The 49,276-nt window shown below is 68.9% G+C and carries 46 protein-coding genes; 21 read left to right on the forward strand and 25 right to left on the reverse strand.

Features of this window, described 5'->3' with window-relative positions:
- Window positions 1–106: 106 nt before the first annotated feature.
- Complete coding sequence (locus tag K2R93_06665) at window positions 107–1,351, reverse strand: hypothetical protein (protein ID MBY0489506.1); 1,245 nt, start codon at window positions 1,349–1,351, stop codon at window positions 107–109.
- A 138-nt stretch (window positions 1,352–1,489) separates the two neighbouring features.
- On the opposite strand from K2R93_06665, the gene K2R93_06670 reads away from it, so the two are divergent.
- Genes K2R93_06670 through K2R93_06685 form a run of 4 tightly spaced genes read left to right on the forward strand, consistent with a single transcriptional unit; the run spans window position 1,490 to window position 6,440 of the window.
- Window positions 1,490–3,529 carry a sodium-translocating pyrophosphatase gene (locus K2R93_06670; GenBank protein ID MBY0489507.1) on the forward strand — a complete coding sequence of 680 codons (2,040 nt, stop codon included), beginning with the start codon at window positions 1,490–1,492 and terminating at the stop codon, window positions 3,527–3,529.
- Window positions 3,530–3,533: 4 nt separating this feature from the next.
- Window positions 3,534–4,868, forward strand: a complete 1,335-nt coding sequence (locus K2R93_06675; protein MBY0489508.1) for an amino acid permease — start codon at window positions 3,534–3,536, stop codon at window positions 4,866–4,868.
- A gap of 13 nt (window positions 4,869–4,881) precedes the next feature.
- The gene (locus tag K2R93_06680) at window positions 4,882–6,276 is read left to right on the forward strand and encodes a cation:proton antiporter (protein ID MBY0489509.1); all 1,395 of its coding nucleotides are present in this window, start codon (window positions 4,882–4,884) and stop codon (window positions 6,274–6,276) included.
- Entirely contained in the window at window positions 6,276–6,440 is a 165-nt protein-coding gene (locus tag K2R93_06685; protein MBY0489510.1) for a hypothetical protein, read from the forward strand. Before K2R93_06680 ends, K2R93_06685 begins: the two co-directional genes overlap by 1 nt.
- 9 nt (window positions 6,441–6,449) lie before the next feature.
- On the opposite strand, the gene K2R93_06690 is transcribed toward K2R93_06685, so the two are convergent.
- The 3 genes from K2R93_06690 to K2R93_06700 are packed head-to-tail and all read right to left on the reverse strand — an operon-like array spanning window position 6,450 to window position 8,736.
- The gene (locus K2R93_06690; GenBank protein ID MBY0489511.1) at window positions 6,450–7,274 is read right to left on the reverse strand and encodes a hypothetical protein; all 825 of its coding nucleotides are present in this window, start codon (window positions 7,272–7,274) and stop codon (window positions 6,450–6,452) included.
- Between the two features lie 50 nt (window positions 7,275–7,324).
- A complete protein-coding gene (locus K2R93_06695; protein MBY0489512.1) occupies window positions 7,325–7,735 on the reverse strand; it encodes a hypothetical protein in 411 nt (136 codons plus the stop codon).
- Window positions 7,732–8,736, reverse strand: coding sequence for a proline iminopeptidase-family hydrolase (locus tag K2R93_06700; GenBank protein MBY0489513.1), 1,005 nt, complete (start codon window positions 8,734–8,736; stop codon window positions 7,732–7,734). The genes K2R93_06695 and K2R93_06700 overlap by 4 nt, the downstream gene beginning before the upstream one ends.
- Before the next feature lie 70 nt (window positions 8,737–8,806).
- On the opposite strand from K2R93_06700, the gene K2R93_06705 reads away from it, so the two are divergent.
- From K2R93_06705 to K2R93_06735, 7 genes are all read left to right on the forward strand, one after another.
- On the forward strand, window positions 8,807–9,796 hold the full coding sequence (locus K2R93_06705; protein ID MBY0489514.1) for an ABC transporter permease: 990 nt from the start codon (window positions 8,807–8,809) through the stop codon (window positions 9,794–9,796).
- Window positions 9,793–10,659 (forward strand): ABC transporter permease, encoded by an 867-nt coding sequence (locus K2R93_06710; GenBank protein MBY0489515.1) that lies wholly within the window; start codon window positions 9,793–9,795, stop codon window positions 10,657–10,659. The genes K2R93_06705 and K2R93_06710 overlap by 4 nt, the downstream gene beginning before the upstream one ends.
- A 391-nt stretch (window positions 10,660–11,050) precedes the next feature.
- Entirely contained in the window at window positions 11,051–12,406 is a 1,356-nt protein-coding gene (locus K2R93_06715; protein MBY0489516.1) for a sigma-54 dependent transcriptional regulator, read from the forward strand.
- Window position 12,407: 1 nt separating this feature from the next.
- Window positions 12,408–13,064 carry a hypothetical protein gene (locus tag K2R93_06720; GenBank protein MBY0489517.1) on the forward strand — a complete coding sequence of 219 codons (657 nt, stop codon included), beginning with the start codon at window positions 12,408–12,410 and terminating at the stop codon, window positions 13,062–13,064.
- Between the two features lie 59 nt (window positions 13,065–13,123).
- The gene (locus tag K2R93_06725) at window positions 13,124–14,143 is read left to right on the forward strand and encodes a tetratricopeptide repeat protein (GenBank protein MBY0489518.1); all 1,020 of its coding nucleotides are present in this window, start codon (window positions 13,124–13,126) and stop codon (window positions 14,141–14,143) included.
- Window positions 14,144–14,195: 52 nt separating this feature from the next.
- On the forward strand, window positions 14,196–15,848 hold the full coding sequence (locus K2R93_06730; GenBank protein ID MBY0489519.1) for a peptide ABC transporter substrate-binding protein: 1,653 nt from the start codon (window positions 14,196–14,198) through the stop codon (window positions 15,846–15,848).
- A gap of 323 nt (window positions 15,849–16,171) precedes the next feature.
- Window positions 16,172–16,990 (forward strand): DUF11 domain-containing protein, encoded by an 819-nt coding sequence (locus K2R93_06735; protein MBY0489520.1) that lies wholly within the window; start codon window positions 16,172–16,174, stop codon window positions 16,988–16,990.
- Between the two features lie 15 nt (window positions 16,991–17,005).
- Here the strand turns inward: K2R93_06735 and K2R93_06740 are convergent, their stop codons facing one another.
- A complete protein-coding gene (locus K2R93_06740) occupies window positions 17,006–18,421 on the reverse strand; it encodes a M20/M25/M40 family metallo-hydrolase (GenBank protein ID MBY0489521.1) in 1,416 nt (471 codons plus the stop codon).
- Window positions 18,422–18,478: 57 nt separating this feature from the next.
- Here K2R93_06740 and K2R93_06745 point away from each other — a divergent pair, with 57 nt between their 5' ends.
- Window positions 18,479–19,669 (forward strand): amidase, encoded by a 1,191-nt coding sequence (locus tag K2R93_06745; protein ID MBY0489522.1) that lies wholly within the window; start codon window positions 18,479–18,481, stop codon window positions 19,667–19,669.
- Between the two features lie 18 nt (window positions 19,670–19,687).
- Here K2R93_06745 and K2R93_06750 read toward each other — a convergent pair whose 3' ends face one another.
- A complete protein-coding gene (locus K2R93_06750) occupies window positions 19,688–20,179 on the reverse strand; it encodes a glutathione peroxidase (GenBank protein ID MBY0489523.1) in 492 nt (163 codons plus the stop codon).
- Between the two features lie 201 nt (window positions 20,180–20,380).
- On the opposite strand from K2R93_06750, the gene K2R93_06755 reads away from it, so the two are divergent.
- The 5 genes from K2R93_06755 to K2R93_06775 are packed head-to-tail and all read left to right on the forward strand — an operon-like array spanning window position 20,381 to window position 25,128.
- Window positions 20,381–21,337, forward strand: coding sequence for a S1C family serine protease (locus K2R93_06755; GenBank protein MBY0489524.1), 957 nt, complete (start codon window positions 20,381–20,383; stop codon window positions 21,335–21,337).
- Window positions 21,334–21,981: a S1C family serine protease gene (locus tag K2R93_06760; protein ID MBY0489525.1), complete on the forward strand. Its 648-nt coding sequence runs from the start codon at window positions 21,334–21,336 to the stop codon at window positions 21,979–21,981. Before K2R93_06755 ends, K2R93_06760 begins: the two co-directional genes overlap by 4 nt.
- A 24-nt stretch (window positions 21,982–22,005) precedes the next feature.
- Complete coding sequence (locus K2R93_06765) at window positions 22,006–22,437, forward strand: LuxR C-terminal-related transcriptional regulator (protein MBY0489526.1); 432 nt, start codon at window positions 22,006–22,008, stop codon at window positions 22,435–22,437.
- A gap of 53 nt (window positions 22,438–22,490) precedes the next feature.
- The gene (locus K2R93_06770) at window positions 22,491–23,648 is read left to right on the forward strand and encodes a hypothetical protein (GenBank protein ID MBY0489527.1); all 1,158 of its coding nucleotides are present in this window, start codon (window positions 22,491–22,493) and stop codon (window positions 23,646–23,648) included.
- A 10-nt stretch (window positions 23,649–23,658) separates the two neighbouring features.
- Entirely contained in the window at window positions 23,659–25,128 is a 1,470-nt protein-coding gene (locus K2R93_06775) for an SET domain-containing protein-lysine N-methyltransferase (GenBank protein MBY0489528.1), read from the forward strand.
- A 41-nt stretch (window positions 25,129–25,169) separates the two neighbouring features.
- On the opposite strand, the gene K2R93_06780 is transcribed toward K2R93_06775, so the two are convergent.
- Complete coding sequence (locus tag K2R93_06780) at window positions 25,170–26,615, reverse strand: tyrosine phenol-lyase (GenBank protein ID MBY0489529.1); 1,446 nt, start codon at window positions 26,613–26,615, stop codon at window positions 25,170–25,172.
- 101 nt (window positions 26,616–26,716) lie between these two features.
- Window positions 26,717–27,163, reverse strand: a complete 447-nt coding sequence (locus K2R93_06785; GenBank protein MBY0489530.1) for a hypothetical protein — start codon at window positions 27,161–27,163, stop codon at window positions 26,717–26,719.
- A gap of 167 nt (window positions 27,164–27,330) precedes the next feature.
- Here K2R93_06785 and K2R93_06790 point away from each other — a divergent pair, with 167 nt between their 5' ends.
- Window positions 27,331–28,593, forward strand: a complete 1,263-nt coding sequence (locus K2R93_06790; protein ID MBY0489531.1) for a hypothetical protein — start codon at window positions 27,331–27,333, stop codon at window positions 28,591–28,593.
- Window positions 28,590–28,958 carry a hypothetical protein gene (locus K2R93_06795; GenBank protein MBY0489532.1) on the forward strand — a complete coding sequence of 123 codons (369 nt, stop codon included), beginning with the start codon at window positions 28,590–28,592 and terminating at the stop codon, window positions 28,956–28,958. Before K2R93_06790 ends, K2R93_06795 begins: the two co-directional genes overlap by 4 nt.
- 19 nt (window positions 28,959–28,977) lie before the next feature.
- Here the strand turns inward: K2R93_06795 and K2R93_06800 are convergent, their stop codons facing one another.
- The 3 genes from K2R93_06800 to K2R93_06810 all read right to left on the reverse strand — a co-directional run bounded on the left by K2R93_06800 (window position 28,978) and on the right by K2R93_06810 (window position 30,996).
- A complete protein-coding gene (locus tag K2R93_06800) occupies window positions 28,978–29,463 on the reverse strand; it encodes a DUF2721 domain-containing protein (protein ID MBY0489533.1) in 486 nt (161 codons plus the stop codon).
- A gap of 8 nt (window positions 29,464–29,471) precedes the next feature.
- On the reverse strand, window positions 29,472–29,915 hold the full coding sequence (locus tag K2R93_06805; protein MBY0489534.1) for a hypothetical protein: 444 nt from the start codon (window positions 29,913–29,915) through the stop codon (window positions 29,472–29,474).
- Between the two features lie 85 nt (window positions 29,916–30,000).
- Window positions 30,001–30,996 (reverse strand): YHYH protein, encoded by a 996-nt coding sequence (locus K2R93_06810; protein ID MBY0489535.1) that lies wholly within the window; start codon window positions 30,994–30,996, stop codon window positions 30,001–30,003.
- Window positions 30,997–31,141: 145 nt separating this feature from the next.
- Here K2R93_06810 and K2R93_06815 point away from each other — a divergent pair, with 145 nt between their 5' ends.
- Window positions 31,142–31,633, forward strand: a complete 492-nt coding sequence (locus K2R93_06815) for a hypothetical protein (protein ID MBY0489536.1) — start codon at window positions 31,142–31,144, stop codon at window positions 31,631–31,633.
- 4 nt (window positions 31,634–31,637) lie between these two features.
- On the opposite strand, the gene K2R93_06820 is transcribed toward K2R93_06815, so the two are convergent.
- The 4 genes from K2R93_06820 to K2R93_06835 all read right to left on the reverse strand — a co-directional run bounded on the left by K2R93_06820 (window position 31,638) and on the right by K2R93_06835 (window position 33,892).
- On the reverse strand, window positions 31,638–32,141 hold the full coding sequence (locus K2R93_06820) for a paraquat-inducible protein A (GenBank protein ID MBY0489537.1): 504 nt from the start codon (window positions 32,139–32,141) through the stop codon (window positions 31,638–31,640).
- A gap of 30 nt (window positions 32,142–32,171) precedes the next feature.
- Window positions 32,172–32,783: a peptidylprolyl isomerase gene (locus K2R93_06825; protein ID MBY0489538.1), complete on the reverse strand. Its 612-nt coding sequence runs from the start codon at window positions 32,781–32,783 to the stop codon at window positions 32,172–32,174.
- On the reverse strand, window positions 32,780–33,160 hold the full coding sequence (locus K2R93_06830) for a hypothetical protein (protein ID MBY0489539.1): 381 nt from the start codon (window positions 33,158–33,160) through the stop codon (window positions 32,780–32,782). Before K2R93_06830 ends, K2R93_06825 begins: the two co-directional genes overlap by 4 nt.
- Before the next feature lie 99 nt (window positions 33,161–33,259).
- Entirely contained in the window at window positions 33,260–33,892 is a 633-nt protein-coding gene (locus K2R93_06835) for a hypothetical protein (GenBank protein ID MBY0489540.1), read from the reverse strand.
- A 28-nt stretch (window positions 33,893–33,920) separates the two neighbouring features.
- Here K2R93_06835 and K2R93_06840 point away from each other — a divergent pair, with 28 nt between their 5' ends.
- On the forward strand, window positions 33,921–34,673 hold the full coding sequence (locus tag K2R93_06840; GenBank protein ID MBY0489541.1) for a DUF4159 domain-containing protein: 753 nt from the start codon (window positions 33,921–33,923) through the stop codon (window positions 34,671–34,673).
- Window positions 34,674–35,093: 420 nt separating this feature from the next.
- Here the strand turns inward: K2R93_06840 and K2R93_06845 are convergent, their stop codons facing one another.
- The 10 genes from K2R93_06845 to K2R93_06890 form a co-directional block, all read right to left on the reverse strand.
- The gene (locus K2R93_06845; protein MBY0489542.1) at window positions 35,094–36,776 is read right to left on the reverse strand and encodes a TldD/PmbA family protein; all 1,683 of its coding nucleotides are present in this window, start codon (window positions 36,774–36,776) and stop codon (window positions 35,094–35,096) included.
- A 14-nt stretch (window positions 36,777–36,790) separates the two neighbouring features.
- The gene (locus K2R93_06850) at window positions 36,791–38,224 is read right to left on the reverse strand and encodes a hypothetical protein (protein ID MBY0489543.1); all 1,434 of its coding nucleotides are present in this window, start codon (window positions 38,222–38,224) and stop codon (window positions 36,791–36,793) included.
- 182 nt (window positions 38,225–38,406) lie between these two features.
- Window positions 38,407–40,170, reverse strand: a complete 1,764-nt coding sequence (locus tag K2R93_06855; protein ID MBY0489544.1) for a hypothetical protein — start codon at window positions 40,168–40,170, stop codon at window positions 38,407–38,409.
- An 8-nt stretch (window positions 40,171–40,178) separates the two neighbouring features.
- Window positions 40,179–42,332, reverse strand: a complete 2,154-nt coding sequence (locus tag K2R93_06860) for a DUF4175 domain-containing protein (GenBank protein MBY0489545.1) — start codon at window positions 42,330–42,332, stop codon at window positions 40,179–40,181.
- Window positions 42,284–43,414: a BatA domain-containing protein gene (locus K2R93_06865; protein ID MBY0489546.1), complete on the reverse strand. Its 1,131-nt coding sequence runs from the start codon at window positions 43,412–43,414 to the stop codon at window positions 42,284–42,286. Before K2R93_06865 ends, K2R93_06860 begins: the two co-directional genes overlap by 49 nt.
- A 13-nt stretch (window positions 43,415–43,427) precedes the next feature.
- Window positions 43,428–44,333 carry a DUF58 domain-containing protein gene (locus K2R93_06870; GenBank protein ID MBY0489547.1) on the reverse strand — a complete coding sequence of 302 codons (906 nt, stop codon included), beginning with the start codon at window positions 44,331–44,333 and terminating at the stop codon, window positions 43,428–43,430.
- An 8-nt stretch (window positions 44,334–44,341) separates the two neighbouring features.
- A complete protein-coding gene (locus K2R93_06875; protein ID MBY0489548.1) occupies window positions 44,342–45,337 on the reverse strand; it encodes an AAA family ATPase in 996 nt (331 codons plus the stop codon).
- Window positions 45,334–47,772 carry a fused MFS/spermidine synthase gene (locus tag K2R93_06880; protein MBY0489549.1) on the reverse strand — a complete coding sequence of 813 codons (2,439 nt, stop codon included), beginning with the start codon at window positions 47,770–47,772 and terminating at the stop codon, window positions 45,334–45,336. The genes K2R93_06875 and K2R93_06880 overlap by 4 nt, the downstream gene beginning before the upstream one ends.
- 73 nt (window positions 47,773–47,845) lie before the next feature.
- Complete coding sequence (locus K2R93_06885; protein ID MBY0489550.1) at window positions 47,846–48,373, reverse strand: hypothetical protein; 528 nt, start codon at window positions 48,371–48,373, stop codon at window positions 47,846–47,848.
- 9 nt (window positions 48,374–48,382) lie between these two features.
- Complete coding sequence (locus K2R93_06890) at window positions 48,383–49,102, reverse strand: hypothetical protein (GenBank protein ID MBY0489551.1); 720 nt, start codon at window positions 49,100–49,102, stop codon at window positions 48,383–48,385.
- Between the last annotated feature and the right edge of the window lie 174 nt (window positions 49,103–49,276).

Below are 49,276 nucleotides of genomic sequence, written 5' to 3' on the forward strand. Positions count from 1 at the left end.
CGCCGAGTACGAAGCGCAACAGCCGATGGCCGCGTAGTATCGATCCGACACGCGTCCACTTTTTCGGGGCAACTCCACCCCACGTATACGCCCCACGTATACGCCGTTACCCCACCAGCTCCCCCCGAACCGCCGGATGCGCAATCCCCGCCAAAAGCTCCCGCCGCTCCCGCACCGTCTTCCCGCGCAAGTTCACGGCGCCGTACTCCGTCACCACCCACTGCACATGCCCGCGTGTGGTAACGACGCCGGCGCCGGGGCGGAGTTCGCGCACGATGCGGGAGACGGTGCCACCGGCAGCCGTTGAGGGGAGCGCGATGATGGACTTGCCGCCGATCGAGAGCGCCGCGCCACGGACGAAGTCCATCTGCCCGCCGATGCCGCTGTAGATGCGGTGCCCGATCGAGTCGGCGCACACCTGCCCGCTCAAGTCGATTTCGAGCGCCGAATTGATCGACGTCACGCGCGGATTCTCGCGGATGATCGCGGTGTCGTTCGTGCGATCGCACGGATGCAGTTCGATCGCCTGGTTGTCGTGCACGAAGTCGAACAGCGCCGACGACCCGGTCACGAAACTCGCCACGGTGCGGCCGCGATGCACGACCTTGTGCTCGTTCGTGACCACGCCGCCCTCGATCAGTGGTATCAGACCGTCGCTGAACATCTCGCTGTGCACGCCAAGCCCAACCTTGTTGCCCAACAGCGCCAGCGTCGCCTCGGGGATCGCGCCAACGCCGATCTGCAGCGTGGCCCCGTCGTCCACCAACGCCGCGACCTGCTCGCCGATCGCCCGCTCGACCGGCCCGATGACCACCGACGCATGCGGGACCAGCGGCCGATCGGTGGCCGTGAACGCCGTCACCCGCGACAGCGGGACCACGGTGTGCCCACAGGTCCGCGGCATGCGCGCATTAACCTCGGCGAGGACCAGGGGGGCGACCTCGACGGCCGCGAGCGCCGCATCCACCGACACCCCGAGGGTACAATGCCCATGGCCGTCCGGCGGCGAGAGCTGGACCAGCGCCGCGTCCAGCGGCAGCGCCCCCGACCGGAAGAGCGCGGGGATGTCGCTCAGAAAGACCGGGATGTAGTCCGCCCGGCCCTCGGCGATCGGCCGCCGCATCGCCGGCCCGGTGAACAGGGAGACCGACCGCAGATGCGGGGCCCGGGCCAGCGCCTCGGCGCCGGCGCCGGACAGGTGGAGGCTATAGACCGTCACCCCCTCCAGATCCGTCCGGGCGGCCAACGCCTCCAGCAAGGCGGTCGGGGTCGCCGACGCCCCGTGGACAAAGAGCCGCATCCCGCTCCGGATGCGGCCAATCACCGACTCGGCGGGTTCAGCAGTGCACATGGCGGCAATCTGGAAAGCGGACCGGGATCGCGCCGTCAGGCAATCGGGGGCTGGCCCCCGGCCGTTTCCTGCACGATTTTGGGGGGATGCCTCAGAAATGAGGCCAAAGCAGACTCATCCATATAACCCGGACTCCCCGTGCTCGAGCAGTACGCTCTCGTCCTTGCCCTTGCCTGCGCGGCGATCGCCATCGTGTATGGCATCGTGTCGGCGCGCTGGATCATTGGCCAGCCCGCCGGCAACGAACGTATGCAGCAGATCGCTGGCGCGATTCAGGAAGGCGCCGATGCCTACCTGAAGCGTCAGTACACGACCATCGCCATGGTCGGCGTGGTCCTCTTCCTCGCGGTCGGCTTCGGGCTCGGCAGCTGGATGACCGCGATCGGCTTTGCGATCGGCGCGATTCTCTCCGGTGTGGCCGGCTTCATCGGCATGTTCGTCTCGGTGCGCGCGAACTCGCGCACGGCCCAGGCGGCAACGAGCGGGCTCAACGCCGCACTGAACATCAGCTTCAAGGGCGGCGCGATCACCGGTATGCTCGTCGTCGGTCTCGGCCTGCTCGGCGTCGCCGGCTTCTATATGGTGGCGATCGGCGGACAGACCGGCGAAGAGGCCGTGAAGCATGCGCTCGAGCCGATGGTCGGCCTCGCGTTCGGTTCGTCACTCATCTCGATCTTTGCGCGACTCGGCGGCGGCATCTTCACGAAGGGCGCCGACGTCGGCGCGGACCTCGTGGGCAAGGTCGAAGCCGGCATTCCGGAAGACGATCCGCGCAACCCCGCCGTGATCGCCGACAACGTCGGTGACAACGTCGGTGACTGCGCCGGCATGGCGGCCGACCTGTTCGAGACCTACGCCGTCACCATCATCGCCGCGATGCTCGTCGCCGGCCTCGGCTTCTCGACCTACGGCAACACCGGCGTGCTTTATCCGCTCGTGCTCGGCGCCGTGTCCATCCCCGCCTCGATCATCGGCACGTTCTTCGTGAGCGTGAAGCCGGGCGGCAAGATCATGAACGCGCTGTACCGCGGCCTGATCGTGTCGGGCGTGCTCGCGGCCGGCGCGTTCTTCGGCGTGACGCAGGTGATGTTCCCCGCCGAGCAGGCGATGAACCTGTTCATCTGTGCGATGATCGGTCTGGCGCTGACGGCGGCGCTGGTCGTGATCACCGAGTACTACACGGCCACGGAATACGGCCCGGTGCGGCAGATCGCGAAGGCGTCGGAAACGGGTCACGGCACGAACGTGATCGCCGGCCTCGCGGTGTCGATGCGCTCCACCGCCGCCCCGGTGCTCGTGGTGGCCGCGGCCATCTATGGCTGCTATTCGCTCAACGGCCTCTACGGCGTCGCCATCGCCGCGACATCGATGCTCTCGATGGCCGGCATGATCGTCGCGCTGGACGCCTACGGCCCGATCACCGACAACGCCGGTGGTATCGCCGAGATGAGCCACCTCGGCCCCGAGATCCGCAAGACGACCGACGCGCTCGACGCCGTGGGTAACACGACGAAGGCCGTCACCAAGGGCTACGCGATCGGCTCGGCTGGTCTCGCGGCGCTCGTGCTCTTTGCCGACTACTCCAGCAAGCTCGGCGCACACCTCGGCAGCCCGGTGAACTTCTCGATCGACGATCCGAAGGTCGTGATCGGCCTGCTCATCGGCGGCATGATCCCGTACCTCTTCGGTGCCTCGGCCATGCAGGCCGTGGGTCGCGCGGCCGGCGCCGTCGTGGAAGAAGTGCGGCGCCAGTTCAAGGAACTCCCCGGCATCATGAAGGGGACGCAGAAGCCGCAGTACGACAAGGCGGTGGATCTGCTGACCAAGGCGGCCATCCGCGAGATGATCCTGCCGTCGCTTCTGCCCCTCGTGATCCCCGCCATCGTGGGCCTCGTGCTCGGCGGCGCCGCGCTCGGCGGCCTGCTGATGGGAACGATCGTGACCGGCCTGTTCGTTGCCATCTCGATGTGCACCGGTGGTGGTGCCTGGGACAACGCCAAGAAGTACATCGAAGAAGGCCACCATGGCGGCAAGGGCAGCGATGCCCACAAGGCCGCGGTCACGGGTGACACGGTGGGCGATCCGTACAAGGATACGGCCGGCCCGGCGATCAACCCGCTGATCAAGATCATCAACATCGTGGCCCTCCTGCTGATTCCGCTGCTTTCCAAGGCCTGATCTCTTGAGTACTCCTGCTGCTTCGAATTCGAGCTCGACAGCAACATCACCGCGCGGACCAGAGCTGGTTCGCGCGGTTGGTGTTTGGGCCCTCGCGGCCAGCATTTTCAACGTCACGGTTGGTGGCGGGATCTTTCGCTTGCCCGCCGGCGCGGCGGCGGCCGCCGGCCCCGCGGCGCCGTTCGTGTATCTCATCTGCGCCGCGGTGTTCGGATGCGTCGTGCTCTGCTTCGCCGAGGCGGGGAGCCGCGTGGCGATGACCGGCGGCCCCTACGCCTATGTCGAAGCGGTCTTCGGCCGCTATGTGGGCTCGATGGCCGGCGTGCTGCTGTGGATGCTCGGCACCACCGCCGTGGCCGGCGTGTCGAGCGCGTTCGCCGAAGGACTGGGCGCGCTGGTCGGCATGCCGGGCATTCGCGTGCCGGTCCTGGTCGCGCTGTTCACCCTGCTCGCGCTGGTGAACATGCGCGGCATCGAGCAGGGAACCCGGGTGGTGGTGATCGCCAGCGTGGCCAAGCTGCTGCCGCTGGTGCTGTTCGTGGCGATCGGCGCGTTCTTCGTGCAGCCGGCCAATCTCGCCATTCACGAGATGCCCACGCCGGCGAGCCTCGCCCGCGCCGCCATTGTGCTCACGTTCGCCTTCAGCGGCGTGGAGACGGCGCTCGTGCCGAGTGGTGAAGTGAAAGATCCGGCGCGCACCGTGCCCCGGGCGCTCGCGATTGCCATGACCGGCGTCACGCTGCTGTATCTGCTCGTGCATATCGTAGCCGCGGGGACGTTGGGCCCGGCCCTCGCGACCGCAACGACGGCGCCGCTGGCGATGGCCGCCGAAGGCTTCATGGGGACGCCGGGGCGTGTGCTGCTGCTCGTGGGCGCGAGCATCTCGATGTTCGGGTATGTGAGCGGCATGACGCTCGCGGTGCCGCGTGCGCTGTATCGCTTTGCCGAAGACGGCCTGCTGCCGCGCATCGTGGGGTCCGTGCATCCGACGTATCGCACGCCGCATGTCGCCATCATGATCCAGACCACGCTGGTGTGTGCGCTCGCGGTGTTCAATTCGTTCGAGCAGCTCGCGGTGATCTCGAACCTGGCGGCGCTGCTGCTGTACGCCGGTTGTGCTGCCGCCACGATCGTACTGCGGCAGCGTGGCATCCGGCAGCCGGGTGCCACGCCCTTCGCGGTGCCGGGTGGGCCGGTGGTGCCGATCATCACGATCGGCCTGATCGGCTGGTTGCTCACGAGCATCACGAAGGCCGAGTGGACGGTGCTGGTCGTGACGCTGGTGATTGCCAGCGTGCTGTACGTGATCGCGGCGCGTTCCCAGAAGGTTCCGGCCTGAGATGGCGTCGGTCATGACCACGCGGCGCCGGTCGCCGGCCCTGTACGCGCTGATGGTGCTCGCCCCGGTGCTCTTCATCGTGGGGGTGCTGCAGTTCGGGCCCGTGGTCTTTCCGTCGCTCGGTGCCGCCTCGACCACGGCGTCAGCCGCGCCGACCGCTGCGCCCGCCGGAGCGCCCTCGGGGCCCGCCGCGTTCAATCTGACGCGCCTGGTGCTGCAACTGGTCGTGATCCTGCTCGCGGTGCGCGTGGTGGGGCTCGTCGCCAAGCGCCTCGGGCAGCCGAGTGTGATCGGCGAGATGGTGGCGGGCATTCTGCTCGGGCCATCGGTATTTGGCGCGCTCGCGCCCGCGGCGTTTGCGCAGCTGTTTCCCGCCGCCAGCCTGCCCATGCTGAACAGCCTCGCGCAGCTCGGCGTGATGCTGTTTCTGTTCGTGGTGGGGCTCCACGTCGATCTGGGCGCGCTCCATCGTCAGGGGAGCACCGCGTTGGTGGCGAGTCATGCCAGCATCGCGGCGCCGTTCAGCATGGGCGTGGCGCTGGCGCTCTGGCTCTATCCACACTTCGCGCCGTCGGGCGTGCCCTTTGCGGCGTTTGCGCTGTTCATTGGCGTGGCCATGAGCATCACCGCGTTTCCGGTGCTCGCGCGCATTCTCGAGGAGCGGCATCTGCTGGGCACGCCGATCGGCACGCTCGCCGTGGCCTGTGCGGCCGTGGATGACGTGACGGCGTGGATGCTGCTCGCGATCGTGGTGGCCATCGTGAAGGCCGGCTCGGTGGGGAGCGCGCTGGCGCTCTCGCTCGGCGGCACCGTGCTCTTCTTGCTGCTGATGCTGCGCGTGGTGCGTCCGTGGCTCGAGCGCCTCGTGCCGACCGCCCCCGACGGTGAGCGACTCCCGACGTCGGCCATCGCCGTCATGGTGCTGGTGGCGCTCGTGTCGGCCGCAGTCACGGAGGCGATCGGTGTGCATGCCCTGTTCGGCGCGTTCATCGCCGGAGCCGTGATGCCGCGTGGCCGCGCCTTCGGTGAACGGGCCGCGGCGCAGCTGAGTGATCTGCTGGTGGTGCTCCTGCTGCCGCTCTTCTTCGCGTACACGGGGCTGCGCACCGCGTTCGTGTTCGACGGCGTCGGTGCCACGCTCGTGCCGCTGGCGATGATTCTCGCGGTGGCCATCATCGGCAAGGTGGGCGGCACCGCCGTGGCGGCGCGCGCGAGCGGTCAGTCGTGGCGCGATGCGGGCATGCTGGGCATCCTGATGAACACGCGCGGCCTGATGGAGCTCGTGGTGCTCAACATCGGCCTCGACCTCGGCGTGCTCTCGCCGGCGCTCTTCGCCATGATGGTGATCATGGCGCTGGTCACGACCATGATGACGGTACCGGCCCTCTCGCTGATGGAGCGGCGCTAGTGGAGAACGCCGGCTCCCTGGGCAACTGGATCGCCTACGGCGCGATCGCGCTGTTTCTGGCGCTGCTGGCCGCGCTGTTCATTCGCACGGCACTGATGGTGGGGTCGGTGTTCTTCCTCGCATGGACGCGCCGGAAGGAACGGCCGTCGAAAGACGACGAGTAGCCCCCGCGATTACGGATTGCAGCGGAGGCATTCGCCCGGATCGGCGTGACTCCGCCCGTCGGTCCGCGGACGGAAGGCGCGATGCGCGCACGCCGGGCTGCCCATCCACTCGCCGCGAGCACGTTCGGTTGGCGTGTCGCACCACGCGCACGGCAATCCCCGCTCGACACTCGTCACCCCCCAGGCGGGCGCGCCGCACTCTGGACATGGCGTGGCGAGGCGGCGTGCCAGTTGCTCGGCCAGCTGTGCGATGTGGGCCATGCGCGTGGGATTGCAGTGCGCGCGCATGTCGGTTTCCACCTGCGCCCGTCCCACGGGCGAGGCGCGTACGGCGGCGTCGACCGCCGCGGCGAGCTCGCCCCGGTCGCGAATCCCTTTGTCGATCGGCGTGGACCACGGCGCCTCCGCGGCGCGGACGATGAGCGCGTGCGAGGGAAAACGCGCCGCGCCCAGCCACTCGTCGAGCTCGGCGGCGCGGGTCACCACGCGGTGGCTGAAGTTCGTGTCGAACGTCAGCGACTGCTCGGTGACGACCAGACCTCGCACGTCATCGACGAACGTCAGCAGCTCGACGCCGCCGGACGCAAACGGGGCGGCCGGGTGCGGACCAAAGCTCCCTTCGCTGGCGAGACCATAGGGCAGCGCGAGTGCGGCCATGCCCAGGCGCGCCTTCTGTTCACACACGGTGGCCGCTGGTCCCGGCCGTTCGCGTTCACCGGTGAAGGTGCCCAGCTGGTCGGTATCGACTGCCGCGACGCGCACCGACGCGCCCAGATGCACCTCCAGCGGCCGTGCCACCGCGTCACCCTTGCCATGTTGGGTGGCGAGCGCCATCCGCTGGCCTCGATAGGGGGTCGCCAGATCGGACATCGGTGCAACGACGATCAGGCGAGCACGCGCAAGGCGACGGCGGTATGCTCGGTGAGCTGCGTCAGCGCCGCGCGATCGAACTCCACGAGCGTCGGCGGCCGGGTGGGCACGGTGACCTCGAGGGTGTGCCACGTCCCATCGTGCATCGCCCCGAGGCGCAGCTGCACGCCCGGCTCCTGCAGCGTCATGATCTGCGTCAGACGCGCCGTCCACTCGTGTGCGTCCGTGGTCGCCGGCAGCGCATCGCCGGCGCCGGCACGCACCAGCGCCCGCGGGGCGAATTCCAGCTGCCACGTGCCGGGCACCACGCGCTGCGCATCGCCAACGCCAAGGACCACTTCACCCGGCCACGCAAAGCGGGGAGCACGCGCATAGTCGTGCTCCCCGATCTGGACGGTCGTGGGTTTGCGACGATCGTCGCTCACTTCTTGGCGTCGATCGACCGGAAGAACTCGCGCGCGTCCTTCACGCTCTGCTCCGCGGCGTCCCACTGCGTCACGTGCGCGGCGTCCTTGTAGACGATGAACTTCGCGCCCGGAATGAGCTTGGCGTGCTGTTCGATCGTCTTCGGCCCGAGTTCATCGAACTCGCCGGTCGTCATGAGCACCGGCACCTTGATGGTGGGGAGGATGCTCATGGCACTGTACCCCTTGAGCGTCCCGACCACCATGGTTTCGTTCTCACCCTGGAAGTAGCGGTACTGCTCGGCGCCGATCATGGCCATCATCGAGTCGAGATCGGCCTTCACCGGGCGACGGAAGACGTTCTTCGCATAGAACTCGTCGACGGCCTTCTTGTAGGCGGGCGCCTCGAGGTTCTTGTCCTTGTTGTACTGTGCGAACGCGGCCTGTGCTTCCGGCGAGAGCTTCGCGACGGCGGCGTTGATTTCCTTTTCGGCCGCGTTGATATCGAACGCTTCGCCGCTGAACAGGATGCCCGCCACCTTGTCGGGATGGGCCTTGTAGTACTCGACGGCCACGATGGTGCCCCACGAATTGCCGTTGAGGAACACCTTGTCATACTTGAGAGTGCGGCGGAGTGAGTCGAGCTCCTCCACGTAGCGCGGGATCGTCATGAGCGTGGTGTCGGTCAGCCGATCCGACTTGCCGGCGCCAAGCTGATCGTAGCGCACGACCGGGCGATCATCGCCGAGCGCTTCCATGCTCTTGAGGTAGAAGCTGCCCATGCCCGGGCCGCCATGAATGAGGATCATGGGCGTGCCGGTGCCGGTGCCGCTCACCTTGTACCAGATGCGACCGCCGGTGACGGGGAGCATCGCTTCGCCCGGGCCGAGCGCAGGCGCGGCGGCCGTGGCGGCGGCGCTGTCGGTGGGGGCCTTGGCCGTATCGGCCGCCGGCGCCTTGTCGCCCCCGCACGCGGTGAGGCCAGCGGCAAGCGCGGTCAGGAAGAATGAGGAGGTACGCATCCCTACACCCTGCGCACGCGCGGCAGTGTTGGCAAGTAGCTTCTGCTGCTGACCCTCCCCCCGTGCGGATGTGATCTCGTTGCTCTTTCAGCGTCTTCTGCGGCTCGGACTCGACCTGTGCCTCGTGCTCGCGGCGGTGAGCGTGCTCGTGGTGGGGTTGCTGCATCTCGCGCCCGGCGATCCGCTCGCGCTCATGCAGGCCGACGCGCGCATCTCGCCGGCCGTGCGTGCGGCGTGGGCGCAGACGTTCGATCCCGCGCAGAGTGTGGCGCACCAGTGGCTGGCACTCTGGCGCGGACTCCTCGGTGGTGAGCTCGGGTGGTCCTGGAGTCAGCAGCGTCCCGTGGTCGCCGTGCTGCGCGATGCGCTGCCGTGGACGCTGCTCCTCATGGGCACCTCCCTCCTGCTGGCCGCGGGCGTGGGGTTCGTGGGTGGGACGATGCTGGCGGTGCGTCGCACGCATCCGCTGAGCCGATGGGCGCTGCGGGGACTGCGATTGCTCGCGGCGGTGCCGGATGCGTGGCTCGCGCTGGTGTTGTTGGCGACGCTCGCCGTGACCTGGCCCCTGCTGCCCATGCAGGGCGTCTGCGATCCGCGCACCTGCGTGGATGCGCGTGCCCCGGGATGGGGGCATGCCGCCGATGTGGCGCGACACGCGGTGCTCCCGGTGCTCACCCTCACGCTGCTCGCCCTGACGCGCTTTGCGCGCGCACAGCGCGCCGCGGTGCTGCCGGTGCTGGCGTCGCCACTTCCTCGTGCGGTGCGCGCACGGGGGGTGCCCGAGTCACCACTGGTGTGGCGCCATGTGGTACGCGGGGCGCTCACGCCCTGGTTGGTGATGGTCGCGGTGTCGCTGCCGCAGCTGGTGGGCGGGGCGGTGTTCGTGGAGCGCGTCTTTGGATGGCCCGGCGCAGGTCAGGTGCTCGTGCAGGCCGTGGGGGCGCGCGACTATGGCCTGGTGCTCGTGCTGGCCTTGCTCGCGTCGGTGCTCACGGTGGTGGGGAGCTCGGTCGTCGACGCGATGACGGCGTGGCTCGACCCACGGGTGCGGCATCCGTGAGCGCCCGCGTCCACGCCGCCGACGATCGCCTGATGCTGCCCGGGCACCAGCCACTGCGCTGGCGCACGCCCGCGGTCGCGCTGCTGGGCGGTGCGTTGCTGTTGGGGCTCGTCGGACCGTGGATCGCGCCGCACGATCCACTCGCGATTCCGGCCGACGTCGCGCAGCACAGTCTCGGTCCGTCGGCGATGCATTGGCTGGGGACCGATGCGCTGGGGCGCGATATCGCCAGCCGACTCCTCGCCGGCGCGCGCTACTCCATTGGGGTGGCCTCGGCGGCACTCTGTCTTGCGACCGTGCTTGGGGTCGTCGTGGGGAGCCTCGCGGCCTCTCTGGGGCGCGCGGGTGAACGCGCGGTCTTGTCGCTCGTGCACAGCGGCGCGGCCGTGCCGCGACTGGTGGTGCTGATTGCCGCGGCGGGGTTCGCGGGAGCGTCGTCGCCGTGGGTGCTGGTGGCGCTCCTTGGGGGCGTGAGTTGGTTCGATCTCGCGCGATTGGTGCATCGCACGCTGCGGCGCCAACTCGCCGAGGATCGCGTGGCGGCGGCGCGCGCGCTGGGTGTGACCCGCACGCGGCTGCTCCGCGTGCATCTGCTGCCCCATCTCACCGGGACGCTCCTGGTATGGGCGTCGGCGGAGTTCGGCCAACTGCTCCTCGCCGAGACCGGGCTGTCGTTTCTGGGGCTGGGTGTGCCGGCCCCCCTCCCCAGCTGGGGCCGCGTCCTGCTGGAGACGGGCGACGTGTTCGGGTCGGCGCGCTGGCTGCTGCTGGGCCCCGGGCTCCTGATCACCGTGGTGGTCAGCGCGGCGTTCAGCGTCGCCGACCGGGTGGCGGAGGAGGATCAGGCGCTCCCTCGGTTGTAACGCCACGATACAGCGCGGGCGTCGGCGATACAGCGCGGGGCCATCTCCAGTTGCCTGATAAATCCGTAACGCTCTGTAAAATATATACTTAGACAACACCAGGCGCGCCTGATCCGGGGCGCGCTTTTTGCTGGGATGAACGGCATGGCACCGATCCCAGGGCCATCGCTGCGTCCGGTTAGTCGGCCGGTCGAGTGCTTCACGGGTTCACCGGGCGATCCGCATGACGCAGCTGGCCGTGTCGTCGCCCGTGTTGCATAAAGCAAGCTCAGCAATTTCGCGATCTGCGGCATTGAAACAGTTGCCGTGCGAAGTATCGTTCACCACGCCGGGAATACCGAACCCAGCCGTCCGGACTCCTCGTACAATCATACTGCTGGACCGCGCCGCTTTGCCGACCTCTGCCATTTCACTGGATGTGCTCCTGCTCAGCGCCTCATTCGAGACGCTGTGGGAGTCGCTCGCCGGTGAACTGGGTATTCCCTGTCGCAGCGTTGGCGCGATCGGCGAGTTCTCGGCGGCCGCCAATACGATCCGGCTGATCGCCGCGGGTGGCGAAGAAGGCGCGGCGGAATCGGTGCTCCGCAGTTGGGGCGTGGACGATCGCGATGCGATCGTGGTGGGGGCGGTGCCGAATCATCGCGTCGCGGTCTCGCTGATGCGGGCGGGCGCCGCCGAGTACTTCGCGCTCCCCGGCGATATCGAAGCGCTCAAGAGCTGGTTGCGCGATCGCGCGGAGAAGAACCGCCGCGCGCAGCAGGCCGCCTCCTTCGCCTCGGGGGAGCGCGCGAAGTACACCTTCGACGGCATTCTCGGTGACAGCCCCGCCCTGCGTGCCGCCCTCGACAAGGCCTCACGCGTCATTCCGCGCGGCAATGTCACCGTGCTCATTCAGGGTGAAACGGGCACGGGCAAGGAACTCCTGGCGCGCGCCGTCCACTACAACGGGCCGCGTCGTGATGCGCCCTTCGTGGACATCAATTGCGCCGCGATTCCTGAACAGCTCCTCGAAAGCGAACTGTTCGGCCATGAGAAGGGCGCGTTCACCGACGCGCACACGTCCAAGCCCGGCCTCTTCGAAATGGCCGATGGCGGCACGCTTTTCCTGGACGAAATTGGCCACCTCGCACTCCCGCTGCAGGGGAAGCTCCTCCGCGCCCTCGAGGAGCGGCAGATCCGGCGCGTCGGTGGCACGCGCCTCATTCCGGTGGATGTGCGCGTGGTTGCCGCGACGCACGTGCATCTCGGCGAGGCCGCCCGTCGCGGTGAGTTCCGCGAGGACCTCTACTATCGCCTGAACGTCGTCCCCATCGAGTTGCCGGCGTTGCGCGATCGCCGCACCGACATCGTGCCGCTCGCGGAGTTCTTCGTGAAGCGGTTCGCCGATGAATACGACATGCCCGTCCCGAAGTTGACCCCGGCGGCGCAGCAGGTGCTTCGCCTGCATGCATGGTCGGGCAATGTGCGCGAGCTGCGCAATGTGATCGAACGCGCGGTGCTGCTGTGTGAAGGCGGCCGCGTGGATGCGCCGGACCTGTCGCTCGAAAGCGGGCGTCCAGGCAGTAGCAAGAGCGGCGCCCTGCCGTTCCCCACGACCCTCTCGGCCCTCACCAGGGCCGCCGTCGACGAGATGCTGCGGCTGACCGACGGAAACAAGTCCGAAGCCGCGCGCCAACTCGGCATCTCCCGTCCACGGCTGCTGCGGCTGCTCGATGGGGATGCCTCCACTGAAGAGACCGGAGAATAAGATGCGCAAGCTGATGCTGGGCGTTGTCGCCCTGGCCACCGCCGTGCTGGCGGCCTGTGATCCCTCGTCGCCCGCGGGCGTCGGCGCCGACGCTCGCCTGAGCGGTGGCTCGGGTGGCGGTGGTGGTGGTGGTGGTGGTGGTGGCGGTGGCGGCGGCACCGGCGGGAGCGGCGGCAGCAGCACGCCGGTGTTCATCACGGCCGTGCCGGGCACCGCCGATGGCAGCGTCGTGTCGTTCTACGCCAAGGTCGGCGAAGATCGCACGGGCGAGATCTTTGTGGCCGGCACGTCGGGCGGTAATGGGGATCGCATCGTGCGCCTGCGCATCAAGAAGGACGCGACGATCGTGCTGCCGAATGGCACCAAGCTCGCCAAGGGCGATTCGGTGCTCATCTCCATGCAGGTCACCGACCTGACCACGCTCAAGACGCACTTCGAGCCGGCCGGCATCCAGTTCAAGGGCAACAACGTCGCGCAGCTCGCCTTCTGGTACAACCACACCAGTGCGGCCGGCACCAGCACGGCGACGGCGCTCGCGATCTGGAAGCAGGAGACGGACACTGCGCCCTGGGTGAAGCAGACGAGCACGGTGGATACGGCGCTCGAATCCGTCAGCGCCTACATCCCGGGCTTCACCAACTACGTCATCGCCTACTAAGCCCTTTCCGCTCCGCCCACTTCTCGCATTCGCCGCAGCGCTCCCGCGCGCTCGCTCCCATGCAGATTCCCAACGACGACGTGCTCCTCGAGCGCACTCGCACCCTGGCCGCAGCCGGGGCGTGGGGCGAGCTCGTGCGTGCCGTGCAGGCGTACTGTGAGGCGTCGCCCGTGACGCCCGCAGCCGTCAGCCCGGCGGTCGTCGTGCTGCATGCGGAAGGCTTGATGCGTACGGGACACCCGGTGGAAGCCGAGGCGTGGTTGATGGAGCGGGACGGCTCGTTGCGATTGAGTGGCGACCGCGCGGTGATCCGCCGCGCGGCCAACCTGCTCGGGGCGGCGTGCCTCGAGCAGGCCAAGCTGGACCGGGCGCAGGACGTGTTCACCGGCGCGATCGATATCGCGCGCGCCGATGGCGATGACCTGTTGCTCGCGCGGTCGATGAACAACCTCGCGGTCATCGCCACGATTCGTGGGCGGCTCCCCGAGGCGCTGGGCCTCTACAACCTGGCCATTCCGGCGTATCAGCGCATCGGCAATGTGAACGGCATCGCCGAGAGCTATCACAACACGGCCATTACGCTTCGCAAGTTGCGGCGGCTCGAGCACGCCGACGAGCACGAGCGGCGCTCGGCGGAATTCGCACGCCAGGTGCGCAATCAGCACCTGGTCGCGCTGACGCGGGTGGGGCGCGCCGAGATCTTCCTGCTCAAGGGGGATGCGGCGCTGGCCGAAGCCACGGCCTCGCGCGCGGCGCAGGAGTTGGGCGCGGTCCCCGACCCCGCGCGACAGGCCGACGCGCTGCGCCTGTGTGGCGCGGCGCAGTGGACGCTGGGGCGCCTCCCCGAAGCGCGGCGCACGCTCGACGAGGCGGTACCGCTCGCGGCGGAACATGGCAATCGCCTGATCGAGGCCGAATGCCGCTGGACGCGCGCGCAGGTCAACTGGGCGCTCGGCGATCAGGCGTCGCCGCTGGACGACGCGCGTCACGCGGCCACAATTTTCAAAGAGATGCACGCGCCGACGGAGTTGAGCAGCGTCACCAGCTGGCTCGCGGCGCGCGGTCATCCACTGCCTTGAGCGGGCGCCCCGGACCGGGGCACACCCCGCCTACTCCCCGGGGTGATACGTGATGTCGAAGGCCACGCGCTTCCTGTTTCCTGTTACCGGTGCGCTGCTGCTGGCCGCCTGCGGTGCGCCAGCCGACACCGCCGCCTCGCCCAGCGTGGGCGGCACGCTCGTGATCAGCGCCGTGGCCGATGCCGATCTGCTGTTGCCGCCGCTCGCCCTCACGGGCCAGGCGCTCCAGATCACCGATCAGCTGTTCGACCGGCTGGTGCAGCCGTCGATGGACAGCGCCGGCACCCTGAGCTACGCGCCGGCGCTTGCAACGCGATGGAGCTGGCGCGCCGACTCGCTGGCGATCGATTTCACGCTCGCCGACAACGCCCGGTGGCACGATGGCCAGCCGGTGACGGCGGAGGATGTGCGCTTCAGCTTTGCGGCGTATGCCGACTCCGCGCTGGGTTCGCCCACCCGCGAGGCGCTGCACGATATCGACAGTGTGCAGATCACGGGGGCGCACGCGGTCCGCGTCTGGTTCGCCCGGCGCGGGCCGAGTCAGTTCAGTGATGCGGCCACCCAAGTGCGGGTGCTGCCGAAGCATCTGCTCGACAGCATTCCGCGCGCCTCCTGGCGATCGTCCGCGTTTGCGCGTCAGCCCGTGGGGAGTGGACGGTTTCGCTTTGGCAGCTGGCAGGCGGGGACCCGCATCGAGCTGATCACCGATTCGGCGAACTACCGTGGACGCGCCAAACTCGATCGGGTGGTGTGGACCATCGCCCCCGATCCCGCGGCCGCGATGCTCCGGCTCACCAGCGGCGACGCTGATTTTCTTGAAGGCGTACGCCCGGACGGCGTCGCGGAGTTGGCGAAGCATCCGAATGTGCGCGTGCTCCGCTCGCCCGGGCTCGCGTACGGGTACCTGCAGTTCAATCTTATGGCGCCGCGGTCGGCCACCGTGCCGCATCCGCTGTTCGGCCAGCGCGAGCTGCGGCGCGCGCTCAGTGCCGGCGTGAACCGCGCGCTCGCGGTGCAGCAGGTGCTGGGCAGCGAGGCGCGTGTCGCACTGGGTCCCGTCACGCGCATTCAGCTGGGTGCCGACACGCTGCTGCCGGCGATCGCCTACGACACGTTGCGCGCCCGTGCGGTGCTGGACTCACTGGGCTGGGTGCGCGGTGCGAACGGCGTGCGCGCCAAGGGAGGCGCCCCGCTCCGCTTCTCGTTGCTGGTGCCGGGGACCAGCACGCAACGGGTGCGACTCGCCGAAGTGCTGCAGCCGATGTTCACGGCGCTGGGGGCGCAGGTGGAGATCACGTCACTCGAGTTTGGCGCGTTCATGGGCCGCCTCGCCGCCGGTGACTTTGACGCGGCGATCATGGCCATTGGGGCCGACCCCGATCTCGGTGGCATTCGCGGCGTGTGGGGGAGCGACGCCAGTCGCCTCAAGGGCGGGCCGAACTTCGGGCTCTACGCGAGCGCCGCGTTTGACAGTGCCGTGACCACCGGGCTCCGGACGACCGATGCCGCGGCCGCGCGTCGCGCGTTCCAACCCGCGTATCGCCTCATTCTTGAGGATGCGCCGGCGATCTGGCTCTTCGAGCCGTACACGCTGAGTGGTGTGTCGACCGCGATCACGACGGAGGGGGTCCGTCCCGATGCCTGGTGGGCGCAGCTCGCGGAGTGGACGCGGGTGCCCGCGGCCGCGCCTGCGGTAAAGCGATAGCGGCGGCGCGCCTGTCACGATGCGTGACAGGCTGACACGATCTGGTCGCCGCTGCCGCGGCCGATTTTGCCGCCAACCTGTTGATGGGCAGTGCGTTAGCCCGACCGACGCGGTGGCGTCGGACTTGCTCGGCGTGGAGGCATCACCGGCATGCCGCCGGCGGCTCTCCTCCACGACCGATTCTCATGCGCCGACTTCTTGCTCTCCTCCCGCTCGCGATCGCGCTCGCAGCCTGCGGGGAATCCTCCACCGCCCCGACGCTTGCCGCGCCGCGTGCGATCACCAGGCCCGGACTGTCTGGTGATATCAGTTCGACGTTCGCCGTGACCGGCGATCTGAACGCCGGCAACATCGTGAATCTCGTGATGACCGTGAGCAATGCCGGGCCGGCATCGTATGCGGACACGGTCTTCGGCGAGGTGTTCATCCCGGCGGGCGTGAAGCGGCAGATCGACGTGCAGCTGACCGAGCCGCGCATCCAGTGCGAGGCGTATCGCGGCACGCATGACGGACTGGCCGCCAACGTCTACTCTGACGTCTGTCGCGTCTGGTTCTTCAATGGACTCGCGGCTGGCACGTCCAAGCAGGCCGTGGTGCCGATCAAGCTGCTGAATGAAGGCGACTACAAGTCGTGGGAGTTTACCATGGCCAAGACCCCCACCTTCTACACGTATCTCGACAGCGCGTCGGTGAACATGCACGTGCTGCCGGCGGTGAAGACGGGCGGCGGCGGGACGGGCATCGGCACGGGCACCGGCACGGCGCTCCCCGATCTGCAGATGACGGCGAAGGCTTCGAGCGGGTCGCCCGCCGCGGGCAGAGCCTTCACCGCGACCTTCACCGTGCGCAACAGTGGCAAAGGCACGGCCGCGACGCCGGTGTTCACCGCCACGGTCGCCGCGGGCGTGAGCCTGCTGGGCATCACGCCCGACGCCGGTGGCGCTTCGTGCAGCATCAGCGGCCAGACGGTGACCTGCACCGCCCTCCCCGATCTCGCACCGGGTGGCAGCACGGGTTTCGTGCTGGCACTCACGGCGCCGAACTCAGCCGGGAACTATGCGCTGAGCGGGAGCATGACTTCGGTAAGCGGCGATGCCACCGTCGCGAACAACAGCGCGACGGTGTCGGTGACGGTCAAGTAGCGCGGTGGGACGCGCTCACGGCGTCACCGATGGCGTCGTGAGCGCCTTCACCATGTCGTACCAGAACCGGACGGCCGCATGAAAGGCATTCACCCCCACGCGCTCCTCCTGGCCATGCGCGCGACTCGGCTCGCGCTGCTCGAAGGCGATGGCCGACAGGCCATAGGTGGGAATGCCGGCATTGCGCGTGAAAAGCCCGTCGGTGGCACCGGTGGACATCTCCGGGACCACGGTGGCGCCTGGGAACTGCGCGCGCGTCAGGCGCTCGACGACGGTCATCAGGTCTGAGCACAGCGGCGACACCGGGCTCGTCACCACCGGCCAGTCGAGGGTGACCTTCACCGCGCTGCCCATCACGCGTTGCAGGGCGGCACGCACACTGTCGGTGGGGTCGTCGGGGAGCATGCGGCAATTCACATTCGCCGTGGCCCGCTGCGGCAGCGCATTGTCGGCGTGCCCTCCGGTGAGCAGGGTGGCCACGCAGGTGGTGCGCATGACCGAGCTCCAGTAGGGGTTCTTTTCAGCGAGCTGCGCCGCCGCGGGCCCATTCGGATTGGTGGCCACCGCGGTCATGAGCGCGGCAATATCGGCCGGCTGCGCCGCAGCACTCTGCTGGAAGTACGCGCGCGACACTTCGTTGAGCCGGACCGGGAACTCGTACTTGGCGAGCGCCGCGAGTGCGATGGACAAATCATAGATCGCGTTGTCCTTGCGCGGCACGGAGCTGTGACCGCCCGGATTGGTCGCTTCGACCTTGAAATTGGCGTACGTCTTTTCGCTCGCCTGGAGCGTGTGCGTGAGCGCCTGGCCGCCCTCGAGATTCACCCCGCCGGCGTCGGCATTGAGCGCATACTCGGCGTCGAGCAGGGCCCGGTGCTGCTTGAGCAGCCACTGCATGCTGTTGCCATCGGTTTCCTCATCGGCGCTGAACACGGCGATGAGATCACGATCGGGCAGATACGTCTCGCGCTTGTAGCGCAGCAGCGTCGCCACGATCGTGGCGACCCCGGCCTTGTCGTCTTCGGCGCCACGGCCGTAGTACCAGCCGTCCTTCTCCTGCATCACGAACGGATCGAAGGGCCAGTCGGCGCGCTTCGCGGGCACCACGTCGAGATGCGCCATCAGCAGCACGGGCTTCTTGCCCGTTGCGCGCCCACGATAGCGCACGACGAGCGCGGTGAGCTCGGGCTTGGGCCCCAGCAGCTGCACATCAGCGGCGGGGAAACCGGCAAGCCGGAAGCGGGCCGCCATGGCCTCCGCCGCGCGCTTCACGCCCAGTGTGCCGGTGGTCGAGTTGATGTTCACCAGCTGGCGCAGGATGTCGCGTGCCTCCCGCTGGTTCGCGTCGAGGGGCGTTTGCGCGGGGAGCGACGCGGCGAACAGTGCGCCGGTGAGGGTCGCCGAAGCGAAGAGCGTGCGCAGTGTGGTCATGGCGAGAAGGTACCGGTCGGCGGGCGGGGCGCGGGTCTGCGTGCCAATTTACCCGGTATGTCGATTCTCGATCGCGACGCGCTCGGCGCGTTCTGCCGCCACACGCATGTAGAACTCGCCGCCACGGGGCACGGCCTGCTCGACGGGCTGACGTTCGGCCTCAAGGACCTCTTTGACGTGGCCGGCCATCGCACGGGGTTCGGGAGCCCCGATTGGCTGCGCACCCACGAGCCGGCGGTGGCGTCGTGGTCGCTCCTGGACGGGCTGCTCGCCGCGGGGGCGACCATGGTCGGGAAGACGCACACGGAAGAGATGGCCTTCAGCCTGACCGGAGAGAACGCGCACTACGGCACGCCGATCAATCCGGCCGCGCCCGGGCGCGTACCCGGCGGTTCGTCGAGTGGGTCGGCCGCTGCGGTCGCGGGCGGCCTCGTGGACTTCGCGATCGGCAGCGACACCGGTGGCTCGGTGCGTGCGCCGGCCAGCTTCTGCGGTATCTACGGCATTCGTCCGACGCATGGACGCCTGTCGCTGGCACACGCCTGCCCGCTCGCCCCGAGCTTTGACACCGTTGGGTGGTTCGCGCGCTCCGGGGCCGTGCTGGAACAGGTCGGGCGCGTGCTGTTCGGCGCCCAGTGGCGCGACGCCGGGTCCGCGCGGCCAGCGCGCGTGCTGCTGGCGACCGACGCGGTCGCGCTGCTCAATGCGGAGGCACAGCCGGCCTTCGATCTGGCGCTGGCGCATGTGCGCGGCGCCCTGGGCACGCTCACCCCGGTGACCGTCGCCGACACCTCGCTGCGCGAGTGGTTCGAAACCTTTCGCACGTTGCAGCACGCGGAGATCTGGCAGGCGCATGGCCCGTGGGTGCAGGCGGTGCACCCCACGTTCGGCCCACAGATCGCCACGCGTTTCGACATCGTGTCCCGCACGGACCCGGCGGAGATTGCGGCGGCCGCCCCACGTCGCACCGCGATTCGTGCGCATCTGGATGCGCTGCTCGGTGACGACGCCGTGCTCGTCATGCCCACCGTGCCCGACATCGCCCCGCCGCTGCGACTCCCACCCACCGAAACGGTGTCGGTGCGTGAACGCAGCCTCAGTCTGCTCTGTGTGGCGGGGCTCGGCGGGTTGCCGCAGGTGAATCTGCCGCTGGTGCTGCGCGATGGCTGCCCACTGGGGATGTCGCTGGTGGGGCCGCGGGGGAGCGATGAACGGCTCCTCGATCTCGCGCGGCGAATCGCTGCCTAACGCCGCGCGCGGCGCTGCTCAGCCGCCGATGGCGTCGGTCCCGAGCGGCGGCGTCACGATCGGCGTGCCACCGGGCGTGCCGAGCGCGCGCACGATGGCCGACTCGATGCTCTCGGGCGTGTCGTTCGGCGCGAAGCGCTTGACGACCGTGCCGTCACGCCCGATCAGGAACTTGGTGAAGTTCCACTTGATGCCGGTGGTGCCGAGCAGACCGGACTTCGCGGTCTGCATCCACTGCCAGAGCGGATGCGCGTTCGCGCCGTTCACCTCGAGCTTCGCACTGAGCGGGAACGTGACGTCGTAGGTCAGGCTGCAGAACTCGGCGATCTCCGCCTCGTTCCCCGGCTCCTGATGACCGAACTGATCACACGGGCAACCGACGATCACGAGCCCGGCGTCACGATGCGTGCGCCACAGCTTTTCGAGCCCCTTGTACTGCGGCGTAAAGCCGCACTGGCTGGCCACATTCACCACCAGCACAACCTTGCCGGCGTACGGGGCGAGCGACATCGGCGATCCGTCGATCGCGGTGAGCTGGAAATCAGAGAGAGTCGGCACGGGCGCAGCGCTGAAGGGACCACCACGGGAACGGGGGAAAGTTAGTCACCCTGGCCGATTGGCCAGTGTTGGCGCGGGCAGCGGCGGCCAACTCTTCGGGAGCCGCGGGGGCCGATCGATGTGCCCCTGCCTTACCCGTACTGGAGCCCTTGGATGTCCCATGATGTGCTGACCCTCGCCGCCGTCTCCGATCAGCTCGCGGCCGCCGTTGAGGAGGCCGCCCGGAGTGTGGTCGCCGTGCACGCCCGAGAACGCCTGGCGAGTACCGGGGTACACTGGCGCGATGACCTGGTCGTTACCACGGCCGCGACGGTCCGTCGCGATACCGGAATCATGCTGACCCTCTCCTCAGGCGAGCGGGTGGATGCCACCCTCGTCGGGCACGACCCGGTGAGTGATGTGGCCGTGCTCCGGTCGGCGGCGGTTGCCTCTCTGCCCGTGGCGGCGGCCGGTGACCCCACCGCGCTGCGTCCCGGACACCTGGTACTGGCGGTGGCCCGTCTCGATGCCCGCGGACCGCGCGTCGCCTTTGGGGCGGTGAGTCAGGTAGGTGGGGCGTGGCGCAGCTGGAAGGGCGCGGAGTACTCGCAGCAGATTCAGTCGGGGCTCACGCTCTATCCAGGTTTCGGTGGCACCCCGCTGGTCGATGCCCACGGGCGTGTGCACGGCCTCAACTCCGGTGGACTGAGTCAGGCGATGGCCACCACCATTCCGCGCCCCGACGTGGACCGCGTCGTGACGCAGTTGCTGACGACCGGCTATGTGGCACGTGGCTGGCTGGGCGCCGCGATGCAGCCGGTTCGCTTCCCCGACGCGGCCACGGCCGGGGCGAACGGTCGCGATGGTGGCTTGCTGATCGTGGGGCTCGCCGACGGCGGACCGGCCGCGCGCAGCGGCCTGCTCGTGGGCGACATCGTGCTGGGGGTGAATGGACACGACGTGCATGAACCGCGCGAGGTTCTCGATCTGCTCGAGCGTACGGCGCCCGGCTCGGCGCTGCCGTTCGACCTCCTGCGTGGCGGCCAGCGCACGACGCAGACCGTGACGGTGGGCGAGCGTCCGCGCGACGCCGGTCCGGCGCGGCGTGGCGGACGAGGACGGCGCGGATGAGTGCCGCGCGTGACCCTCGGTCGCCCGTTGCGCCGATCGCGCGGTTGCTCGACGGCGTGGTGCAGGTGCACGCCGGGCGGCGCGGCGTGCACCAGGGCGCGGGCGTCGTGTGGGCGCGTGACGCACACGCGAGTTGCCTGATCGTGTCGAACGCACATGTGGCGACCGTGGCGCCGGTGGTGGTCGCCGGTCGTGACGCCGAGCGGCGGCCCGCTGAACTGGTCGCGCGCGATCCGCAGCGCGACGTGGCGCTGCTGCTCGTGCACGACGCGCCCGCGACGTGGCGCCCGATTCCGCCCGCGCCGCAGATACCACGGGCGGGCACCGTGGCGATGGCGGTGGGCCATCCGCTCGGTGTGGGCCACGCCGTCAGCACCGGGGTGGTGCACGCCCACGGACGGCTCGACGGGATCCCCGGACTTCCCGACCCGGCCGCCGCCCACGCGTGGCTCACCCTCGATCTGCGACTGGCTCCGGGAAACTCCGGCGGGCCGGTCGTGGATGCGGACGGTCACCTCCTCGGAGTGAGCACGATGATTGTCGCCGGCCTCGGGCTCGCCATTCCCGTGGCCGATGTGGATGCCTTCGTGGCGCGCGTGGACGGCCCCGCGCGGCTGCAGCATGGATGGACGCGTGCGGCCTGATCACTCACCACGCAGACGGCGCTGATGGTGGAACGACCGCATCTCGTGCGCGTCTTTCTGGACGTGCGGGACCCATGGGCCCGACGGGTCCTGCGCGACGCGCTCGCCCGTGAGCGGGATGTACGCTTCGTCTCCACCATGAGCGCCGCCGACGTGGTGCTCGGCGATGCCGCGGCGCGCACGATGGCCTCGCCGATCGAGCCGGATGCCGCCGGCGACCACACCGCGGACGGCGTCGCCACCGAGATGCGACCGTCGGCGACGCTCACCGATCGGGAGCGGGATGTGCTGCAGGCCCTCGCCGAGGGGGCCAGCAACGATGCCATCGCGGATCATCTCGGCATTTCGCGGAGCACCGTGAAGTTCCACCTCCACGCGCTCTACGAGAAGCTGGGGGTCCGCCGACGGGCCGAGGCGGTGGCGGCGGGCGTTCGTCGCGGCGACGTGCTGCTCTAAGACGCGTCGCGACACGCCCTCGCGCTTTGGGCGGAGCCGCATAGTTTCAGCGCGTGGCCGATTCTCCTCCTCGCGCCCCGCACGTGGATACGTTCGCCCCGATGACCGCGGGGCTCGTTGTGGTCCTCGTGCCCGAGCCCGCCGAGATCGATCCGGCGCTCGCGTACTACGCCGACTACAGCCAGAGTCGCGAGGAACTGACGCGCGCCTTCGCCCACCTCGAGCGCGCATGGCGCTGGCAGCCGGTCACCGTGCACACCGTGGAGGCCGTCCTCGATGCGCTGGTCGCGGAGGCGCGCGCCGCGGGCACCTCGCTCCCCGTCATCCTGAACCTGTGCGACGGCGACGAGGGCAATACCGTGCCCGGCGTGGAGGTCATTGACGCCCTCGAGGCGCGTGGCTTCGCGTATACCGGTGCCGACGCGCCCTTCTATCGCCTCACCACTTCGAAGCTGCCCATGAAAGCGGCGTTCGACGCCGGTGCGGTGCCCACGGCGCCGTGGCAGGCATGGGACCCCACGGCCCACGCGACCGATGTCCTCGCGACCATTGGCGCGCCGGCAATCGTGAAGCCGGCCGTGAGCGCGGGGAGCATGGGGGTGACCACGGCGAGTGTGGTGCACACCGCCGAGGCGCTTGCCGCGCAGGTGGCGGCGTTGCACGCCGGCTATCACGGCTGGGATCTGCTCAGTGGCGGCGTGCTGGTGGAACGCTATGTCAGCGGCCGCGAGTTCACGGTGCTGCTCGTGGGCGACGCGGCCGACGCCGAGCGTCTGCTCGTGTATACGCCGGCAGAGCGGGTCTTTCATGCGAGCCTGCGCCCCGAAGAACGCTTCCTGTCGTACGATCGCCTGTGGGAGGTCTACGAGCGGGAGACGCCCATGCCGAACGGCGACTTCTTCTGGGAGTATGCGCCGGTGACCGGCGCACTCGCCGACGAGATCGTGCGGGTGAGCCTGCTCGCCTATGAGGCCGTGGGTGGCCGCGGCTACGGCCGGGTGGATCTCCGACAGTGCAGCACAACGGGCGAGCTCTTCGTGCTCGAGGTCAACGCGCAGTGTGCCCTGTCGGAAGACGAGAACTACACCAGCGTGGGGGCGATTCTGCGCTTCTCCGGCGCCTCGTTCGCCAGCCTGGTGGCGCGCCTGCTCGACGATGCGGTGCGGCGCGTGCCGGTGAAGGCCAGGCGGAAGCGGCGCGCGGTCGCCTGACAAACGGATCGTGACGTCGATCCTGCCGCCGGGACTCCGGGTGTGCGTGCTGCAGCCCGATTATTCGGCGAGCGCGGTGGACTATCGACACTACGATCCGCCGCGGGATCTCACGCCATGGCTGCCCGGCTGTGTGGTGCATCATGAGATGCTCGACAAGCGCACCACGTACCGGCAGCTGCGGGCGTGCGCCGCGCGCGGATACGACATCTACGTGAACCTGTGCGAGGGGTACCTCGACTGGGATGTGCCGTCCATCGATGTGATCCACGCCCTCGAGCTGCTGAACCTGCCGTACACGGGTCCGACGGCTACGCTGTACGACCCGAGCAAGCCGCTCATGAAGTACCTGGCGTACACCGTGGGGGTGGCGACGCCCGCGCACGTCGAGGTCCCACCGCCGGGCAGCGACGAGACGTCGTGGGAGGCGGCACTGGCCGCCCTTGAGGTGTCACCGGAGCGGCCGCGCTTTGTGAAGCCGGCCCATGCGGGCGACAGCCTCGGGGTCGATGCCGGATCCGTGGTGACCTCGCTGCCTGCGATGCGCGCTCGCGTGGATGCACTCCGCAGCGAATATGGCGGCGTGCTGGTCGAGGAGTACATCGCCGGTCGGGAGTGCACGGTGCTGGTATTGGGTGGCATCGGCGGTGCGCCACCGGTGGCGCTCACGCCTGTCGAATACGAATTCCCCGACGGCACGGCCTTCAAGACCTACGCACTCAAGACGTCGGCGCTGCATCCGCGCGCCAACGTCCCCGTGCGTGACGACGCGCTCGCGACACGGCTGCGCGACGCTGCGCTCGAGGTGTTTCAGGGCTTTGCCGGCGTCGGCTACGCGCGCTGCGATTTCCGAGTCGCGCCCGATGGGACGCTCTACTTTCTCGAGATCAACTTCACCTGCTCGGTAGGGTATCCCACCGGGTCGGAGGGGAGCGCAGACTGGATCCTCGAGCATGACGGACTCGGGCGCGCCGGCTTCTTTGCGCACATCATCGCCGAGGGCCAGGCGCGACACGCAGCGCAGCAGCGCGCGTGGGAGCGCCGCGGCAACGCGGTGAGCGGCTACGGCATTTTCGCGCGCCGGGCGCTGCGCGCCGGAGCCGTCGTGTTTCCCGGTGAGGGGCAGTCGATGCGGGTCGTGACGCGCCGCCACGTCCTCGAGCACTGGCCGGCCGCCGAACAGGACACGTTTCGCCGATATGCGTGGCCCTTGAGCGACGAGGTCTTCGTCCTCTGGAGCCTGCGCCCCGACGACTGGGCCCCGCAGAACCACTCGTGCGCCGCCAACACACGCTACAACGGCTTGGACGTGGTGGCGGCGCGCAATATCGCCGCGGGTGAGGAACTGACGCTCGACTACGGCGAATTCGTGAGCGACGGCGCCGAGCCGTTTCTCTGCCGCTGCGGCGCACCAACCTGCCGCGGGCTCGTGGCAGGGCGCGCCGGCAACTCCGTGACGGCGCGCGAACAGGGGCGCTAGCGACGAAACAGCCCTTCGTGCCCCTTTCTCGGCTGTTCCGCTCACGCCATGGCCAAGGCACGCTCCGGCCGTGAGGGATCGGTGAAGAGCGATGCGCCGACTGGCGCGAAGCGCGCCTGGAAGAAGCGCAGCGTGCGTGGCTCGTAGGTGAAGCGCAGGCCGTTGATCTGCTCGCGGATCTCATGCAACGCGATCACGCTCTCGGCCACCACGTCCATGTGCGCCTGCGTGTACACGCGCCGGGGAATGGTGAGGCGCACGAGTTCGAGCTTCGGCACATGGTCCTCGCCGGTGGCCGCATCGCGGCCGGCCGAGACGGTCCCCCGCTCCATACTGCGGATGCCGCTCTCCACGTAGAGTGCGGCGGCAAGCGCCTGGGCCGGGTACGCCTCGCGGGCGATGTGCGGCAACATGGCGGCGGCGTCGAGATAGACCGCGTGGCCGCCGATCGGGCGCACGATCGGCACGCCGGCATCGATGAGCTGATGGCCGAGGTACATCACCTGACCGATGCGGCTGCGGATGTGCTCCTCGCGGACGCTCTCTTCGATACCGATGGCCATCGCTTCCATGTCGCGGCCGGCGAGCCCGCCGTAGGTGTGCAGCCCCTCGAAGAGCACCACCAGATTGCGCGCTTCGTCGGCGACCTCATCGTCGTTGAGGCCGAGCCAGCCACCGATGTTCACCAGTGAATCCTTCTTGCCGCTCATGGTCGCGCCATCAGCACAGGCGCACATGTCGCGCAGAATGTCGGCCACGGTGCGGTGCCGCTGCCCGGGTTCTCGTTGCTGGATGAACCAGGCGTTCTCCACCGCCCGCGTCGCGTCGAGGATCACGCGAATGCCATGCTGCTTCGTGACGGCGCGTACGGCCCGCAGGTTCTCGAGGGAAATGGGCTGACCGCCGGCCATGTTGACGGTGGCGGCGACCGATACGTAGGGAATGCGATCGGCACCGACCTCAGCGACGAGTCGCGCGAGCTTGTCGAGATCGACGTTGCCCTTGAACGGCAGCTCAACGAGCGGGTCGTGCGCTTCGTCGATGATGATGTCGTGGAACGTCGCGCCGGCAAGTTCCTGATGCGCGCGCGTCGTGGTGAAGTACATATTGCCCGGCACGTGATCACCGGGCTTGATCAGGGCGCGCGACAGAATGTGTTCCGCGCCGCGCCCCTGGTGAGTGGGGATCACGTGCTGGAAGCCATAGTACTTTCGCACGGCGTCCTGCAAATGATAGAAGTTACGCGAGCCGGCGTAGGCCTCATCGCCGAGCATCATGCCGGCCCACTGACGGTCGGACATCGCACTGGTGCCCGAGTCGGTCAGCAGGTCGATGTAGACGTCGTCGGACGGCAGCAGGAAGGTGTTGTAGCCGGCGTCGCGCGCGGCCCGCTCGCGTTCGGCGCGGCTGGTGATGCGGAGCGGCTCAACGACCTTGATGCGCCAGGGCTCGGCCCAGGAGTGGTGGTCCTTCGGGAAGCGTGGCATGGGGCAATCTCCGGGTGGGGTGCGAATGCCCCCAATGTCCGGCGTCCCCGGCCCGGCTTCGAGCGGTGGCTCCCCTACAGGCGGTCAGGGAAGCGGTCGGCCTACGGGAGCACCTCGAATCGCGTGATGGCGCGGGAGTAGCCCCCGTCGGCGATGTTCGACTTGGCGATCACGTTGAGCGTGCGCGGATAGCCATACTGCGGATCGTAGTTCGCCTCGACACGCTCCACGTAATCGCCCTGCTGATCGAGGATGTGCTGAAAGAGGGTGTCGATGGGCGGGCGACTGGCCGCATAGCTCGGCAGCACGGCGCGCCCATCGGCGTAGCGGGCCTCCACCAGGACGCCGCTCCGATACTCGACCGTGATGGGCACCACCACCTCCGACGGGCAGAAGCATCCCATCGTGCTCTCGTAGCGGTAGTGCGAGACCCCGGCGGCCTGCCAGCGCGCCTTGGCGGCGGCCCAGGCTCTTACGTCCAACGGCCCCAGGGGACCGTCGGCGTGGCAGGCGGCGAGGAGCCACAGGGAGGCAAGCAGGCGGCGCATACGTCTCTCCAACTACTCGGGGGCGGGGCGGGTCACCAACGAGCGATTCTCATGTTCCGACACCGGCCATGCGCCGGGGGTTGCCGAGCCCGACCGCGTCCCCCTGACGCCGTTCGGGGGTTCCCCGACATCGGGGGGCCGGACCGGCGCCGAAATTGGCATCCAAGATGCCTGCTTCCGTTTCGTCCCCGATGGCCGTGCGCCGCGCCCCTGCCGACCTCGCGCAGGCGTGGGCCGTCGTGTCATTCGCGGCCACGTTGCTGACCGGCGGCTGGATGCGCGCGGCGATGGCCTGGCCGGCGGCCTCGCTGGGAATGAACCTGTCGAACGCCGTGCACGCGCATTCGCATGCGGCGTTCTTCGGATGGATCGTGCTCGCGGCGGCGGCGCTGGGCGCGCGGCAGACCACGTTCAGTGCCACGCGGGCGCGGCTGTTTGCGGCGGTCGTGCACGGCATCGGCGCGCTGTCGGCCATCGCCCTGCTGGCCTTTGCACGCTGGGGATACGCGGCGCCCACCATCGTGCTCAGCGCCATGCACGTCGCGCTGTGGTTTGCGCTCGTGGCCGTGCTGCGGCCGGCGGTGTACGGGCGCCCGGCGCTCGAGCGCTGGTGGCGCACCGCGTGGGCCCTGCTGCTCGTGGCCGGCGCCCTCACCACGCTGCCGGCGGTGCTGGCGGCACAGGGCATTCATACCGGCTGGTGGCGTGAATTCGGCATCAAGCTCTTTCTTGCGCTCTTCGTGAACGGCTTTGCGCTGATGGTCGCCACCGGCACGTTGTTGAGTGAGGCCCTGCGCGCGCCCTCGGAAAGCGCCGAGCGGGGGCTCGATCGCGCGCGGTGGCTCTGGCTGCTGGCGTTGTGGCCACTGGGGGTGCTCTACGTGGCTGCCGACCCGCCATTCGCCTGGCTCACGACGCTGGCACACCTGGGTGTGGGGCTCATGGGCGTTGCGACGCTGTGGCTCGTATGGACCATCGGACCAGCGCATCGGGTGCCGTCTCGTAGGCCTGTGCCGCTACCGGTGCGACGCACCGCGATGGCCGGGCTCATCCTGATCGGCGTGCTGCAGCTGATCGCAGCCACGGGCACCGTAGACCACCTGATGCACGCGCGGCCAATCACCATCGCCTTCACGCATCTCGAACTGCTGCTCGTGGTCACGCCACTCCTCGCGGCGGCGCTCGCGACGCGGCTGGCGTATTCGTTTCACACCGTCGGCAGCATCTCACTCGGCGCCGTGATGTGTGCCGCGCTCGTGGTCATCGGCTGGCCCTGGCTGGCCACACAGGCCTCGGCCGCGGGGCTGCCGCTCATGACCTGGTTCCCGGTGGCCGGTGCGGCCGGCGTGATTGCCGCGCTCGCCTTTCTTTCGCTCGTACCGACGCTCTGGCGCTCGGCGGACACTCCGCACCCGGGAGGTGCGTCATGACGTTTCTCTTTCTGCTCCCCACGATCCTGGCCATCCTCACGCTGGGCGGGCACTTCCTGCGCTACGGACTCTACCCGGCGACGCTCATCTTCGTGGGATTCCTGCCGCTGCTGCTGATCAAGGAGCGCTGGGTCGCGCGTACCATGCAGGTAGTCCTGCTGATCGCCGCGGTGGAATGGATCGGCGTGCTGAACGACGTGACGAAGGAGCGCGAGATGGAAGGGCGCAGCCCGGTGAAGAGCGTGTTCATCCTCGGGGGCACGTCGGCGTTCACGGTGCTGGCGGCGGCCTTGTACCAGACGCCGCGGCTCAAGCGGCGCTTTGGCCGTGGCGACGCGGTCACCGCACCGCCCACGACGCCGTGAGCGATACGGCCGCGCGGCGCTAACGGCGTTGCGACTTCGCCGGCACCGGGTGCTCCTCGGTATGCCGCTTGAGATCGAGATCGTGCGCGGTGGTGGAGAGCAGGATTTCCCGCAGGAAGAACCCCATCGCCACCAGCACCGAGAGGAGCGCACCGAAGAAGAGCAGCGTCGCGAGCGTCACGGGAATGCCGCCCACTTCGGTGCCGATGAACGTCACGAGGATCTGCGCTACCACGAGAAAGATGGCGAGCACCACGAGCGACACGGCCATGCGCATGAGCCGCGCCTGACGACGCAGAATGTGCAGCTGAAGCCGCAGCACGTCGCGGCGATGCGGGTCGTGCGCGGCTTCAATGAGATCCGCCACCCGCCGGCCGCGATCGATGATGCGTCCGAAGCGATTGGTCATCGTGAGCAGGATGAGCCCCACCCCCGAGATCAGGACCACGGGGCCGATGGCCAGTTGAATCAGCTGGGCGAGCTGCGGAAATGTCTGCGGAAGCATCGAGAAGGTCAGCCCTTCGCCTTCTCCATCGCCGCCTGCTGGCGCGCACGGAACCGCGCCGCAACCAGCTTGCCGCGCTCGCAGTGGTTGGCCACCCACTCGGCGTTGGCGAAGGCGAACGGGCCACTCTTCTCCCGCACCTGCGCGAGCCACGGCTCGGCGCGCGAGAAGATGAGCATCCCTTCGCCGTTGCTTTCCATCATGTAGTCGCCGTGCACGATGCCGTGCTTGATCATGCCGTAGGCCATCTCCCAGTAGGTCGACACCTGGCGGTAGGCGGCATTCAGCGGGTGGTCGCCGGCGAGCACGGCCGTGCACTCCTCGAGCGTGGTGGGGTTCCACCCCATGATGAGCGCCTTGCGCGACTCGCGCATGACCGCCTCGCGGCGCATCTCATACAGACGGAGGACGATGTCGGCGTCGTGGTAATCGGGGGCGTCCTTCAGCGGCATGAGCGTCGGAGTGATATGGGAAGGGGACGGGCGATCCTGCCAAGATTGCCCCGTTCCTGCGCCCTCGCCAGTCTGCCGCCGCCGGCTACCGTGGCGTCCCGCGGTAGCAACCGACCGTATACGGGTACTCCAGCGTCGCGTGATAGTGATAGCCGAGCGAGCCGTGCGAGTGCCCGTGACACTCGTCGAGATCGGTGTTGCGTAGCTCGACGCCCCCCACCCCCTTGTAGCCGTAGATGGCGAAGCCGTCGCGGATATAGCCCACCACGCCACTATGGCCATCGGTGAGCGGCGCGTTGTCGAGGCGCTCGGGGATGAAGTGATAGTGGTAGTCCGTCTGCGCCGGGTGCCCGCCGTGCGCGTCTACGATCTCGTTCGCCACGGCGTCATTGCCGCGGCCATCGGCAGCGTTGTAGATCACCACGCCGTTCTTGGTCACGCCGATCGCCCCGAGCGGTACACACGCCGGTGTGACGTTCACCGTGGGTGCGATCGGGAGGGCGAACGTGTAGGTGCGCGCCGCCGGTGTCCCCGGGTTGCCGTCGATGGCGGTGAGCGCCGCATAGCGTGACATGGGCCAGTCACCGATCTTGCCGTCCACCGGCAGGTTGTTGACGGTGATGGTGCGTGTGCCGTTCGCTTCCTGCACCGTGTAGGTGCCCGACGCCGGCGCAAAGGTGCCGCTCGGCAGCCACGGCTTGCGCAGCAAGTTCCAGGTGGCGTTCGCGTCGTCGATCCAGGTGATGCGTGCCTTGTTGCTGCCGCCGGCGTTCGGATTGGGGCCATTGCAAGAGTACAGCTTGCCGACGCCGGCGCTCGTGGTGCTCAGGTAGGCATCGCCGAGGCGCAGCTTGGTGCAGTCGGGGCCGGCCGCGTCGGTGCAGAGTGCGAAGGCGATGTAGTAGGGCGCGAGCACGTCCCCACTGCTGGTGCCGTTGGTGCCGGTGCCCGTCGTTTCGGTGGCGGTGCTGCTGGCGCCGCCGCAGGCCGCGAGCATCAGGAGGGCCAGCGCATAGCAGGTGGCCGCCATCAGGGGCAGCGATGCCATCGGCAACCGGAAGCGGCGGGTGGGGTATGGCATGGGTCGGCGGGACGCGGGGGGAACAGCAACGGCGGATGCCCCCATGGACGCGTGGTGGCCGCTCAACGTTAAGGCGGGCCCGCCGGATCCCCACCCGTGCGGCGCGCCGGTACATTCCTCCCATCCGATTCCCCGAGGAACCCTGATGCGTGTGTTCGTTCGCGAGATGAGGCATGGTGCGCTGGTCGCAGCGCTCGGTGCGATCCTGTCACCGGCCGTGCTCAGCGCCCAGCCCAAGGCACCCGAGAAGAGTGCCCCGGCGCCGACGCTGGTCGGGAACTGGCAGGGCACGGCGTCGGTGCCGCTCAAGGACAGCACGATCACCGTGCCGGTGCTCTACACCTTCACGCAAACCGGCAGCACGATCGGCGGGACCGCCGCCGTGCCCGGTCAGGGGTCGGGGCCGATCTCCAACGTGGTCATCACCGGCAAGAAGGTGACGTTCCGCGTGACCGCCACGCCGCTGCCGACCAAGCCCGTGCCCGGCAAGCCGGCCCCGCCGCCACCGACGCCCAAGGAGCTCGAGCACGACGGCAGCTTCACGGCGGATGGAGCCATCGAAGGCTTCGTGAACCTCGACAAGCAGCCGATCGCCAAGTTCCGCATCGTGGCGAAGCCGGCGGCCGCCAAGAAGTAGGGCGTTACGCCGGCTTCTCCACGCGGAGCAGCTGGAACGCGAGGTTCGACACGAGGCAGTAGCTCGCAAAGAAGTAAAAGCCCGGGCCGGCGATCGCTTCCAGATTCGCCGTGCCCTTGGCGGCGAGGAGCGCAATGAGCATCCCCACCGCGAACACATCGGCCATGGACCACTTGCTGATCGTGCGCACGAAGGCGTAGAGCCGATACGCGGTGGGCGAGTGCCGGAGCGCCACAATGGGCGCGAGCAACGCAGCCTTGAGCACAGGCACGCAGATGCTGAAGAGCAGGATGAGCCCGGCGACGAAGTCATTGCCGCTGGCATGCAGACTCTTCACCGCGCCCACCACGCTGCGCGTCTCGTTCGAGAGTTCGCGCACGTTTCCGAAGATCTCCATCGTCGCCTTGATGGTGAGCACCGGTTGCACGAGCCCGGGCCAGAGCAGACCGAGGGACACGAGCGAGAGCGTGAGGGCGAGGATATTGCGGGGCGTGAAGAACGACGGCATGAGCGAAGGGCGAGGGAACGCTGGCGCGCGCTAGCGCGCGACGCGACTGATGCGTTGGATGCGCACGGGGGGCGTCAGGGTTTGCGGGTTCGTGCCGGTCGCTGGCTGCTGCTGGATCGTGCGCACGATGTCCATGCCCCTGGTCACGCGTCCGAACGCGGCGAACCCCTGCCCGTCGAGATTGCGATGCCCGCCAAAATCGAGACTCGGCTGGGCGCCGACGCAGATGAAGAAGTCACTCGTCGCGGTATCCGGCCCGCCGCGCGCCATCGAGATCGCCCCGTCCACGTGGGTGAGCCCGGTGACGTTCGTGCGCTCGAGCGGAATGGCCGGCCAGCGCGCGCCCTCGCGATCGGGATTGGGGCCGCCCTGAATCACCTCGATGCGCACCGAGTCGCGCGGCTGATTGTTCGGCGTCACGGTGCGATGAAAGCGCCCGTTGTTGTAGGCGCCCGCGTCGACATAGCGCAAGAAGTTGGTGACGGTGACTGGCGCGCGGGCGCTGTCGAGCTCGACGTCAATCACACCACGATCGGTCTCGATGCGGACCGGCACGATCCCCTTGGCCGGCCGTTGCGCGTGAAGCGGGGCGCTGGTGCTGACCAGCAGGGCGAGGGAGAAGACGGGAGCGAGTCGGATCATGCGCGCTGAGAGGGAACGCGGAACTGGATCACATTGCCTTCGGGATCGACGGCGTCACACATGCGGAGGCCGCGGTGCTCGAACTCTTTCTCGGCGCCGTGCATCAGCCCGCCGTGCTCCTGCACGAGCTGTCGGGTGCGCGCCAGATCGCCCACGGGGAAGTAGGCCTTGAGATACGCATCCTCGCGCGCCACCGGCGGTACCGGCACCGGCTCCACATACTGCGGCGGCAGGGCGTGCAGCACGATTTCGACGTGCGTACCGGCAAGCACGGTGAGCCCCGGCTCGATATGCACCGGGCTCAGCTCGGCAACCGCCTGATAGAAGCGCGCGAGCCGCGGCACGTCGGCACAGAACAACACGACTCCAGCGGGCATCGGCACTCCTTGAAGCGGGGAGACGAAAGAATCGGCCCAAGTGTAGCACCGGTTTGCACCGGGTGTGAGGTCCGCCGCCGTTCCGGGAGATCGGGGCGTCTAGGCGGCCCGGGTCTCCCGGAGGGCGCCACTGAGGTGCCAGAGCCAGAGGAGCAGCGCCGCACCGGCGAGCTTCTGCAGGCCGGGGAGTACCGCGGCCGGTGCCCCGCCGATGTAGGCCGCGTAGTCGCAGGCGCCGGCGGTGACGGCGAGGGCCCCGGTGAGCAACAGGGTCCGGAGCCGTGCGGCATGCAGGCGCCACAGCAGCGTGCCGAGCGCGACCGCGGCGGCGAGCGCGCCGACATTGATCGCCGCGTCGTGCGCCCGAGTGGTCACACCGATGGTGGCGACCATGGCGACGGTGCCAAAGGCCGGAACGATCCAACGGGTGCGTACCGCCCGGGGCCAGAGGTGGCGCAGCTCGAACCAGAGCGGCAGTAGCATCACCGGGAGCAGCCAGGTCGCCACCAGCGCGACGGGCCGGCCCGCGTTGGGGCGGCCGTTGTAGCTGGTCACATCGAGGAGGTCGCACCAGAAGTTGCCGAAGTGGGCGTAGCCCACCGCCTGCGGGTCGAGCCGCGAGCCACCCGGGTAGCGCGCGGCGGCCACGACGTAGCCCAACAGGAACAGGACAATCCCGGCCCGTGGTATCTGCGCGGCCAGCCATGGCCAGGTTCGGTTCCGCTCCAGCATGACGGCCCCGTACCCCGTTATGCTAGAGATGGTGCCCGACCGTCTTCCCTCCCCCGCCCTGCTGCCCTCCCGCCGCACGTTCCTGGTGCAGGCGGCCGGGGTGCTGGCTGCTGGTGCCGCCGCGCCGTCGCTGCTGCAGGCGCTTCGCGCGCCGCGTGCGTACCGCGCCTCCGAGTTCACCTTCGCCCGACTGCGGTACGACTCCGGCGACTGGGACTACAATCCCAAAGTCTGCGCCAACCTCCTCGATGCGATTCTGCAGTACACCGACATCAAGGTCAATGAGCGCGAAGTCGTCATCACGGCCGATTCGAACGAACTGAATGCGTTCCCGTTCCTGTTCATGACGGGGCACAAGCTGGTGCGCTTCAGCGAAAAGGAGCGGCAGGGGCTCGTGCGCTACGTGGAGAACGGCGGGCTGCTCTTCAGCGACGACTGCAACCACGATGTGAACGGGTTGTATGCGAAGACGTTCGAAGCGGAAATGGTGAAGGCGTTCGGGCCGAATCCGATGCCCAAGCTCGCCAAGCGCCACGCGCTCTATTCGAGCTTCTTCGACTTCCCCGACGGCCCGCCGCGTACATCGCACGAGCTCAATGGCTGGGGCGACAACGTGGTGCATGACTATCTGCGCGGCGTGGAGCGGCACGGGCGGCTGGGCGTGCTGTACTCCAACAAGGACTACGGCTGCGAGTGGGACTACGACTGGAAAAACAAACGCTTCCGGCGGAAGGACAATGCGCGCTTTGGCGTCAACATCGTGGTCTACGCCATGACCTGAGTTTGTGCGGGGGCGCGGGGGCGCGGGGGCGGTGACTCGCGCTCCCGGGCCTGTCCCGGGTTCGGAAACGCCTGCGGCGTTCCGAAGCCGGGACAGCTCCCGCTCGCGTGAGTCACCACCCCCGCGCCACGACCATCTTTGGACGGCGGGAACGGCGGAAACGACAGCGGGCGCGAACCGTTCGGTTCGCGCCCGCTGCGTTCAGGACGGCGTCGTGCCCCACGATCTTGCCTCATGCGGGACGCGTCAGACGTCCGATGGGCGCGAGCGAAGCAAGCGCCCGTCCGACGAGATGGTCGTAGCGCGGGGGCGGGCGCCGGGTGCAGGGGTGGGTCTCCGGGCTTCGGAACGCCGCAGGCGTTTCCGAAACCCGGAGACCACCCCGAAACCCGGCGCCCGCCCCCGCGCCGCGCACCAAGCTCAGTCGAACGCGGCGCCGACGTTGATCTTGCGGATCAGCAACCAGGGCGAGCCGTGCGAAATGGTGTTGGTCTGCACCGGCTGACCCTTGGCGTCGCCGCCGGTGCCGTGCATCTGCCATTCCTTGGGGCCGGTGATGCCGTCGAGGTTCTTCCAGAAGTCCGTCGTGATCGCGTTGTACGTCACGTCGGTCACCTGGCGCGTGATCTTGCCGTTCTTGATCTCCCAGAAGATGTGACCACCGAACTGGCCGTTGTAGCGCTGCTGGTCGATCGAGTACGAACCGCGGCCGTCGATCATCACGCCGTCCTTCACATCGGCAATGAGCTCATCACGCGTCGGGCTGTTGGCCGGACCCGGATCGAGGTGCACGTTCGGCATGCGGAGGAACGGATAGTCGCGCCACGAGGTGCCGAAGGTGCAGCCGCGGCTTTCCTTCTCGCCCATGTAGTGCGCGGTTTCGCGGTTCGTCTGCAGCCCCACCAGCACGCCGTCCCGCACGAGCGGCCACTGCTGCGTCTTCACGCCGTCGTCGTCGAAGCCGGTCGTGCCGAGGCCCGGGCCCGTCTTGTCGGCGGTGACGTTGAAGAGCTTGGAGCCGTACTTGAGCTTCCCCACGTCGCTGAGCTTCACGAAACTCGTGCCGGCGTAGTTGGCTTCGTAACCCACGATGCGATCGAGTTCGGTGGCGTGCGCCACGATCTCGTGAATCGTGAGCATCGCGTGACTCGGCGACAGGATCAGATCCTTGAAGCCACTCGAGCCGAGGGGCTTGGCCGTGCACATCTCCACCGCATCGGTGGCCACCTTCTCGGCCTGCGCGAGGAAGTCGCAGTTCTCGGCGAACTCCCATCCGCCCGTGCCGCCCACACCCGGATACTGCCGCGTGCGCGTCGCGTCACCCACCTTGGCCGTGACGGACATGTTGGGCGTGGTGGTGAACAGCTCCTGCTCGATGTACGAGCCTTCGCTGCTCGCGAAGTAGCGCCACTCGTAGCCGTGATTGACGCTCACGTTCACCGCCGTGACGCCCTTCACCGCCGCCGCCTTGTCGGCGATCGCCTGCGCCCAGTTCTGCTTGTCGGTCTGCGACACGCTCGTGGGATGCTTCACCATCGGCGTGATGTAGTGCTCCTGGTACGGCTTGACCGGCGCGAGCTTCATGTCCGTCTTCTTGGCGATGGCACTGGCCTTCGCCACTTCAACGGCCACGCGCGTCACGCGACGGAGTTCGTCTTCGGTGAGGATGGGGCTCGAGGCAAAACCCCACACACCACTGTGAATGACGCGCACGCCAAAGCCACCCGGCTGCCGATCGGCGTCGCTCGGAATGCCCTGCTGCCCGCGACCGCCGCCACGACCGCCACGGCCACCGCCACCAAAGCCACCGCCACCACCGGCCCCGCGCCCGCCGCCGCCGCCGGGACCACCCGGCGCCGCCCCCGGACGCAGGTTCACGGTGGCACCCGGCAACGTGGACGTCATGGTGAAGCGCACGTCCACATAACTGCAGCCGGCCATCTTGCCTTCGGCGAGCATGATGTCGGCGAGCCCCTTGAAGCGCGTCTCGAGTACGCGGCCCTTCGGGGAATCGGCGAGCACCTGCCCGAACAGATCGCGCGAGTACAGCGTGAGCGCCGCACCGGCACCGAACTTCTTCAGAAAATCGCGACGTGAATTCATGGGCGGGATTCCGGTCAGACGGCGGGAGAGACGGACGTCATGTAGAACTCTTCCATGCGCACGGGCGGCACGAGGGCGACCCCCGTGCCTTCGAAGCCTTCGCCCGTGAACATCGGCACCGGCTTGCCGACAAGCGTGAGATTGTTGTAGCCAACGAGCGGACTCATGTTCCAGCGGAAGTTCTGCACCGGGCCGACGATCTCGCCGTTCTCGATGAGGAAGAGCCCGTCGCGCGTCATGCCGGTGTTGAGCAGCGGCTGCTGCTGCGACGGCACGCCGCGGATGTACCAGAAGCTCGTGACGAGCAGCCCGCGCTTGGTCTGCTTGATCATCTCCTCGACGGAGAGATTCGAGCCTTCCTGCACGAGGCTCTGATTGGTGCTCGCCGGCGCGTTCGCCGCGAGGCTGCGCAACACGCCGTTCTCGACCCACGTCACCGGGCCAGCCGGCTTGAGATCTGGCCCGATGGGCGACTGGCGAAGGATCTGGTTGCCGATGTCGCTCTTCAGCGTGAAGAGATCGCTGAACAGCTTGTCGCCCGGCTTCTTCCCCTGCATGAACGAGCCGGCGCCACCGATGCCGCCGAACGGGCCGTCGTTGCCAGCGGCCGGCGGCGGCGGCGGCGCACCGGCGCCGGCAGCACCGCCGCCGCCACCACCGCCGCCACCACCACCACCCGGACCACCGCCGAATCCACCGCCAAACCCGCCGCGATTCCCGAAGATGCCGGTCATCAGCGACAGGAAGCGCGCGCTCGCGCGCGGCTCGAGAATCACCGTGTAGCGACCCGGCTCGAGCGCCTTCGCCTTGCGGCTCATGAGCGCCTTGTTGGCCGCGCTTTCGGTCAGCGCCTTCACATCGAGCTGCGGGAAGTCCTTGATGCCGCCGCGGGCCGCAAAGCCGGAGCCGCTACCATCGGGCATGCGGCAGGTGAGCACAAAGCCCAGATCAGCGGAGCGATAGTAAGCGAACAGCCCCTTCGAGTTCGCGGTGCAGGTCGCGATGTCGTTGCGCGGCATGTAGCCGGCGCCCACCACGCCCTTCGACGCGGCGATGTCGATGCTCTCCTTCACCAGCCGGCCCATGTCTGCAGGTCCGAGCTTCGTCATGCTCGGCAGCGCCGAGTCCACCTCGATGTACTGCTGGGGCCCAAGCCACTCGGCCAGGTTCTGGCTGTCGGCGGCGGCACGGGCTTCGGCGAGCGCCTCATCGACCGCGGCCTTGAGCCCCTTGTCGGAGGTATCGCGCGTGCTCGACGTGCCGACCTTCTGCCCTACGCGAACGGTGATGTTCACGTTGAGGTCGAACTGCACGAGGTTGGTGGTGATGGACGAATTCGCCCATCGCGTGCCGGACCGCTCACCGCCGGTGAACTGCACCTCGGTGTCCGTGCCGGCCATGTTGATCACCTTGTCGGTGATGGCCTTGACCTGATCGCGGGTATACATGCGCGGAAGTACGTGTGAGGGGAGAGAAGCGCTGGCGCGGGAGCGCGGTCTACCGGTGGTGGCGCGTGGGCAGGTCCGTGATGGTCACCGACGCCGACTTTCAGGAGTCAGGGGGAAGCGGTCAGGAGGGAGAAACTGCCCCCTGACTGCTCCCCCCTGACTTCTGAAGAGGGATGCCAGAATCACGCTCTCCCACTCCGCCTACGTAGCCACCATTCCCCGCCAAGCGCTAGAGCGAACGGGAGCATCCACCAGGGGAAACGCATGGGGTGCCAGGGGAGCGGTTCCGGGCGCGCCTGCGCCGCCTGCAGCACGGCGGGAACGAGCGCGTCCACCGTGGCGACCACCTGACCGCCGAGGGTGTTGGTCCAGGCCGTCGCGAGTGCCGGATCGAGGTCGGTTCCCGTGCCCGCATCGGGGCGGATGACCCAGGGCAGGCGCAGCGAATCACCGGCCGCGCTGATGGTGAGCGTGCCTTGCCCGCGCGCGTCTGGCGTGACGAGGACCCAGTGGTCGCGCAGCGACGTGGGGATCACCCCGATCGGAATGGCCGCCCCGCCGTCCGGTTGCCACGTGGCGGTCGGCGCAACGGAGGCGGTGACATCAATGCGCTGCCGTTCGCCCGGGGCGAGAGACAGCGCTTCGGGCGACGATGCGACCCGTGGCACGCGACGCGCCACTTGGGTGGCCACCACCTCGCGCCAGAACGTCTCGAACCCCGACGTTGACGGGTCGCGGAAGCGCCACGCGTCGAGCGCCCCATTCACCACCGCCTCACCGGCCCCCACGGGCTGTCGCCACACCACGGGCTGTTCGCCGAGTTGGAGCAGCGCGTCGCTCCCCGGCGGCAGTGCGGGCGGCGCAGCAATCACCAGCGCGCGCAGCGCGGCCGAACCGCCGGGCACCAGCGGCGCCCGCAACGCGACCGGGTCGCGCCGTGGCGTCGTGCGCCAGGGCGACGTGCCGAGCCACTGCACCAGCGAAGGCGCCGCTTCATCGGGGAGCAGCACGACCGGGATCCCCTCCGCGCTCACCAGGCGTCGCAGCGCGGCCAGCTCGCTGGCCGGGAGCGCCTCGGGAGCACCAACCACGATGACGTCCACGGAGCGCGCGTCGAGGGCGCTGAGCGACGCGGGCGCGCGCGGCGTGGCGCGGGTGACGAGCGTCTGCGGCGTGCGCGTGGTCACCACGCGGCTCCGCACCTCGAACCGGTCATCGCGCTCGAGCGCGCGACGCACGAACGTGGCCGTCCAACTCGGCCGTGCATCATAGGCAAGGACGCGCCAGCGCGTCGAGTCGACGAGCACGGCACGCGACACGAGTCGCGGCGCCGCGCCCGCGGCCGACACCCGCACCGTGAGCGCATGCGTTCCGACGGACGACGGCACCCAGCGCAGGGTGCGCGTCACGCGCGCGTCGGGCGCCAGCACCGCGCTGTCGCGCGCGACGACGCGGGCATTGTCGAGCAACTCGAGGAGCGCGGTGGTGGACCGACGCCCCGCGACCGTCACCGGCACCGGCACCTGCGCCGTGAGGGACACGCGCGCGGGGACCACCACGGCCGTGACCGCGACGGCTGACGGCGCGAACAGGAACGTGGGCGCGGCCGTGGTCGGCAGGTCCGCCGCGCCCGTGCCCACGATCACGCGCGCCGCATCGCGCGGCCCTGCCGCATCCACCACCTGGGCGCCGGCGGCCGCGAGACGCGCACGCACCGTGTGCACCGCCGCTGAATCGCCTGACCAGTGCCCATGCACGAGGGCGACGACCGGCGCCGACGCGCGCGGGCGCGTGATGGCGGGATCGATCACCCCCGCCACCGCAATGAGCAGCGCCGCGACCCGCAGTGCGAGGGCGACGCGCGGCAGCTGATCTGCGCGTGACGGTGGCGTGTTCGTCGCCGCCGTCGTGGCCGTGCTCGTGGCCGCGCTCGCGGATGGGCTCATGGCGGTGCTCATGGCCGTGCGCCGCGCAGCGCGCGTCGCTGCACGGCGGCGCCGGCCGGAAGAAACGGCGCCGCACGCGGCGCCCCTCGCGCCAGCCACGTCGCCAGCGTGGTGGCCGCCGAGTCGCGGAGCGCGGACGCGGCGGCGGGTTGTGCGGCCGCACGCGTCAGCCACTGCGCGATACGCTGGGCCTCCGACTGCCCCGGGCTGAGCTGCAACACCCGAATGGCCAGTTCGGTATCGCGATCACGGCGCATCGATGTCGATGTCGATGTCGACGCCGCGGCCGTCAGGTCGGCCAGCACGCCCCGCAGCGCGGCACGCGTGGCGTCGCGTTCGGGGAGCGGCACCGTGACCGGGGTGCGCGCCAGTGAATCGAACGCGCCCGTGTGCCGACGCGCCGGATCGAGGGCCTCCCGCTGTGACAGGGCGCGCATGAGGAAGCGCTGGCGGGCGAACGCCTCCTGCAAGTTCGTCAGCGCCGTCTTCTCGAAGCGCAGCGCATCGGTCAGCCGATTCTCCGTGAGGGCCAGCGAGGCCCGACTCATGGCACGAATCGCCACGAGCAGCGCCTGTCGCCCACGATTCACCATGCGACCGGCCGCGAGATCCTGCTCGCCTTCGGCCTCCGCGGTTTCGTCGAGCGCGGTGCCGCCCTCCTCGCCTTCGACGACGCCGGCTTCGAACTCGCCACCCGTCATGAAGACGAACTCGGCCCGGACGCGCCGCTGCTCGACCGCGATCTGGCTGGCGCGCTCTTTGACGGTGTCGGCCGCGAGCGCCTTCTGCCCGGCGATGAGCCGTTCGGTCTTCTGAATGACCATCTGCTGACTGACCGCGTAGCGATCTTCATCCGGATCCATCGAGAAGCCCAGCGCGGCCACGCCCCCCGCCTCGGCGAGCTGCGCGATGAACGCGTCACTCTCCGCGGGCTCGCGCCCCGGTCGCGCATCGGTGGCCCGCGCCCGGTAGACCACCAGATCCCCCGGCTCCACCAGCAGCGGTTTGAGCGCAAGTGCGGCGCTCGCCGTCCAATGCGTGCGTCCGTCTCGCGTGAGGCGGACCGGGATCGTGCCTTCGGTGAACTCGAACCGCTCGCCGGAGCCGCTCACCTTGGTGTAGTGCAGGCGGAGCGAGCCAAGCCCCACGTCATCGGTGGCGTCAATCCGTACATCGAGCGTGCGATCGGGCGTCGGGACCACGAGGTCCTTCCCCGGTGCGCTGATGCGCACACGCGGAGCGCCATCGCGCACCATCGTGAGCGCCACCAGCCGCTTCGCACCGGCCCGCAGCGTGAACGGGGTGAGCGCCACAAAGCCATCGTCACGGAGCGGTGCCTGCCAGGTGAAGTCGCCGCTCGCGGGGCGCACCAGCGTGCGCGCCGTGTCGGCCGTTTCGATGCGCAGCGAATCGGCGCTCGAGGCCACGTGGAACGTGAGTAGACTGCCCTCCAGGGCCTCCACTCGCGCCGGGTCCCGCTGGGCCACCGGTGTCTGTTGCGTGTACGCGGGCGGGGTGATGGTCACATCCACGCGGCCGATGCTCGACGTCTGTGTCGCCACGGCGAGCGAGCGCGTCGCCGTGCGCGCGACCGCCCCCGCTGGTACCAGCAGCGCGATGGCGACGCCCAGCATCCAGGCCACACCGGCCACGCCCAGCTGCCGCAGCGCACGGTGCGCCGGCACGATGGCGCGCGCGTCCGTCCGCGACGCCAGTGCATCGGCGCGGTCCGCCACCAGCGCGCGGACCGGTTCCTCATCGCGTGCGCCGGCTGTGGCGCGCAGCTCGAGCGCGGTGCGCAGCAAGTTTTGCGAGCTGGGCACCCCACGTTCGATCACCTCAGCCAGGCGTGCGGGGGTCAGGCGGCGACGGTGCCACCACGCACCAAGGGCGAGGCCCAGTGCCAGCGTGCCGACCAGAAGCAGCGCCTCACGCCGGAGCTCGTGGAGCGGTGACGGCGGCAACGCGTCCAGCGGCACGAACACCAGTCGCCGCAATGCGAGGAGCGCCGCCGCCGCCACACCCACCGTGGCCCCGCGCAGCGCGCTCACCTGCTGGAGGCGGTTCGCGACGGCGTCGGCGAGCTGCGCCGTGCGTGAAGCCGTGGCGCCGTTCACGCGCGCTCCGCCGCCGCGGACGGTGTGGCTCGGCGCATCAGCCATTCCCCTCCCAGCAGGAGCAGCACGAGCAGCCAGAGCCATCGCGCGTCCGTCGAGACGCCATGCACATCGGTCACCGCCGTGCCCGCACCGAGCGCATCACCCGCCGGCGAGGCCGCCCAACGCGCCAACGTTGCGGTGTCCGGCGGCGTGGTGGCGACGGGGCGCGGGCTCAAGGGAGCACTCGCGGCCATGAGCATGGCCAGCGCGACCTCCGGGCTCGCACTCGCGACCGACACGAGGAGGGAATCGCCCTCGCGCTGCACGCGAAGGGGCACCTCGCTCCCCGCGGCCGCGCGCCAAATCGGATCCATCCCCAGGCGGCGGAGCCGCTCCGCGGCAGCCGCGCGCGCGTCCGCACCCGCGTCCGCGCCCGCGACCGCGTTGCCTTCAGAAATCATAACTGCTGGAATTACGATTTCCTGACGGGGATCACTCGCCCGGTCGGTCACGCGCGCGACGGCGAGCGCTGCCCCGCCAAGCGTGGCGACGGCGCGGCGCACCGCCTCGATCTCGGCGGTGGTCAAGGTCGTACGCCACCGGAGCGTGTCCAAACGCGCGGCGGCCGCCTCCACACGCGGCGGCGCCGGCGTCAGTACCACACGCACGTCACGCGGAATCGCAGCGAACCAGGCGGAATCGATCAGGCCCGGCGAAAACGTCGAGACAATCTCCAGTGCCCGAGGCGCGGGCTGGGTGCGGAGCCGCGCGACCGCGCGGGGGATCCCTTCAGGGAGCAAGGCCGTGACGAGCGTCTCGATGGAATCGGCGCCCGCCGGCGATGCCACCAGGAGCGTGTCCACGAGGCGCACCCGGGAGACGACACCGGCGGCCGGTGCCAGCGCCGCACGGCGCACCGGCTGCGCCAACGCCATCACGGCCGCCAGCAGCACAGCCAATCGCACCAGCAACAGCGGCCAGTCACTGATCCGTGTTCGCCGTGTGGGGCGCAGCTCGCTCGTCGGCAGAAACCGCAGCGACGGAAATGCCACCGTACGCGCCGGCCGACGACTGAAGAGATGCACGAGCACCGGCACGGCGAGCGCCCCGAGCCCGAGCCACGCCCACGGTTGCAGCCAGGTCACGACCACCACCCCATCAGTCGTGCACCGCGGGGTGCGCGCGCGTGGTGCGGCGCACGAGGTAGTCGCGCAGCGTCTGCTCCGGCGGCTGGTCGGTGACGAACAGCCCGTAGTCCATCCCTTCGTGGAGCGCGAGATCGCGTGTACGCGCGAGGAAGTCCACAACCGCCGCGTTGTATGCGGTGGCCACGGCGGCCGGCTCCACCAGCTGCCGAGCGCCCGTCTCCAACTCCTCGACTTCCACCGGCTCGGCGAACGACAACCGTCGTTCGCCGCCGGCGATCACCTGGAGCATGGCGACATCGTGGCCACGCTGTACTGTGTGCCGCAACTCGCGCTGGGTGCCGACCTCGTCGTCGTAAAAATCGCTCAGCACCATGAGCAACCCGCGTCGCGCCAGCAGTTCGGCGGCACGACCGATCACGCGAGCGGGCTCCCACGCACCACCGACCTGGAGGCGATCGAGGGTCGCGAGCAGCGCGCGCAGGTGCACGCGGCCGCTCCGCGCGGGGAGATACACCATCTCGCCGTTCGTCTCCGTCATGAGCCCTACGGCGTTGCCCTGCTCGCTCGCCAGGTAGGCGAGCGCGGCGGCGAGGATCACGCCATAGCGAAACTTCGAGAGTGCCCCCGGCTCCGACGGAAACGCCATTGACGCGCTGGTGTCGAGCACCAGCATGACGGCAACATTGGTCGTCTCGCGGAACTGCCGCGTATAGAGCCGATTGCTCCGTGCGAACACTTTCCAGTCGAGATACTTGAGATCATCCCCCGCCCGGTAGGGCCGGTGCTGATGAAACTCCGCCCCATAGCCGTGAAAGGGACTGCGGTGCCCGCCGACGCGCAGTCCTTCCACGAGCACGCGCGCGGCGAGCTCAAGATCATCGATCGCGGTGACGACCGCGGGGCTGAGCGCCGACATGAGGCGTCCTACGGACGCACGGCGTCCAGCAGCAGGCCGATCACGCGATCGGCGCTCACGCCTTCCGCTTCGGCGCGGAAGTTGACGAGCAGGCGATGGCGCAGCACCGGCAGGGCCACCGCGGCCACATCCGCCGGCGCGGGCACCGTACGCCCGTCGAGCAGCGCGATCGCCTTGGCGCCCAGCAGCAGGGCCTGGCCGGCGCGCGGCCCCGCCCCCCAGCGCACCCACTGCTTGACCGACGCCGGGCAGCTCGCATCATCCGGGCGCGTGGCGCGGATGAGCCGCAGGGCGTAGTCCACGACATTGCCGGCGGCAGGCAGCGCCCGCACGAGATGGCGCGCGCGCTCGAGCTCCTCGCCGGTCGCCACCGGGTTGACGGTGGCCATGGCGCCGCTCGTCGTATCGGCCAGAATGCGACGCTCATCGTCCACATCGGGATAGTCGATCACGACATTGAGCATGAACCGATCGAGCTGCGCTTCGGGAAGCGGATGCGTGCCTTCCTGCTCGATGGGGTTTTCGGTGGCCAGCACGAAGAGCGGTCGCTCGAGCGGATAGCGGACCCCGCCCACCGTGACCTGGTACTCCTGCATCGCTTCCAGCAGCGCACTCTGCGTACGCGGCGGCGTGCGGTTGATTTCGTCGGCCAGGATGATGTTCGCAAACACCGGCCCCGGAATGAAGCGCACCTGCCGCTTGCCGGTGCCCACATCTTCCTCGATCACTTCGGTGCCGAGGATGTCCGAGGGCATCAGGTCCGGCGTGAACTGGATGCGATTGAACTTGAGGTGCACCGCATCGGCGAGCGTCTTGATCAGCAGCGTCTTAGCCAGCCCCGGCACACCCTTGAGCAGGCAGTGGCCGCCGGCGAGCAGGCAGACGAGGACTTCCCGCCGCACCTGACGCTGGCCGATGATCACGCGGCCGATCTCGGCGTCGAGCCGCGTGGCGAGGCTGGCCGCGGCGTCGAATTCCGCGGCGGCATTTGCAGAGCTGCTCATCGGGAGACTCCCATGGCATCCGCCAACCGCGACTGCCACTCCGGGCTCGCCACGAACAGCCCGTCGGGGAAGCGCTTGAAGCGGAAGATCTCTTCGGCAATTGCGGCGTTCGTGTACTGATTGAGCCCGAGCGCCGCGAGATACTGCAGACGCAAGGTGCGATCGGTGTTGAGTTCTGCGTCCTTGAGATACGGCGCCAGGTCCTTCGCGCGGCCGGCGTAGGTCGCGAACAGATCGAGCGTGGAATTGAAGTTCGATTCCATCAGTGACTGCGCCACCTTCTCGTAGCCCGGCTGCGCGCCACGCGTTTCGAGGGCGGCGATATCGATCTGTTGCGGTTCATTCGTGCCAAGCAACACCAGATCGTACCCGCCGCCCGAGATGTTGTTGGCCCACACGGTGCCGTTCGGGAACACCGCGAAGAAGGTCGTCAGCTCACTCTTCACCGCTTCGGGGGTGCTCTCATAGAGGGGCACCCACTGCGTCACCACGCCACCGGGCTTGAGCAGCTTCTTGACCGCTTCGAAGTATTCCTTGGTGTAGAGCGTGGCCGCGCCCTTGACCCATGGATTGATCGGATCGCTCGTGATCACATCGAACTGTTCGTCGGCCGTCTGCACGAAGCTGCGCGCGTCGTCGAAATAGATCTGCGTGCGCGGATCGTTCGCGACGTTGTTGTTCTCCTTCACGAACCACGTCGATACGACCTTCGGCACGAGCGGCTCCATCTCGCAGATCACGAGTCGCTTCACGCTGGGGTACGGCAGGAACGACCCCGCGGTCACGCCGGCGCCGAACCCGACCACCAGGACCGACTGCGGATTGGGGTGCACGAGCGCCGGGATATGCGCGAGCATCTTTTGCAGGCGCATGTCCTGCATCAGGCTCGACGCCTCCACCTTGCCGGCCACGTGGAACTGGATGGCATCGTTGCTCAGTAGCTTGGTCACCGCCACCGAGCTGTTCATGCCTTCGCCCACATACAGCATGTCGGTCTTGCCGATCCACGTCACCGCCCAGCGGCCGTGGGCCACGAGGCCGCCCGGCAACGCCGGTGTCGTCGCAATGCACAATCCGGCGAGCAGCGGCGCTGCAATCACCCCGAACGGCCGGCTTCCCTCCGAGTGCTTGGCCGCGAACAGATACGCCAGCACACTCGCCAGCGCCGCCAGCGCCATCAGCAGCCGCTGACTGTCACGCGTGCCGAGATCGGGGACGAGAATGAGGCTGCACACGGTCGCGCCGAGAATCGCGCCCACCGTGTTGGCCGCATACACGCGCCCCACGAGGCGCGACGTGTCTTCGCCCGGCACGGCCACCGCTGCGAGCGCCAGCGGAAAGCTCGCCCCCCACAGCACCGCACTCGGCAACACCGCCACCGCCGCGCGAAAGAGATCGAACTGCAGGTTGTACCACGCGCTCGGGGCGAGGCTTGGATTGACCGGCCAATTGGGGAGCGCCACGTAAATCATCGCCGCAGCCCACGCGATGGTGAACACCAGCAGCAATTGCGCGCGCGCCAGCGCCTTGCCCGCATCGCCGTTGCGCGCGAGTGCGGCGCCGCTGGCGGAGCCGATCCCCAGGCCCAACAGGATGACCGCGAGGATCATCGAGAACGTGTAGGTACTCGCGCCGAAGGTGAGCGACAGCAGGCGCGTCCATACCACCTCGGCTGCGAGCGCGCAGGCACCACTCAGCGCGATCGTGGCATAGACGAACTTCGCTCCCGGCTGTTGCGCCACCGGCGCGCGTGCACCCTCCGCGCCCCCGGCTCCCGCCGGCGTGCGTGCGGCAATCACGAACGCGAGCGCCGACACGATGACATTCGTCAGCACCGCCACGTACGTCGCCACCGATGAATCGTGCAGGCGCAGCAGGTAGAAGCCGGCGAGCACCGCGCCCACGACCGCGCCAAAGGTGTTGCCGCCGTAAAAGAAGCCGAGCCACGCGATACCGCGCGGTGAGCTCTCGACCCAGCGCGCGATGGCCGGGAGGGTGGCGCCCATCAGTATCGTGGGCGGCAGCAGACAGAGTCCGGCCACCACCGCGCGCAGCGCGAGCGCCATCGCGCCGTGCCCGACGGCCGGGGAGTAGAGCTTGCCGATGATCGGGATGAGGAAGAGCTCCAATCCTCCAACCATCCCAATGGCGAACTCGAGCGTGGCGTAGCTCCGCAGCGGGTGCCCGGCGCCCAATCGTGCGGCAAGCCGCGGGTACCCAAGGCTGCCCAAGCACATGCCGCCCATGAACGTGGCCAGCAGCACACCCAGCGAGATGGCCGACGATCCGATGACCAGCTCCAGCAGCTGGAACCAGACCACCTCATAGATCAGGGCACTGGCGCCGCTCCCCACGAACAGGACGAGCAGGAACGGCAGCACCGGTTGGATGCGGCGGTCGAAATCGGTCGCAGCAGACGTGGCAGCGTTGGACATCAGGGGGCGGAACGGGGAGACGGACAGTCGGTGCTTCGGCTACGGCCGAGCCCCGGCGGACGTTTGGGTGCCCCTACTTGAGGCCAAGGACGAACGCCCGGAAGGCCGCCCGCTGCGCCTCGGTGGCGGCGATCGGTCCGTAGCACTGCACGAACAGCATGCCCTTGGGCGTCTCCGCGATCGCCGCGAGCAGCAGGTGATTCGGTCGCGCATCGGCAGCGCTGGAGCCGGCGCCCACGCCGCGCGCGTACGTCCCGCGATACTCGGCGAAGGTGATCGGGAACGCCGTCTTCTCGTGCGTGATCACTTCCTTGACCGGCGAACCGTCGGGATTGCTGAACTGACTGTGCCAGCGCTCGAGATTGGCCGCCGGATCGCCGCCCTGCCCCGGGCCGAAGAAGTAGACCACGACCTCAACCGGCAGGCTGCCGGCGGCTCCCGGAATGGCATACTGGGCGAGCCGCATGCTCGAGCTGGGGGTGGTGCTGGTCCACGCCGTCGGAACGGTCGTGGTATAGCCCAGGAAGGTGGCAGGCTGCTGGGCAGCAAGCGGAGCGGCCGCGAGCAACGCGGCGGCGAGGGCGGGCAGGAGTCGGCGCATCCGCCAACGCTACGGCGGGCTCTCTCCGGGCACCAGTGCGCGGAGCGCGGCCGGGAGCGCTTCCATCTGCGCCGCCCGCGTGCGCCCCCAGCGGCGCAACGCCACGTAGTTCTGCAGGTGCGCCGCCAGCCCCAAGACGCCCGGGAACAGGATCCCGAGCCACGGCGCCCCCTGCGGCGGGGGCGCACCCACGCTCGTATTGACGGCCAGCGTCACGACCGCGGCGGCACCGGTGGCGAGCAATCCGATGTTGCCGAGTACGCGCACACCACGCGCATTGCCGTTCACGGTGCTGAGCCGCAGGCGATGGCCGGTGTCGGTCGGTTCGAGCACCGCACGCAGATTGCCGTTGCTCCATTCGCGGAACGCGCCCTCGGTGCGCAGCTTGCCGCGCGCCGAGAACGTCTCCTGCAACTGCACGACCATGCGGGCCCAGGTGCGGTCGTCGATATCGCGCCCGAAGTCGATGGTCTTCGACACGGCAATGGGCGCACCATTCTCGACGCGCACCGCCGCCGGCACCAGATCCCCGCGATTGATTGCCAACGCTGCCCGCTCGACCGCCGCCACATCGATCCCCACTTCGGCGGCAATCGCCTGCACATCGCGCAGCGACAGGCCGCGCGCCTGCTCCAACGCCCTGCCGGGATCACTCTGCGCCGGCGTGTCCTGACTCGCGCGCTCGAGAATCAGCGCGACTTCTTCCTCGGTGTATCGGCGATCAGACATATCGTGAGACTGGCTTGAGACGCGCATTTCTGCCAGTTACTACGCGTGCGGTTGCGTTTGGTTGCGCGGCGAACGCCTCGAAGACGTTTCCGGGTCGTGAACTGATCACATCCAAGTTGAAATGAGAAAGGCCTTCCCCCGGCTGGTCGCGGCGTAGCACATCTGAGGTGCTCG

The sequence above is a fragment of the Gemmatimonadaceae bacterium genome (assembly GCA_019752115.1).
Taxonomy (GTDB): Bacteria; Gemmatimonadota; Gemmatimonadetes; order Gemmatimonadales; family Gemmatimonadaceae; genus Gemmatimonas.

Bases quoted from the DNA above. Each gene is read 5' to 3' on its own strand.
- K2R93_06665 (MBY0489506.1), bottom strand. From the start codon at position 1,351: ATGTGCACTGCTGAACCCGCCGAGTCGGTGATTGGCCGCATCCGGAGC.
- K2R93_06680 (MBY0489509.1), top strand. From the start codon at position 4,882: ATGACCACGCGGCGCCGGTCGCCGGCCCTGTACGCGCTGATGGTGCTC.
- K2R93_06690 (MBY0489511.1), bottom strand. From the start codon at position 7,274: ATGGCGCTCGCCACCCAACATGGCAAGGGTGACGCGGTGGCACGGCCG.
- K2R93_06700 (MBY0489513.1), bottom strand. From the start codon at position 8,736: ATGCGTACCTCCTCATTCTTCCTGACCGCGCTTGCCGCTGGCCTCACC.
- K2R93_06720 (MBY0489517.1), top strand. From the start codon at position 12,408: ATGCGCAAGCTGATGCTGGGCGTTGTCGCCCTGGCCACCGCCGTGCTG.
- K2R93_06725 (MBY0489518.1), top strand. From the start codon at position 13,124: ATGCAGATTCCCAACGACGACGTGCTCCTCGAGCGCACTCGCACCCTG.
- K2R93_06730 (MBY0489519.1), top strand. From the start codon at position 14,196: ATGTCGAAGGCCACGCGCTTCCTGTTTCCTGTTACCGGTGCGCTGCTG.
- K2R93_06740 (MBY0489521.1), bottom strand. From the start codon at position 18,421: ATGACCACACTGCGCACGCTCTTCGCTTCGGCGACCCTCACCGGCGCA.
- K2R93_06745 (MBY0489522.1), top strand. From the start codon at position 18,479: ATGTCGATTCTCGATCGCGACGCGCTCGGCGCGTTCTGCCGCCACACG.
- K2R93_06750 (MBY0489523.1), bottom strand. From the start codon at position 20,179: ATGTCGCTCGCCCCGTACGCCGGCAAGGTTGTGCTGGTGGTGAATGTG.
- K2R93_06755 (MBY0489524.1), top strand. From the start codon at position 20,381: ATGTCCCATGATGTGCTGACCCTCGCCGCCGTCTCCGATCAGCTCGCG.
- K2R93_06760 (MBY0489525.1), top strand. From the start codon at position 21,334: ATGAGTGCCGCGCGTGACCCTCGGTCGCCCGTTGCGCCGATCGCGCGG.
- K2R93_06765 (MBY0489526.1), top strand. From the start codon at position 22,006: ATGGTGGAACGACCGCATCTCGTGCGCGTCTTTCTGGACGTGCGGGAC.
- K2R93_06780 (MBY0489529.1), bottom strand. From the start codon at position 26,615: ATGCCACGCTTCCCGAAGGACCACCACTCCTGGGCCGAGCCCTGGCGC.
- K2R93_06785 (MBY0489530.1), bottom strand. From the start codon at position 27,163: ATGCGCCGCCTGCTTGCCTCCCTGTGGCTCCTCGCCGCCTGCCACGCC.
- K2R93_06790 (MBY0489531.1), top strand. From the start codon at position 27,331: ATGCCTGCTTCCGTTTCGTCCCCGATGGCCGTGCGCCGCGCCCCTGCC.
- K2R93_06795 (MBY0489532.1), top strand. From the start codon at position 28,590: ATGACGTTTCTCTTTCTGCTCCCCACGATCCTGGCCATCCTCACGCTG.
- K2R93_06800 (MBY0489533.1), bottom strand. From the start codon at position 29,463: ATGCTTCCGCAGACATTTCCGCAGCTCGCCCAGCTGATTCAACTGGCC.
- K2R93_06805 (MBY0489534.1), bottom strand. From the start codon at position 29,915: ATGCCGCTGAAGGACGCCCCCGATTACCACGACGCCGACATCGTCCTC.
- K2R93_06810 (MBY0489535.1), bottom strand. From the start codon at position 30,996: ATGCCATACCCCACCCGCCGCTTCCGGTTGCCGATGGCATCGCTGCCC.
- K2R93_06815 (MBY0489536.1), top strand. From the start codon at position 31,142: ATGCGTGTGTTCGTTCGCGAGATGAGGCATGGTGCGCTGGTCGCAGCG.
- K2R93_06820 (MBY0489537.1), bottom strand. From the start codon at position 32,141: ATGCCGTCGTTCTTCACGCCCCGCAATATCCTCGCCCTCACGCTCTCG.
- K2R93_06825 (MBY0489538.1), bottom strand. From the start codon at position 32,783: ATGATCCGACTCGCTCCCGTCTTCTCCCTCGCCCTGCTGGTCAGCACC.
- K2R93_06830 (MBY0489539.1), bottom strand. From the start codon at position 33,160: ATGCCCGCTGGAGTCGTGTTGTTCTGTGCCGACGTGCCGCGGCTCGCG.
- K2R93_06835 (MBY0489540.1), bottom strand. From the start codon at position 33,892: ATGCTGGAGCGGAACCGAACCTGGCCATGGCTGGCCGCGCAGATACCA.
- K2R93_06840 (MBY0489541.1), top strand. From the start codon at position 33,921: ATGGTGCCCGACCGTCTTCCCTCCCCCGCCCTGCTGCCCTCCCGCCGC.
- K2R93_06845 (MBY0489542.1), bottom strand. From the start codon at position 36,776: ATGAATTCACGTCGCGATTTTCTGAAGAAGTTCGGTGCCGGTGCGGCG.
- K2R93_06850 (MBY0489543.1), bottom strand. From the start codon at position 38,224: ATGTATACCCGCGATCAGGTCAAGGCCATCACCGACAAGGTGATCAAC.
- K2R93_06855 (MBY0489544.1), bottom strand. From the start codon at position 40,170: ATGAGCCCATCCGCGAGCGCGGCCACGAGCACGGCCACGACGGCGGCG.
- K2R93_06860 (MBY0489545.1), bottom strand. From the start codon at position 42,332: ATGGCTGATGCGCCGAGCCACACCGTCCGCGGCGGCGGAGCGCGCGTG.
- K2R93_06870 (MBY0489547.1), bottom strand. From the start codon at position 44,333: ATGTCGGCGCTCAGCCCCGCGGTCGTCACCGCGATCGATGATCTTGAG.
- K2R93_06875 (MBY0489548.1), bottom strand. From the start codon at position 45,337: ATGAGCAGCTCTGCAAATGCCGCCGCGGAATTCGACGCCGCGGCCAGC.
- K2R93_06880 (MBY0489549.1), bottom strand. From the start codon at position 47,772: ATGTCCAACGCTGCCACGTCTGCTGCGACCGATTTCGACCGCCGCATC.
- K2R93_06885 (MBY0489550.1), bottom strand. From the start codon at position 48,373: ATGCGCCGACTCCTGCCCGCCCTCGCCGCCGCGTTGCTCGCGGCCGCT.
- K2R93_06890 (MBY0489551.1), bottom strand. From the start codon at position 49,102: ATGTCTGATCGCCGATACACCGAGGAAGAAGTCGCGCTGATTCTCGAG.